Raw genomic sequence first — 56,913 nt, 5'->3', positions numbered from 1 at the left:
AAATGCCCTCCCTGAGGTGGTAAACTACCCTACATTTTTTATAAATATAGGGCTTAAATTAAGGTGATAAAAATGGATAAAAAAACAGCCATTTTAGTAATGCGTCGTGAAGGCAATTCAATAAGTGAAATATGTGATCTATCCTGCTAATTTGGGACAGTTGTTAACTTCATTCTTCATTATAATTCAAAGTGACTAGGAGTCATGTAATTCATAGTTGAATGCTTCCTTTTAGTATTATAATAAGCCTCAATATATTCAAAGATTGAAGATTTAGCCTCATCTCTAGTTTTATATTTTTCATCATGCACTAACTCTACCTTTAGAGTTCCAAAGAAGCTTTCACAAGCAGCATTATCATAACAGCATCCTTTAGAGCTCATACTAGATAATAACCAATTATCACTTATGAGATTTTGAAATTTCTCTGAGCAATACTGTGTACCTCTATCAGAATGAATAATAACACCGGTAGGAAAATCTCTTCTAAATAAGGCCATATTTAAAGTATTACATACTAGCTCTGCTTTCATTCTTTTATCCATTGACCAACCTATAACTACTCTTGAAAATAAATCTATAATTACACACAAATATAGCCATCCTTCTTGGGTAGGGATATAAGTAATATCAGTAACCCATTTCTGATTAATATCTTGAGCATCAAAATCCTGATCAAGTAAATTACCCGCTACTTTCTTGTCATGATCAGAATTTGTTGTAACTTTGTATTTCTTACTTGCTTTAGCCTGTAAACCTAATAATTTAATACGTTTTGATACCCTCGGTTGTATTACTTTCCAGCCTTTATCTTTTAAATTCCCTATAAATCCTAACAGAACCATATCTAGATTTGTGATCATTAAATATTTGCATAATAGCCAGATCCAAATCATAGTCATTTAGTTGCCTTTTACCTATAGGATTATCTATCCACCTATAGTAAGCAGAAGTGCTTACTCCCAAAGTCTTGCATAATGTTGTTATAGCCATAACATCTCTATGACTTTGTATAAAGGCATACCTTACGTATTTGGGTTTGCAAAGTATGCCGCTGCCTTTTTTAGAATCTCTCGCTCTGTTTCTGCTTTCTTAAGTTTCTTTTTTAGCTCTGCATTCTCTGATATTAGATTTTGATATTGAGTTTTATAATCAATCTTTTTATCTTGTGTAGTAGATTTTGACATGTAGCTGGTTATCCATGTACAGAGTGTTTTATAATTTATTCCTAGATTATCTGCTATTTCTTTACGATTTGCATCTTCCGCTAAGCATAACTGCACTGCTTGATCCATAAATTCTTCTGGGTATCTTTTGTAAGCCATGTCTCTCTCCTTTTCCTGACATCAAAAGTGTCCCAAATTGACGGGGGAGATCATTTAGAAAATTATATAGTATTTGAGATTCCGCTGATAGGTGGAAGAGATTTCTACACATCAAAAGTCCCAATCCATCACTAATACGATAATCGCCACTCTTAGCTTTAAGACTATTTATTTTAGATACAGTAAGTTTTCCCGCCATATAGTTATACCTGAAGCATTCATTATTTTAAGTATATGAATCTAGGATACACTTTTGTCTAGGTTTAAATGATAAATAATGGTACGCTCTGATACAAGTAATTAGCTGTAAGTATTGATTTTATTAGGGTTATGAGATGATTTGAGATGTGTTAAAACACTCAAATGGTGCGGACGGGGAGACTCGAACTCCCACAGTTTTACCCGCTGGAACCTAAATCCAGTGCGTCTACCAATTTCGCCACGTCCGCAATATCTGGGGTGATTGATGGGACTTGAACCCACGACAACCGGAATCACAATCCGGGGCTCTACCAACTGAGCTACAACCACCATTACAAATTGCCATAATTATGTAATGGCACGTCCGGCAGGATTCGAACCTGCTACCCTCGGCTTAGAAGGCCGATGCTCTATCCAGATGAGCTACGGACGCACAAAAATGGTCGGAGCAGAGGGATTTGAACCCCCGACCCTCTGGTCCCAAACCAGATGCGCTACCAAGCTGCGCTATGCTCCGACAATCTTTAAAATCAATGGTGGCCAGAGGCAGAATCGAACTGCCGACACGAGGATTTTCAGTCCTCTGCTCTACCGACTGAGCTATCTGGCCAATGACGTACATTATTACTCACTATTGCTTTTAAGTCAACATATTTTTACAAGATTTTTTCATCATAAAAAGTTTTTATATTATCAGTATCTGCATAAGCATATAAAGTCTGTGCTACTAATGTAGACCCATGACAAATATTACCTTTTTTATCAATAGCTATTAGACCAACATAATCACCTAGCCCATCACTTTCTGCTATTGATTTATTTATAGCTTCAGACAAAGACATACCATCTTTTACTCTTGTTGCAACTTTAGCTCCTACTGCTTGATTTAAGATATGCTCACCAATACCTGTACAAGATATACCCATATGATCATTTGCAAAGTTGCCAGCAACCGTTGGACTATCCCCCACTCGACCAGGATATTCAAACCCAACTCCTCCTGTGGAGGTTACTGCACATATTTTTCCTTTAGAATCTAAAACTACTACTCCTATAGTTCCGGTATAACCTTTTTCAAGCTCAAGGTATTCTTGATACCTTTTTTTTGTCATAGGATCGTATTTAGGAAGCTTCATAACATTATGAGCAAATGTAGTAGCTTGTTCTGCTGCTAATACACTATGGTGCTGTTGCATTAGTCTACTTGCAACTTCTATTGGATTTTTAATATTCTGAACATTAATTACACCTGCAAATTTTTTATGCTGACTATCTATTATTGATGCAGACATCCTTATTTGACCATCCTGCTGCACTCTAGAGCCTGTACCAGCATTAAAAATCTCATCATTCTCCAACAACTTAGCAGCAAATATTGCTACTTGGTTAGCATCATTAACCTCTCTAAGATATTCATAAGACTTTTTGACTATTGATAATAGGTGCTGATGGTAATCAATAAAAGAAGTATTTTTATCCTCTCTAGCACCACAGCCACCATGAATTATAATTTTTTGCATATTAAATCCCACTAAAAGTTAAAGTATATATTAATAAGTTTAGCCTGATTGACTAGTAAAGATTATAAAAGAATTTTTATGATTAGTATTCAACTAAGCAGGTATTTAGATCAAATTTTTGTTCTTCCAACAACATATGCATACGGATATCTACTAAGCTAATAGGCGCATTATTACGAGCATTATGCAATGATGAATGCTTCAGATGTGAGAAATCAATGATTGTCGCCATACCTGAACCAACAACCTCAATCACATTGTTAGGATTCAATAATGCTGCAGTATCTTCATCAATACCAACACCAACCATATATGGGTTATAAGAAAGAGCCGCAAGAAGTCTACCTAGTCTATCTCTTTGAGAGAAATGTTGATCTACTAAAAGCTTATTTGTTAAACCAAGACCTGGAGCTAAATTAACCATATTACATCTAGGGATAAGTCCCGCTTGACCCCCAGCAATCATAAACCCAGAAATAAATGCTGCTCCAGCAGATGTACCTGCAACATTAACTCCCTTAGCATTCAACCTACGAATAAGCTGAGCAATTGGAGTACCTCCTAGAGTTGTAGAGAGTAACAATTGATTACCTCCAGTCATAAATATACCTGTACACTGAGAAAGTAAATCTTGGTACTCTTTATTTGTAGTGGCTTCAAGACGGGTTTCTATCCTTAAGTTATAAGCTTCTTTAACTCCCATTTCTTTAAAGATATCAACATATATGTCTCCAGTATCAGGTAGTTTAGATGCTGTAGGTATTACAGCTATTTTTGCATCTTCTCCACCTGATAGTTCTATAAACTTCTCCAACACTGTAGGACTTGCAAATTTATCTTCTCCACCTCCAATAGGCATAATAAATCCACGGTAATCCTTTTTAACTGGCTTAGAAGGCATTTCAAAAATCTCCTTTAATATTTAAAAATCTGTATGGTAAAAAATAACATTTCGGTGAAATAATACTAATTAATGAGTGATTTTTCTATAAAAAAGGTTTATTTTTTCAAATCTTTAAGGTATTTAAAATATTTACGCCTCTATTATTTGATGCTATGCTATCTACTAAATAATTTTTTAGCTATAAAAACTTTAAGATGAAAACCCTAAGAGCCTTAACTATTGGTGGTGCAACACTAGATACGATTATCGAATATGAAGAAATGTTCACTATGAATATGCAAAAAAAAGATATAACTCAATCTTTTATGCTACTTGAAGAAGGAGCAAAAATTGAAGTAAAAGAACATAACTCTTTTTCTGGTGGTGGTGCAACTAATGCTGCAGTTTCTTTCAAAAAGCAAAATATAGACGTTAGCTTCTTTGGTAAAATAGGCAAAGACATTACCGGTGAAAAAATAACTCAAGAACTTAAAGACTTTGATATAGATATATCTAATATAAGGTACTCTAATGACTATGGTACAGCTACATCTTACGTAATTCCAACATTAAGTGGAGATCGAACTATATTTGCATATAGAGGTGCAAATAAAGACATTCTCAAAGATGACTTACCATCAAAAGCAATCATAGATAGTGATTTTATTTATATAACTTCTCTAAGTAAATCCTCAGCAGCAAGATTGCCAGAAATAGTGAAGCTAGCTTCAGAAAATAATACAAAAGTAGCAATCAATCCTGGCTCAAGTCAGCTAAGTGTTGGTGAGAGCTTTATAAAAGACTCAATGTTTAGTATTGATATATTAGTTCTAAACTACCAAGAGTCTCAAAAGCTTATGCTTTCATTGCTTTCTTCAGATGATAAAGAAATAATAGAATCTAAAGATCAATTAGAAACAACACATGCCGAAGAAAGAAGAGACTTTTTAAATGCCACATTTAGATTAAAAGACTTTTTTAGAATATGCTTAGATCTAGGTGTTAGACTAATAATGGTAACTGATGGAGCAAATGGTGTATTTGCAGCAACAAAAGATAAAATATATCATAGTGAATCACTACGTATTAAGAATGTTGTAAATACACTTGGTGCTGGTGATGCTTTTAGTTCAACATTCTGTATAAATATTTATAAAGGAAATAGTATTGAAGATTCTATAAAGTTAGCTCTAATCAACGCTAGCCATGTAATTCAGTATTCTGATGCAAAGTCTGGGCTACAAACATCTAAGAATCTAGAAAGAATTAAGTCAAAAATGAATTGTGGCTTAAACAAAAAAATTACTATCACTTCCTGGTAGCAATATACTTGCATTCAAAAAAAGACTCTACATCTGCAACATAATAATCTATCTCTTGATTATCATAGAAGTTGGCTTCAGATATATTATCGTCAGCATGAATTAATACAGTCTCCATACCTAGATGCTTTGCTGGAACTAAATTATGCGAGGAATCTTCAAAGAAGATAGCATTATTAAAATCAATATCAAACTTATCTCTACCTATTTCAAAATACTTAGTCTTCGGCTTAGATACTAAATTAGTATCCTGTATCGTTAAAATACCATCAAAACTTTTATCTAACTCAAGCTGTTTAAGCACTCTATATGTATGAAAGTTAGAAGCGTTTGTAAATATATAAGTACGATTATTATATCTTAGATCATTAATGTATTTATTAAGCTTTTTATTAGACTTAAAGCAACTAATATCTATATTATCAATAAAATTTAAAAACTCTTTAGAATGAATATTATAATAGCGCATCATTCCAAGCATAGTAGAACCAAACTCATAGTACAACTCATCACGAATTGCATTTGCTTTTTCAGTATCTGAAATATTTAATTTTAATTTAATATAATCACTCATTCTCGTTAGCTGACTATCAAATAGGCCATTTTTGTAAGAATAAAGTGTATTATCTAAGTCAAATATATAAGTTTTCATTTTCTAACATCATTCTTTTTCTCAAACTCTTGCCATCTAACCATATCTTGACAAATATCATCCATACTTTTTTTTGTTCCAAAACAAAGTTCTTTTTTCGCTTTCGAAACATCTGCAAAACTCGCTGCAATATCTCCCGCCCGCCTATCTACTATATGATAAGGAATTTCTTTCCCTAAGACCTTTTCATAAGCTTTAACAAGTTCCAGCACAGAATACCCATTACCTGAACCAAGATTATAAGCTCGCCAAGCAGACTTACCTTGTGCTAGTTTTTCTAATGCTAAGATATGGCCAATTGCCAGATCCACAACATGAATATAGTCTCTCACTCCAGTACCATCTTTAGTCTCATAATCTCCACCAAAAATACTTAGTTTAGCTAACTTACCAGCACCAACCAGACCAATATATGGCATAAGATTATTTGGAATCCCCTGAGGATCTTCTCCTATCATACCACTTTCATGAGCCCCTACTGGATTGAAATATCTAAGGCACGTAATATTAAATTTATTATTTGCATTTTGTAGATCTTTCAAAATTTCCTCTAACATTAGCTTCGTAGCACCATAAGGATTTGTAGTACTCAAAGACATATCTTCCGTAAATGGTGGCTCATTATTTATTCCATAAACAGTAGCTGATGAACTAAAGACAAAATCATAGACTTTATAATCTTGCATTAGCTCAAGTAAGTTTATAGTTCCTTGAATATTATTATGATAGTATTCCAAAGGTTTCTTTACACTTTCACCAACAGCCTTAAATCCAGCAAAATGAATTACAGCATGAATATTATGATCTTGAAAAACAGTGTTTAAATTAACTTTATCTAAAAGATCCATCTGATAAAAGTCAAAATCCTTACCTGTAATAGTTTTGACTCTATCTACTACAGATATTTTACTGTTTGATAGATTATCCACTACTATCACTTGATAATCTCTATTAAGAAGTTCTACTACTATATGGCTACCAATATAGCCTGTCCCGCCTGTTACTAATACTTTTTTATCCATTAGACTTCTCTTATATCTTTTAATAAAAACTTTAAAGTTTAATTACTTTTCCAAAAGCTATATCTTAGAAAGTTGACTTCTCATTATATCAATAGTTTCCTTATAGCTTTGAGAATTAAAAATAGCTGAGCCTGCAACAAAAGCATTTACTCCACAAGAGGCTATTTCTGCAATATTGCTTGGATTAACTCCACCATCTATTTCTAACAAGATGTCCCTACCGGTAGATTTAATCCACAGAGAAACTTCTCTAGCTTTATCAAGCATAGCTGGAATAAACTTCTGCCCTCCAAAACCAGGGTTTACAGACATTATTAAAACTCTATCTATGTGACTTTCAACATATTTTAAACAGTCAATATTTGTTGCAGGATTTAGTGAAAGACCAGCTTGAATATCAAAAGATTTAATAAGTTGTAAGCTTCTGTCTATATGTTCACTAGCCTCTGGATGAAAAACAATACTACTAGCACCAGCTTTTGCAAAAGCTTCAATAAGATTATCTACCGGTTTTACCATAAGATGAACATCCATACCTGCATTAATACCATAATCTTTTAATGCTTTAAGTACCATAGGTCCAAAAGTAAGATTTGGTACATAGTGATTATCCATAACATCAAAATGAATATTATCAGCCCCAGCTGCTAACACATCCTTAACATCATTACCCAACTTAGCTAGATTTGCAGATAAAATAGAAGGATTAATTTGGAAACTCTTCATAAAATTTATTGCCTTATACACAAAATATTAAAGATAATTTTAACATAACAGTATAAAATGTTTGAGTAAATAATAATTAAAAACTAACGACTGTTTGATCATACCCTCCTATTTGGGACACTTAGGTGTTAAGAAAAGGAGACAAGATGAGATATACAAAAGAGTTTAAAGATGAAGCTGTTAAATTATGTTTACAACCAGATGCAAATAGACGAGAAATAGCAGATAATTTAGGGGTTAAATATAAAACCATTTGCAGTTGGATATACAAAGAGCTTAAAGATATGGGTTGGAAAGTTACTCAACCTAGAGTATCTAAACGTATGAAATTACTTGGTTTACATGCTAAAGCGGCTCGTAAGCATAAGAAAACTACAGATTCCAACCACAACAAACATGTTTATGATAATTTATTAGAACAAAACTTCACTGCTTTATCTGTAAATCATAGGTGGGTTACAGATATAACTTATGTACCTACACAAGAGGGGTGGCTGTATCTTTGTGTGATTATAGATTTATTCTTAAGATCAGTTATTGGTTGGGCAATGGATTCTAGGATGAAAACGGATTTAGTTTGTAATGCTTTAAATATGGCATTCTTTAGAAGAAATTTTCCTAGTGGTGTGATTATACACTCTGATAAAGGGTCACAGTACTGTAGCAAACAATATCAAGACATTATTAAAGAACACTGGCTACTATCAAGTATGAGCTCTAAAGGATGCTGTTACGATAATGCTGCTTGTGAAAGTTTCTTTGGAACTTTAAAAGTAGAGTTAGTACATGATGAAAGCTATAAAACTAGAGAAGAAGCTAAACTATCAATATTTGAATATATTGAAGCTTACTATAATACAAAAAGGAGACATTCTACAATAAATTTATATGACTCCATATCAATTTGAATATATAATGGAAAATGAAGTAGTAAACTGTCACAAATTGACGGGGTAGATCAGGTCTAGTTTATAGCATTTTAAATAGAGGATAAATATCAAATGAGTCATGTAGAAAATGCAAAAAAGACCTTTGAAATGGAGATAAAAGCATTAGAAGACCTAAAAAATTCTATAAGTGGAAGTTTTAAAAAGGCTTGTGACATTATTTTAACCAATAATAAAGGACGCGTAATTATTACTGGAATGGGAAAATCTGGCCACATAGGCAAAAAAATGGCAGCAACCTTTGCTAGTACAGGTACACCCGCATTCTTTGTTCACCCAGGAGAAGCTGGTCATGGTGATTTTGGGATGATTACTTGTAATGACATATTAATAGCTATATCTAACTCCGGAAACTCAAATGAGATAATGGGGCTAATGCCGATGATTAAACATCTAAATATTCCTATTATTTCAATAACTAGCAACCCTGAATCACTAATGGCAAAAAATAGTGATATACACTTGAATCTTGGCGTAAATAAAGAAGCTTGTCCTTTAAATCTAGCTCCTACATCAAGTACAACAGCCACTTTGGTTTTAGGTGATGCTTTAGCCATAGCTTTACTTAAAGCAAAAAACTTTTCTGCTGAGGATTTTGCATTTTCACACCCTAGTGGAGCTCTCGGTAGAAAGATAATATTGAGGGTTGAAAATATTATGCGCAAAGGATCTGAAATTCCTAAAATAGATCCTACAGACACTATTCGTAAAGCAATACTTGAAATAAGCAATAAAGGAATAGGAAACACATTAATCACTTCTAAAGACAGTAAACTTCTTGGTATCTTCACAGATGGTGATTTACGTAGAATATTTGAGTCTGATAATTTTGATTCTTATATACCAATTTCGAATGTAATGAGTAAACACCCTAAAACTATATCAAAAGATGATATGGCTATGACAGCTTTAGAAAAGATGGAAGAATTTGAGATTATGAGTCTTGCTGTAATAGATAATAATGATTATGTTTTAGGAGCTGTAACTATGCATGATCTTATTAAACTAGGACTTAAATAATATTCATATTTGTTCTATTTTATAAAGACCTTCTTCAACCAGCAATCTGCACTGACATACCTACCGCCACCGTATAAGAATAATGTAAATAGCATAATAAAGTACGTAACAGAAAATTCCATACCACCATTTAACATTACCGGATCACCTAAAGCAGTTACATAGTTATATCTATCTGAAAAATTTTGAGATAACCATACAAACAAATCATTCAATCTTTGTGTAGATTCTGCTGTTTTGTCTGCAATAGCTGGCCATCCATGTACCCAATGTACCATTACACCGGCAACAGCCATTACAAACATCATTGGTATCGAAACAAGTCTAGTAAATAAGCCTAAAGCAATACCTATACATCCAATAAGCTCTGTTGTGGTTGCTAAAAAAGCCATAACTTCAGGAAAAGGCATGCCTAAACCTTCCCTGAGAAGTAGGTGCTCCAAACTAAGCAACAGTTGTACTAAATCCTTCAATTTTTGACCTAGCTCCTACGAACATTGTTGGTACTAAATAAAGCCTTATCCCTAACAAAAGTAAAAAGTCTATAGACTGAAACTTATTGATAGTTTTATAATACATATCATATATTCTATTTATCATAAATTACTCCTTATACTGATAAAGTAACCATATTTTGGTTGTGCCAAAAGACTAGACGATTCATTAAGTGTTCTTTATATTCATTGTTTATTTGCTTAAAATCTTCTGAATTAAAAATACTCACATCGTCTTCTAATACAGAACTTAAAATTGCAGACTCTAGTGGTGATAATCTTTGATGTGAAGTCTTGTGATTAACATTGAGATAAAGTGCATACAATATCTTTTGATCTACACTTATTTCTTCATTCAAGCTATTTATATCAAAAGGTAATGATATAAAAGTTAGTGTAGGATTTGCTTTTACCTTTCTAATATTTTTAAAACCTACAGCTTTAGTAATTTCTGTATTTTCAGAAACCTCAAACTCTGATATTTCTATAGAAAAGAGTAACCATTCAAATTCTATTAATTTGTATAGCTCTTTATCCATCTCTATCTCTCTTGAAGATTTTAGTATCTCCGTAGCAATTTGATGAAATGCTGGTTCAAATGCAACATTATCTTCAAGAAAAACTTTTATAATCTTATCTTTTAATTTCTGAGAGGCATGAGTGTTAAAATAAGGAAAAGTATTCTCTAAAACACTTGATACATTGCCAACAATAAACTCACGATACATCTCTATCTTTTCATCAGTTGAATTACCATAGCGAATAGCATGAGTAAAACTTTGCATTTTATTTTTTATAGACTCTGGTATATTCATATTTTCCTCTCTATAAGATTTGTTATGCTATTTAACTCATTTAATCATCTAGTTTTGGGACAAAATGATCTCGCTCAAGTAACATCGGATGCCAACCATGTTGCTCAACTGTAAATTTAGCTAACTCTTTTACTTCTTGTATTACATCTTTACCGTGAGTATCTAAGATAAAATTATCTTTTTTGTAGTGTCCTGCAATATGGTAATAGTTAATGCTGCCTTTCTTAATCCCCTTTATAAATTCAAAAACATCATAGTTATGATTATGTCCATTTACATAAACATTATTTATATCAAGCAACATTTTCGCACCACTTTTTTCTAAAACCTCACAAATGAAATCAAGCTCACTCATATCGTTATCATATTGATAATAATATGAGATATTTTCCAAAGTAAGTGGTCATTTTATAATTTCTTGAACTTGATCTATCCTATTACAGATATAAGAAATGTTTTCTTTTTCTCTAGGTATTGGTAAAAAATCATATAAATAACCTTTATCATCATCAGAAAAACATAAATGATCACTATAAATATCTATATTATAATCATCCAAAAATACTTTAATTTCATTCAAAAACTTCTTATTAATTGGTTGAAAACCCCCTATTGATAAGCTCAAACCATGAGCTATTATAGGGTAAATATTAGCAACCTTATCAAGATAATCTTGCTTGAACCCTCCTAAACCAATCCAGTTTTCTGGAGAAAGCTCTAAGAAATCAATCCCATCAACTTTTTGTGTTGATAAAATCGATTGATACTCGGATCTTAACCCTATACCTTGACACTTACCAATCATTGTCCACAAACTCCATTAGAACATTTACCTAATTGCGCCACTTCTTTTTTGTTTTGTTTACCATAAGCTTTACAAACCTTAGTACCACAATTACCATCTCTTGTTCTAATGAGCTTTCTGTCTTGCTGATCAGCATCAACATCTACGACACCAAACTTTTTAAGTGACCACATTTACCACTAGCGCATTTACCTTCGCCTTGTGCTATTGGACTGCTTTCAGATGATTCTTGAGCTTGTATAATAGGTGCTTTAGCTTCTTCTGCTAAAGCTACTCCAAATGACATGGAGGCTGTTAAAGCAATTGTTAAAGGTATTTTTTTCATTTCAAATTATCCTTATTTAACTCCATCAACGGGGAAACATGCTAAATCTCTACCCTCGTATACAGGACCCTTATAGTATTTTTTAACTATCTTCGTAGATTCATCTTTAAGCACGAGTCCTTTACCTAAAAAGTGGCTTAAAACTAATGCTTTTGGATTTACCGCTGCTGCAACCTTTCCAATAACTGATGGTTTAGCATGTAGGAAACTCCCTGCAGCATCTGTACTTTCGTCAACTGGCATAGGCATCATCAAAATATCAGCATTTTTTGCAAACTTAATGAAAGCATCTCTAAATTTATCATGCTTATTGCTACCTCCAGCTCCGGTTACAACAATAGTTCCTTTCTTTGATACAATTTTATATGCTAAAGTTGGAACATCACCTTTTGGAATCCCTAAAGCCCAAATTGTAAATTCTTTATTTGAGAAAACTTTTATTGGCTTTAAACTTGTAAAATCAACATTTGTTACAGGATCAAGTTTAAAAGAAAATCCATCTGTGCCTGTAAGTATTCCGTGTAAATATGCATAAGATCCATGTTCTTTTCCAAATACTCTTTGAAGAAAATATGTTGCGCTTGGAAAAAGATCTAAATGCGTAGGGCCTGATAAAGGCAAGTTTTCTTTTCTATCAGAGAAATATGCACCTTTTAATATTGCTGGTAAATCTGCTGAATGATCTGCATGAAAATGAGTCATATTGATCATTTCCAGATCCTCTATTCGAGCACCAGATTGACCAAATCTAAGATATGTACCACCACTGGCATCAATCAAGATCTTAGATTTACCATCCAACCATATTAACTCACCAGCAGAGGCTCTAGCATCATCTGTAATAGGTCCACCAGAACCTAATAATAGGACTTTTGATGTCTGGGCATTGAATAAATTATAATAATCTTGATCATACCCTCCTATTTGGGACACTTAGGTGTTAAGAAAAGGAGGGTATGATCAGGTTTATATTACAAGCCTGTGGTTAACGAACATAAAGAAGAAGTAAAAGCAAAGCTTATACAGATACATGAGGAGATTCCCTGCTACGGCTATATAAAAGCTCATAAGCAATTAATAGAAGATGGGTTTAGCATCTGTGAGAACACAGTACAAAAGTATCGTAAAGAGTTAGGCATCAAAGCTATATTGGCGGTGAAAAAACCAAACTTAAACTTATCTGAACCTAACAAAGAGCATGCTATTTATAGTTACAAACTAAAAGGTTTAAGCATATTGAGACCTAATCAAGTTTGGTCTACAGATATTACATATATTAAGACTGATGCTGGCACAGTTTATATGGCAGCTATTATTGATTGGTACTCTAAGGCTGTACTAAGTTGGGAGATATCCAACACTATGGATAGTAGTTTAGTTATGAAAGTTTTAAATGAAGCTCTGTATAAATATGGAGTACCAGAAATATTTAACACTGATCAAGGTAGCCAGTACACATCTAACATTCATATCCAAACATTATTGGATAAAAAAATTACTATATCTATGGATGGTAAAGGTAGAGCAACTGATAACATTTGCATCGAAAGATTTTGGAGAAGTGCTAAATGTGAGAGATTTTATTTAAATCAATATCCTGGCATTGTTGAACTAAGAAACGATGTGGATGATTATATAGATTTTTATAATAATAGAAGATTTCATGAGTCTATCAATTATAAAAAACCTATGGAATTTTATTACGATAACTTATTGGAAAAACGGGCGGCTTAGATGGGAACTAAATAATTGAAAATATTGTTTAATTTATTGGGGTAGTATAATATGATAGCTTTGAAACTTATGCTGATACCACATTTGAATTAATAGATGCTTTATCATCATCAAATGCTAAAACTGCTGTTGAGCTATCTTTATCCCCATTTTTTACTCGACAATATAGCAGCATATCTCAGATACTAAAGATAGAATCACTATCATCGATATTGGGTAAAGTGGGAACAAAATTGATTAATGAAATAAAATTAAACAATTCATCCAACATACATTTTTATGCTCTAGATGAAACATCAATCTTAAAGCCTAACTCAAAAAGCATGGATAGAAGAAGATTTGTTTATGGATTGACTAATGGTACGGGTAAAGTTGGCATAGGTCATTCATACTCTTATTTAGTATACTTAGGCAGGAGATGGGGCAATGGGTGGTACCTGTTAATTTGCAGCGAGTGACTGCTGCTGATTCTGGTATTAGTGTAAGCTTAGATCAATTCCATAAATACATATCTAATCAAGAGAATTCAGGAGATATTAATGTTCTGATTGGTGACTCAAAATACAGTTCAATGGAATGTATTCATAGAGTTTACTCAGAACATAATAATACATTATTGTTAAGCAGGCTTAACTCTGTTAGAAATTTATCTTTTCAAGATCATAGTGATAATAAGCTCAAAAAATATGGTGAGTCTTTTAAATTAAATGATGAATCAACATGGACTACAGCTCCATCTGATTCTGAACAATGTGAAATAGTTACCACACGAGGAAAAGTATATACTGTAAAATTGACTCGTTGGAATAATTTAATTATTCATGGAAAAAGGAACATGCCAATGCATGAGAATTGTTTTGATATTGTTAAAGTTCAAGTTTTTAAAGACAATGGAGATCCAGTATACTACAAAAATATGTGGTTGATGTTAGCTGGCAAAGATAGAGGAAAGCTGACTAGTTTTAAAATATTTTCTAGATATTCAAGTAGATTTAATATTGAGCATTTCTTTAGGTTTTCTAAGCAACATTTACTTTTAGGTAAATATGAAACTCCAGATACTCCAACACTAGATATTTGGAATCAAGTTAGTGTACTTGCCTACATAAATTCACTTGCATGTGCAAGTTTATTGGATACGGATTTATTACATCCTTGGCAAAAACAAATGCGTAAAAACAATAGTATTTCCACGCCTTATCAAGTGCAAAGGAATCTATCAACCATATTACAAGAGATTGGTTCACCAGCAAAGCATTGTGTATATAAATCTCATGGATATGGACGAGCTCCAGGTACTGTTTTAAATAAAAGAGCTTCTTATCAGCCTTATAAAAAATCAGAAAATAGTGAGTATGGTAAAAAACAAAAAATACCAGACTCTAAGATAGTTTTGAAAAAGTCTAAAAATGAAATAATTGGTGTTCTAGAACTAACAAATCATCAAACTAATTTGTTAAATTCCTATATAAATTAGGCAGATTTTAGAAAATTATATAGTATTTGAGATTCCGCTGATAGGTGGAAGAGATTACTACACATCAAAAGTCCTATTATAACTGCAACGTAAAAGATTTATCTAAACACTGAGGTGAAGTTTTAGCTATTGCTTGTGTAAAACTAGCCACACACAATGATACTAAGATTAAGTTCCCAATAATTCTTTTCATTATTTGACCTCGTCATCAATCCAATTAACTTTAATATTGATAGAATTATGAGCTCTCATAACAATTGAGTAAAACTAATATTTTTTATATTCTTTATAAGAATTACTTATTGATCATGACCTGACATCTTTAAAACTGGGATTAATGAAAATTAATACTAAAGAAATAAAATAACTATAAATTTTAATAGAAATATAGAATCACACCTAAATTATTAACCATTGACTAATAGTTTTAAAAAACTTTGAAATAAAGCCTCGAATATTAACTCTCTTATTTTAATAAAATTTTTCAATTAGACAATGACATAGTAATTATATTTAGATTATGCCATATAATTAACTGTTGAATAAGATATTCTTTATAACTATCATCTAAGTTTTTAAAATCTGCTGAGTCAAAGACTTCTACACCATTCTTCAATGCAGAGCTTATCAGTGCAAACTCTATAGGAGATATTTCTCTGTAATAGGTACGATGATTTAGATTACGGTAAACAATATAGAATGACTCTTCTTTCAAATCAACATTTTTATCTAAACTACTTGCATCAAATGGTAATGATAAGAATTCAACTGTTGGATTTATATCTATACCTTTTATATCAGCAAAATCAATATTACTAATTTTTTCACTACTCTTACAAACCTTAGAATCAGATATTTCTACTGAGAAAAGTAACCATTCAAATTCTATTAATTTAGATAGTTGCTCCGACATTTCTAAGTTTTTTGAACACTTTAATAACTCTGTTGCTATTTGATGAAAAGCTGGATCTAAAGAAGTATTTTCCTCAAGAAAAACTTTTATAATTTGCTTTTTTAAATCAGTTGAAGCATAAGTACTAAAATAAGGAAAAGTATTATCTAAAACGCTTGATATGTTAGCTATAATAGAATCTCTATATATTAGTATGTTTTTATTAGTTGAATTACCACAGCGTATAGCATCAGTAAAGTTTTGCATTTTAATCTTTATAACATCAGGGATATCCATATTTAATTATTAATTACCTACAAAACTAGTTATACTGTTTAATTCTGCTATAAGATCATCTAACTTAGGAATAAAATTATCTCTCTCAAGTAGTAAGGGATACCAGCCATGTTTTTCAATTGTAAATTTAGCTAATTTTTTCACCTCTTCAATTACACTTTTACCATGTGTATCTATTATAAAATCATCACTCTTATAATGCCCAGCAATATGATAATAACTTATACTATCTTTTTTTATATTACTTACAAACTCATATGGATCATACCCATGATTATGTCCATTAACATAAACATTATTAATATCAAGAAGAAGCTTAGCTCCACTTTTTTCTAAAATACTATTAATAAATTCAAGCTCATTCATATCATTATCATATTGGTAATAATATGAAATATTCTCTAAAACAAGAGGTCTTTTAATAATATCTTGTACTTGCTCAATTCTGTTACAAATATGTGAAACTGTCTCTTTTTCTCTAGGTACTGGTAAAAGGTCATATAAATAACCTTTTTCATCATCAGTAAAGCATAAATGATCACTATATATTTTTATATTATAGCGGTCTAAAAAAATTCTCACCTCATTTAAGAACTCTTTGTTTAAGGGTCTAAATCCAGCTATTGATAAGTTAAGGCTATGAGCAACTATAGGATAGATTTCTGCAGCTTTCTCAAGAAAATTTTGCTTAAAACCACCTAAACCCATCCAGTTTTCTGGAGCAAGCTCTAAAAAATCAATACCACTAACTTTTTTAGCTGATAATATTGATTGATGTTCAGATCTTAAACCAATACCCTGAGCTTTTTTAGTCATATTTTGCCTATTTTTTTATTATCTATTATAAACAAAAATAAAAATGATTAAGCTTCAGCATCTGTTTGGTCTGTATTGACACTCTGCTTTGCTGCCTGTGTTTGATTAGTCTTAGAATTGTTAGATTCAGATTTACTATGTGAACCGCATGAACCACTAGCACATTTACCACCACAACTACTATCTTGAGCTTTAATACCCGCTTTAGACTTACTATGCGAGCCACATGATCCACTAGCACATTTACCACCACAACTAGCTGTTGTTTGACTACTTGTAGTAGAATTTGTAACACCTTGCTGAGCGTTTGAAACCTTAGCTTGTTCAGCAACAGCCACACCAAAGGACATAGAAGCAGTTAATGCTATAGTTAAAGGTATTTTCTTTTTCATATGAATTCTCCTCAATAAATTTTATCCTAATTACACTTTATCAAAATGTAACTTTAAATTAATAATCACATAATCTATCAAATTTTGCAAGCATTCTTTAAAACAAAAAGAAGAAATAACTATATATTTTCATAAAACACAATTTTTCTTTATGATTTATCCTGTGAACTAGAACTCTTTAAAATATGAACTATTTAAGAATTAAAAAAGGGGTATGGTTATATATTAAAGAACATTACCCATTAACACGCTGTGATAACCAGCATCTACATGTATATTTTCGCCTGTGATACCAGAAGCCATATCAGAGCATAAGAAAGCTACTGTATTACCAACTTCCATGATACTGATATTTTTCTTAAGCGGAGATACAGAAGCATTATAATCGAGCATTTTCTTAAAATTAGAAATTCCAGAAGCTGCTAAAGTTTTAATTGGGCCAGCAGATACACTGTTTACATTAATACCATCTTCACCTAAAGCAAGAGCTGTATATCTCATAGTAGCTTCTAAAGATGCCTTTGCAACACCCATTGTGTTATAGCTTGGCATAGCTTTTTCTGCGCCAATATAGGTAAGTCCAACGATAGATCCATTACTACCCTTCATCATTGCACGACCTTCTCTAGCTAAAGCTACAAAAGAGTAAGCACTAATATCATGAGCAATTGAAAAACCTTCACGAGTTACAGTATCAACAAAATCACCACCTAACTGATCACGAGGAGCAAATGCAATCGAATGAATAATACCATCAAGACCATCCCAAACATTTCCAAGTTCCACAAACAAATCTTTAATTTCTTGATCTGATGTAACATCACAAGGAAGAACAGCTACTGGATCAAATTCAGCACTTAGTTTTTCAACTCTCTCTTTGAATTGACCAACATAAGTAAATGCAAGCTCTGCACCCTCTCTATGTAGTGCTTTTGCAATACCATAAGCAATTGACTTATTGCTTAAAAGACCGGTAACTATTATTTTCTTTCCTGTTAGAAAACCCATTTAAATTCTCCTTTGTAAACTTTTTATTAAAACTTTAACTTTTTTACCAACAATTATATGTACAAATATACTAAACTAATAGTTATAATTATAATTAATCATAAAATAAAACACTAGCCTAATTTATTAAGAGAGATATTCTATGAATCGTAATAATAAGAAAATAGTCCCAACGCATAATGGGCAAGTAACTTTTGATCGAGCTAAAGAAACATGGAATATATTAAAAATAACATCTGAACTTGTAGAAGGCTTTGAACGTTTAGATAAACTTACTCCTGCCATAAGTATATTTGGATCAGCAAGATTAAAAAAAGATGATAAATACTACTTAAAAACCATAGAAATAGCAGAAAAACTATCTAACCATGGGTTTACAGTTATTACAGGTGGAGGACCTGGTATTATGGAAGCTGGTAATAAAGGGGCTTTGGAAGGATCATCCTCAAGTGTTGGCTTAAATATAGCATTACCTCATGAGCAAAAACCTAATAAATACCAAGATATCAGTCTTTTTCATAGATATTTTTTCACTCGAAAAGCAATGTTTATTAAACATTCTATGGCTTACATAGTTATGCCTGGAGGTTTTGGGACTATGGATGAATTATTTGATATATCTACTTTAATTCAAACTGAGAAAAAAACATACATGCCTGTTATACTTTTTGGCAAAAATTTCTGGGGTGGGTTAGTAAGCTGGATAAAAACAACAATGCTAAAGAGCGGTGTTATTGATAAAAATGATCTAAAAATTTTACATCTTGTAGATACAATAGATGAAACTATTGAAATTATTCGTGAATATTATCAAAACTCATATCATTCTAAAGAACATGCTCATATAGTTTTTTAAAGGTTTATTTATATGGATATTAATACTATTTCTTCAACTTTGATACATAATTCTTTACCTATAATTGTTGCTTTTAATGTCTTGATACATATCTTTTGTGGCTTAGGAATTGCAAAAGATATTCCTAAAATTTTAAATAAAAGACTAACTACAATCTTGCTACCTAAAAACATCTGGATTTTAGTAGGACTAGTTTTTGGTATATGGGGACTACTAATATATTGGTTACTCCATCATTCAACTATATCTAGAGGATAAAACAAAATAAAATAAGAAATTAACTTATGAGCAATAATAATCTATGGGAATCTAAATCATATAATTCTACTGGGAAATTTGTTACACAGTATGGAAGTGATGTTATTGAGCTTTTGAATCGAATTAAAGGATAATACATGCTGGATTTAGGATGTGGTACAGGGGATCTTACTAATGAGATAAAAAATAAAGGTGTCAAAATCATAGGTGTTGATCTTTCAGAGAATATGCTTAAAAAAGCAAAAGAAAACTATCCAGATATCGAATTTAAATGTATGGATGCCTAACAAGGTTTAGATTTTGATAAAGAAAGTTTTGATGCTGTTTTTTCAAATGCTGCTCTACACTGGATGACAAACCCAATTGCTGTTATAGAAAATATAAATCATATATTAAAAAAAGACGGTAAATTTGTATTTGAAATGGGAGGACAAAATAATGTCAAAGAGCTTCTATCTAGCTTAGATAATACTGCGAAAAAATATAACCTAAAAGATTATGATATAGATAACTTTTATCCTAGTATTTCAAAATATAGTTCTCTTCTTGAAGAAAATGGTTTTACTGTGAAATATATGATCCTATTTGAAAGACCCACACTGCTTGAAGGAAAAGATGGCTTTAAAAACTGGGTAAAAACATTTAGAGTGAATTTATTAGAGAAAATAAATGATCCAGATAAATTTTTAAATGATGCAGAACCACTTGCACATAAACATCTTTTCAAGGATGGTAAATGGTATGCTGACTATGTGAGGCTTAGAGGGATTGCTATAAAAAACTAAACATCTACATTGATTTATATTTAAAATAAAATTACAAACCTAAAAAAAGAAGTCCCATGAAAAATAAATATAAAATTATTGTTGCATCAGTTATGAGTTTGGCATGTGTATCACGTTTTGCGTGCACAGCAATATGATCATACCCTCCTATTTGGGACACTTAGGTGTTAAGAAAAGGAGACAAGATGAGATATACAAAAGAGTTTAAAGATGAAGCTGTTAAATTATGTTTACAACCAGATGCAAATAGACGAGAAATAGCAGATAACTTAGGGGTTAAATATAAAACCATTTGCAGTTGGATATCCAAAGCCATGTCAAACCCTCAGAAAGAAATAAAGATAGATTATAAAACGCAGTACCAGCAACTATCTTTTGAAAATACTGATTTGAAGAAAAAACTCAAACAGGCAGAAACAGAGCGTGAAATACTAAAAAAGGCAGCAGCGTACTTTGCAAAGCAAAATCTGTAAGGTACGCCTTTATTAAGGAGCATTATAAAGTTATGCCAGTAACAACACTATGTAAACCTTTGAATGTGAGCACATCTTCATATTACAGTTGGATTCATAAACCTATAGGTAAAAGGCAATATAATGATGCTGAACTAGATGATGCTATTTTAATGAACATAAATCTAGATATGGAAGTGTTAGGATATACAAAGAGCTTAAAGATATGGGTTGGAAAGTTACTCAACCTAGAGTATCTAAACGTATGAAATTACTTGGTTTACATGCTAAAGCGGCTCGTAAGCATAAGAAAACTACAGATTCTAACCACAACAAACATGTTTATGATAATTTATTAGAACAAAACTTCACTGCTTTATCTGTAAATCATAGGTGGGTTACAGATATAACTTATGTACCTACACAAGAGGGGTGGCTGTATCTTTGTGTGATTATAGATTTATTCTCAAGATCAGTTATTGGTTGGACAATGGATTCTAGGATGAAAGCAGATTTAGTTTGTAATGCTTTAAATATGGCATTATTTAGAAGAAATTTTCCTAGTGGTGTGATTATACACTCTGATAAAGGGTCACAGTACTGTAGCAAACAATATCAAGACATTATTAAAGAACACTGGCTACTATCAAGTATGAGCTCTAAAGGATGCTGTTACGATAATGCTGCTTGTGAAAGTTTCTTTGGAACTTTAAAAGTAGAGTTAGTACATGATGAAAGCTATAAAACTAGAGAAGAAACTAAACTATCAATATTTGAATATATTGAAGCTTACTATAATACAAAAAGGAGACATTCTACAATAAATTATATGACTCCATATCAATTTGAATATATAATGGAAAATGAAGTAGTAAACTGTCCCAAATTGACGGGGTAGATCAAGCATCTGATTTTTACGATACTGCAAAAAGTAAAAATATTGATATAGAATTTTAATAAATATTGAGAAAAAGCTATGGCAAATAGATTATTAGGTGCTTGGTCACTTGAAAAAGTTTACGCTAAGAGTGATGATAGACAAATTTCATTTCCTTTAGGTGCTAGACCTAATGGGCTACTAATTTATACAGAAAATAAAATGTCTGGAAGCGGTAAACTTAGTGAATAACTATTAAATGATAAAAACAATCCTCTCGAACATTTTTTTTACTATTGTGGATCTTATGAAATAATAGATAATAAAATAATTCACTATGTTGAATTATCAAATGAAATAGCTTGGGAAAATTGGGAGCTAGTAAGAGAATTCAAATTCATAGACTCAGAAACACATGAAATTAAATCTGAAGAAGTATTAGGAAAGAAAAAATATAATATGATATTTACTTGGCTAAAATGTAACAAATAATAATTATACTATTTTTTCCAAGTATTCTATAACTTCAGGTACCTCTGCCTGACAACATAAAATAGCCATATCATTATCTTCAAGCTTATTAAGTATGTACTTAACACCCTCAAGCTCACCATGAGAAATATATGTTTTTGAAATATCAAAACCTTTATCATCTAAATCTTTACGAATAAGTAAAGGCAGTTCCATTGGCTCTGCACCTCTTAAATACATTTCCGTTTCTTTTAAAACAATAAAGTCAATATCATGCTTTAAGATCACATCATTAATACCAGGTATCAAATATTTGCGATCACCAGTAGTACCTATCATTAAATAAGTTTTGCCTCCTTTATCATATGCTTTCATCATACCTAATAAAGCATCCATACCTGCCTCGTTATGAGCATAATCAACTACAGCAACTTTATCATTCCATTCAAAGATATTTGCTCGACCTCTATTAACTTTTGTATCATTTGAATAGCTTTTAAGAGCCTGAGCAACTATATCTAAATCAATACCTAACTTAAATGACAAACAAATAGCAATCATAGCATTTTCAATATTATGCTTAGCAAAACCTTTGACTGTTAATGGAGCATCTACTACAGAAACAATAGTTCTTTTTAAACCTCCATCAATCCAAACAAAGTTACCATTCTCAACAATACAAGCATACTCAGATTTTGCTAAATAATACTCCATATCATGAGCTTCAGGATTTTGAGTAACTACTATTTTGGCACAATCAAGAGTGTCAAATTTATCTTTCATGTATGAGTTATCAAGGTTGATAATAGCGTGAGAACCCTCACCCATAGTACGAAAAACTATAGACTTAGCTTCAGCAAGCTCCGCAACAGTCTCAATACCATCTTCACCAAGATGATCAGTTGATACATTTGTTACTGCAGCTGCATTTATGAAGGTTTCGATTAGTCCTCTTTTTAACAATCCACCTCTGGCAGACTCTAGTAAAGCAACCTCTACTTTTTTATTTGTCAATACAAATTGATGACCTGTTGGACCAGAGTAATCTCCTTCATCAATCAATTCATCATTTACTTTAACCCAGTCTGTAGAAGTATAGCCTGTAACTTTGCCTGCTACTCGACAAATATAGTCGGTAAGTCTAACTGTAGTAGTCTTACCATTTGTACCTGTAACTATAACTGCTGGAATATCATAAACATTTTGCCATGAAATATCATCAATTGAATCTTTTATTAAATCAAACTCATAGCAACCTGTACCAGAACCAATAAATGCCGTATCTCTATCTCTATCTCTAAAGGCATTAAAACCTTTTGATTTAGCAAGCTCATATAGCTTACGATAAGTTAGATTTTTATCTTCATCAATTGTTGAAATTAGTTCTTTTTTTGCTTCTTCAATAGATTTAAAATTACCAGTTTCAAAGCCCTCTCGAGCAGAAGCCCACACAAAATCTATAACATCACAAGCTGGCATCGTTATATCAACTGGAGCAATAAAAGCAAACCTAACGCCATTATTAAAAAAATTATGCGTAATCTTAATTTGCTCCCACCCCAAAGCAGGTAATTTTTTTTTAGCCTCTTGATAGAATAATTTTGTTAATTCTTCTCTATTTTCTACCAAAGGAACATCAAGTACTGTTCCAGTTTCTTTAAAAAATAGATTAGGTCCTACAAGCCTACGCGAATAACCTTCAGGAATCATATCATACTTCTCCATTTACAGACCTAAACTAGTCATTATCCTCTTCTTCGTAAACAACCCTTATACCACTCTCATCGGCAATAATACCAGCTTTTATAACTTCTGATATTTCTTCTGATAGACTAGCATCTTGAGCTATTATAGATGCTGAGAACATTTCTTTCTTTTCAGGCTTCTCATCTTTATAAACTTCTTCGCTATCTTTATCAAAATAAATAATCTGCTTCCAAGTTCTTTTTAGTTTATCTGCAAAAATAACAACCAAATCACCCTCTTCAGCCATAGCTAAAGCAGCATCTACGGCTTCTTTTTCACTTTCTATTGTTTCTATATTATTTGCAGAAACCCCTGAACTAATTAAAGATTCTTTGAGAATTCTTGGCACCTCATCTGGAGCTCTACCTCTTAAAGCATCATCTCTATTACAGATAAAGTAGTCATAATAAGGCGCCGCTGTAGCTGCTATTTCGATAATATCTTGATCTCTTCTATCCCCTGGCGAAGCTAAAACACATATTTTCTTACCAGCAAACTCCATATTATCAACCATTTGACTAACTAATTTTATAGCTGCTGGATTATGTCCATAGTCCATTAACACTTTAAATAGATGCTCCTCAAACCAGTTCATACGACCAGGAGCCTGATAGAATGATGTCACAAATGTTCTTAAGCCATCTCTAACATCATCTAGGCTCATGCCCATACTATATGAAATAGCTATAGCGAACATTGAGTTTTGAACGTTATGAATAGCTTTACCTTCCATTGTTGCTGGAATTAAATGAGTCCATAACACAGGTATATGGACATGATTATCAAAAATCGTAATCATATCACCATTAACACCCTTCTCAATAATACAAGCTTTACCACCAGCTCGGATATGTTGTTTAACCAAAGCATGCCCTGGATTCATTGTCACATAGAAAATATGTTTAGCTGTAACTTTTGCTGACATTTTTAATACATTAGGATCATCAGCATTTAAAATTGCTACATCTTTTGCTGCCTGGACAACAATACTCTTAACTTTTGCTAAATCATCTAAAGTATTAACACCTTTTAATCCTAAATGATCAGATGAAATATTTAAACAAGCGCCTACATTACAATAGTCATACCCCATACCACTTCTAAGCAAACCACCTCTAGCTGTTTCTAAAATAGCCATCTCAACAGACGGATCTTTTAAAACCATTTGAGCAGATGCTGGGCCTGTAGTATCTCCAGATACAGTAAGCTTACCGTTTATATAGACACCATCAGTAGTTGTCAAACCAACAACCTTACCAGCATTTTTCCACATATGAGCAACCATACGTGAAGTTGTAGTTTTACCATTTGTCCCTGTAATTGCAGCAATTGGTATTCTTGCATTACCAAACTCCTTTGGAATAAGCATATCTACAACTGCACCGGCAACATCTCTTGGTTTACCTTCACTAGGAGCTACATGCATTCTAAAACCAGGAGCTGCATTACATTCACAGATAGCACCACCGATATCATGATATGATTGCGAAATATCATCAATAAGAAAATCAACCCCTCCAACATCAAGACCTATAGCTTTAATAGCTCTTTCTGCCATGTCTTTATTATCTGGGTGTACAATATCTGTTACATCTATAGCAGTACCACCTGTTGATAGATTAGCTGTTGATCTTAAGTAAAAAACCTGATCATCTTCTAAAACTGTATTTTCATCATAACCTGCCGTATTAAGTAAAGTTTTTGCTTGGTAATCAAGCTCAAGCTTTGTCAAAACTTTCTCATGACCTACACCTCTACGAGGATCTTCGTTAACAATATCTACAAGCTCTGTAATTGTATGCTTACCGTCACCTACAACATGTCCAGGAACTCTTTTAGCAACTGCTATTAATTTACCATCCACAACTAACATTCTGTGATCAAAACCAGTTGCAAACTGTTCAAGTAAAACATATCGAGAAACTTTATTAGCTTCGACAAAAGCTTCTTTAATTTCTTCCATAGTTTTTAGATTTATAGAAATACCTCTACCATGATTTCCATCTAATGGTTTAACAACTAAAGGAAAACCTAAAATCTTTGCCGCACGCAAAGCACCCTCTTCTGATGTAACCATCCTCTGTTTTGGCATAGGAAGCCCTAAACCACTTAAAATCGTATTTGTTTGCTCTTTATCGCATGATAAATCAACAGCAATACTAGTTGTCTTACCTGTAATTGTAGCTCTAATTCTTTGCTGATATTTACCATAACCAAACTGAACAAGAGAATGATCATTTAAACGAAGATACGGAATATCTCTTTTTTTAGCTGCTTCTACTAAAGAGCCAGTACTTGGTCCAAACTCTTTGCTTTGAGCAAATTTTATAAATCTTATTTTTTCGTATTCAAAATCAAAGTTATCATTACTAAAACTAACTTCTTTCTTAAGATGTTCTGGCAGTAAAGAAAGCAGTAGATCTCTTGCAAGCTCCATAGCTCTTAAGCCTACATCTTTTTGTTTATATTCATAAACCATATTGTACTGACCAACTTCTCCAGTTGATCTTGTACGGCCATAAGTTACATCACTACCAGCTATGCCTTGAAGCTCAAGAATAACATGCTCCCAGATATGGCCCATCCAAGTACCTTCGTCTTCTTTAAGTCTACGTACAAAACCACCATGCTCTCTATAAGAACAGCCATGCTCCTGAATTCCTGGTAAACTCTCTATAAGTTTATTAATGAAATCTTTGCCTATTTTAGCTGAAGGCCACTTTTCTAATATCCCAAGATCAATCTCATGTCTTATAACAGGAAAGTTTGCATAAATATTCGGACCAACATACACATTAGTAGCCAGTATCTTCATTCAGGTCTCCTCAGAGTTCAATATTACACATCTATACTATATACTTCATGATACATAAAAAACATTTCCAAAAATAGTTTGATTTTTATAAAAATTTAAATTTTAAGGATAGCTTAAATGAAATATAATTTTGGCTTTATTGCTATTGGTGATGAAATAACTGATGGTGATATAACTAACACTAATTCAGGGGTATTTGCGCACCATTTAATTACTAAAGACTTTAATGTAGGATTTCATATTTGTTGTAAAGATGATTCACAAGACATTATTTCCAGCTTAACATTTTTAAAAGCAAACCATAAAAACATTATAACAATTGGCGGTTTAGGACCAACAGAAGATGATCTAACAACCCAAACAGTAGCAAGTTTCTTTGGTAAAGAACTTACCCTACACCAAAGTTCATGGCAAAAACTAGAAAAAAGAATGCTGACAAAATACGGCAAGATTACTTTAGGCACTAAGAAACAAGCAACTTTTCCTAAATCTGCAGAAATATTACCAAACAACAATGGTACAGCAAATGGATTTAAACTCAAATTCGATACGGATAGATATATATATGTTTTTCCAGGACCTCCTAAAGAATGTATTCCAATGCTTGAAAGCTTAAATCTAATAAATAAACAACCTCATAAAAAAATCATCCGCAAAATATGGAATGTATATAATATCGGAGAAAGTTTCTTAGCTGAGAAATTAGAGATTATAAAAAGCGAATACTCTTTTGTAACTTTTAAATACAGAATTACAGAATCATTTGTAGAGCTAAAATATTTTTATCCAAAAAGATGTCCTTATAGTGATAAAATAATAAATAAAATCGAAGAAATTTTAAAAGACTATCTAAGTTAAACCTAACTGTTCTTTTTTATCTATAAATAAAGCATCCACATTCCAAGATAAAAGATTTCTGACTTCATCATCAGTATGCACAGAATAGACGAAAATCTTGCCAAATAATTCCTTGATATAAGCAACTCTATCTTTATTTAAACATTCATAATTTACTATTAAGGCAATATAGTCATTTTTTACAAAATTTTTGTAAAGCTCTGTACTTAAATACTCAAAATCTTTACCCCAATCAGAAGTCTCAAAAAGTTTACCTTTTTGGTATGTATAATTCTGTTCTAAGGAACTCATCACAACATCAGAAAAGCTTGAAATTAATATCCTATCTTTTTGTCTTGGGTATTCTCTTAAAAGATTCAAAGTATTAAAAACTAAATTAGTTTTATATTTAAAACAGGTATTTATAATTTTAAATTCTAAATTAGTAAAAACATCATGCTTATCAGCCCAGTTAAGATAATCCCTAAGAGTAAGTATTTTAGATTTTTGGCTGGCTATTGGATGAGTAAGTTCTAATTTTTGTAATTCTAAAATAGTCATCTCTGTAACATTTTTTGTACATCGTGTAAATTTTTGCGGTGTTTTATCATGAAACAAAAATAGTTCTCCATCACTGCTCATTTGCACATCAGTTTCAAACCATTTAAAGCCATGATTTTTAGCATCTATAAAAGATTCTATTGTATTTTCAATAAAATCTATATTATTTCCACGATGAGAAATAAATTTATCGACTTTCATAAATTTTTACATAATTAATAACAATCGCGATTATACATCAAAAATAATACTTTTATAAAAGATTTTTATCTAAAATATTTATTTTTTTAAACAATACTTATCATGCTATAATTTTGGTAATGGTATATTTTATTTTGTATTAATGATTAATAACCCTCATATTGATAAAAAGTTAGCATCGTTATTATTGCATCGCAAACTTATAATAATGCAACAGCTTGAAGAAGTTGGTTTAGACGCCTCTCTAGCTAAGGAAGGCTTTTTAAATTACATAATAGAAAATGAGTTTGTTAACAGCAAAGACTTCATGATTGAGTCTGCTACTTTACTGCGTTTACAATACATTGATTTAACCTCCATTAATATAAAATTCATACCTCAAAATTTTTCGATGTTGATTTCTGTCGAAAGAACCTTTGCTTACCTTTATATATTAGAAAGGATACCATTTATGTAGCTATAGCTAACCCTATAGAAAGTCAACAGATATTAAAAAACTTCGCAATAGATATGACTGCCCTTTCATAGCTGTTGTTGGTGAACTTAATCATCTTAAAGAAAAAATTGAAGAATATGAATAGCATCTTAAAGATGAAGGTCAAAAAGATGATGACTCTAAATTTAATGGCCAAATGGAAGATACTGAACTTGATATAGACTTTGTTGAGGAAGGTGAAAGAGAAGGAGATGCTATACTTGGTAGTGGCGAAGATGAAGAAGCTCCAATCATTAGGTTTATCAATAATACAATAGTTGATGCTATTCAAAAAGGAGCTTCAGATATACACTTTGAACCATATGAAAAAAACTTTAGAATTCGTTATAGGATAGATGGTCTCTTAATCGAAACATTTAATACTACAAAAAACCTTGGACCAAAAGTTGTCTCTAGACTTAAAATCATGTCCAGTTTAGATTATAATACCCCATGAAATTTTAACAACAATTTTGAGAATTTAGTTCCTAAAGTAGCTAAACTATAAATGAGCAATTTAGGATAAATGTAAATGAGTAATAAGAGAAAAATATATACCGTTGAATTTAAGACTAAAGTTGTCTTGGAAGTATTGGGGAAAGATCAAACAATCACACAGTTATCAGTAAAATATAATATTACGCCCAAAAACATAAATAATTGGAAAACAGCCTTTTTAGAAAATGCTGAGTTGGCAATGGATCCATCCAAATCTATAATGTCCCCAAAAAAAGCTACTGATTTTAGAAAGATTTTTATTCCTAGATGTTAAACTTAACTAGATAAATTAGGAAATAGATAAATGAGTAAAAAAAGAGTAACGTATACAGCTGATTTTAAAGCTAAAGTAATTATAGAATTGCTAGAAGGAGATATGACAGTTAATGAGATAGCAAGTAAGTATGATTTACTTCCTAAAAACGTGCATAATTGGAAGCAGTAATTTTTATCTAATGCTTGCTTAGCATTTGATAAAAACTCTGTTGTTAAGGAGTATAAGCAGGAAATAGATGAGCTTAGAAAAGATAAAGATACAACAAGTAAAGAACTAGGCGAGGTAATAGTAGAGAGGGATTTTTAAATGGGAAAGCTAAAAAGCTTGGTATCATCAAATGATAGAGTAAATTCTGTAGATACTAAGCTAGAATTATCTTTAAATAATCAGCTTAAACTATTATCTATACTACCCCAATAAATTAAACAATATTTTCAATTATTTAGTTCCCATCTAAGCCGCCCGTTTTTCCAATAAGTTATCGTAATAAAATTCCATAGGTTTTTTATAATTGATAGACTCATGAAATCTTCTATTATTATAAAAATCTATATAATCATCCACATCGTTTCTTAGTTCAACAATGCCAGGATATTGATTTAAATAAAATCTCTCACATTTAGCACTTCTCCAAAATCTTTCGATGCAAATGTTATCAGTTGCTCTACCTTTACCATCCATAGATATAGTAATTTTTTTATCCAATAATGTTTGGATATGAATGTTAGATGTGTACTGGCTACCTTGATCAGTGTTAAATATTTCTGGTACTCCATATTTATACAGAGCTTCATTTAAAACTTTCATAACTAAACTACTATCCATAGTGTTGGATATCTCCCAACTTAGTACAGCCTTAGAGTACCAATCAATAATAGCTGCCATATAAACTGTGCCAGCATCAGTCTTAATATATGTAATATCTGTAGACCAAACTTGATTAGGTCTCAATATGCTTAAACCTTTTAGTTTGTAACTATAAATAGCATGCTCTTTGTTAGGTTCAGATAAGTTTAAGTTTGGTTTTTTCACCGCCAATATAGCTTTGATGCCTAACTCTTTACGATACTTTTGTACTGTGTTCTCACAGATGCTAAACCCATCTTCTATTAATTGCTTATGAGCTTTTATATAGCCGTAGCAGGGAATCTCCTCATGTATCTGTATAAGCTTTGCTTTTACTTCTTCTTTATGTTCGTTAACCACAGGCTTGTAATATAAACCAGCTCTAGAAACTTCTAATAAGAAACTTTGTTTTACAACAGATAATTTATGCTTAGGATCAATCATCGCTTTTCTATCAGATAATCCCAAGCTTACGAGCTTTCCCTCAAGAAATTCCTTCTCAATTGTTAGTTGTCCAACCTTCTTAGAATACTGATCTATCTTGGTTTGAAGCTTTGCATTGTCTTTTTTATATTGTGATACTGATTTGGATGGATCCATTACCAACTCAGCATTTTCTAAAAAGGCTGTTTTTCAATTATTTATGTTTTTGGGCGTAATATTATATTTTACTGATAACTGTGTGATTGTTTGATCTTTCCCCAATACTTCCAAGACAACTTTAGTCTTAAATTCAACGGTATATATTTTTCTCTTATTACTCATTTACATTTATCCTAAATTGCTCATTTATAGTTTAGCTACTTTAGGAACTAAATTCTCAAAATTGTTGTTACAATTTCATGGGGTATTATAATCATCAAAATGACTAAACTTATTATGCTTATAATCTTTCTTAATTCTTGGAAGTATACTATTTAAAATATTTTTCTTTACCATTTTGTTTTGTATGACTATGAATAGAAATGATTTATTACCAGCTTTACTTTATTGCTACCTGCTACTCTATAACTTTTGCTAGTTACTTGAAGTTTGTTAATTCTAAGATCTGAAAGTTTCATTTAGAATCTTTAAAGTAATTAAAAAACTTTCCTAAAATTTTGCATTACCAGGTGTACGTGGAAAAGGAATAAGCTCACGAATATTCGGTACACCAGTAACATAACCTAATAATCTCTCAACCCCTAGTCCAAAACCACTATGAGGAACAGTTCCGTAACGACGTAAATCACGATACCAGCCTAGTGCACTACTATCAATATTCATTTCCTCTATACGCTTATCTAAAATATCTAAACGTTCTTCACGTTGGCTTCCACCAATAATCTCTCCAATGCCTGGAACTAAAACATCCATAGCTGCAACAGTTTTGCCATCATCATTTAAACGCATATAAAATGCTTTAATATCTTTTGGATAATTCATAATTACAACTGGGGCATTAAAATGCTTTTCGCATAAGAACCTTTCATGTTCAGATTGTAAATCAACTCCCCACTCTACTGGATATTCAAAATTTTGACCTGATTGCTTTAAAATATCTATCGCATATGTATATTCAACTCTAACAAATCCTTTATCAACAACATTATTTAACTTATCTAACAATCCTTTCTGTACAAATTGATTCAGGAATTTTAAATCATCTTCACAATTGCTCATTACTTTTTGAATAACTGATTTAAGCATATCTTCAGCCAGATTAGCATCATCATTAAGATCAGCAAAAGCTATTTCAGGCTCAATCATCCAAAATTCCGCTAAATGTCTACTAGTATTTGAGTTCTCTGCACGAAATGTAGGGCCAAAAGTATAAACTTTTGATAAAGAGCAACAATAACTTTCAACATTTAACTGTCCAGATACTGTCAAAAATGTTTCTCGGCCAAAAAAATCTTCTTTAAAATCAACTTTACCTTGATCATTAATAGGAGGATTTAGACTATCAAGAGTTGATACCCTAAAAAGATCACCAGCACCTTCACAATCATTGGAAGTTAGGATTGGAGTATTCACCCAAAGAAAACCTTTTTCACATAAGAAGCTATGCACGGCATTTGCTAGCTGATTTCTAACTCTTGCTACTACACCTATAATATTTGTCCTAGTACGAAGATGTGCAACTTCACGTAAATGCTCCATAGTATGACGTTTTGGTGAAACAGGATATGTTTCAGGATTTTCTACCCAACCATAAACCTCCACTTTTTGAGCTTGAATCTCAACACTTTGTCCTTTACCTTGTGAAGCAATCAGTTCACCAGTAATCGCAACTGAGCAATCTTTTGTTAATTTTAAAACTTCTTCTGAATAATTTTCAACTGAATTTGGAACAATCGCTTGAATAGGATCAAAACAGGACCCATCATGAACAGCTACAAAAGAAAATCCTGCTTTAGAATCTCTACGACTTCGAACCCAACCCTTCACTGTTACAAGTTGTCCAATTAAGTCACAAGAGTTAAACAACTCTTTATTAGAATAGTATTGTGTCATTTAGTTTCAAAGAAATTATTTATAAGTGGACAAATTATATAACAAGCTTATATTTTTTTATAGACTTTAACATTATATAATAAATGAATATTATCAGAGATAATATAAAATCAATTAAGATATAAATTTAGGAATTTTTTATAGAAAAAACTTAGAGGACTACTTATCTTCTTTTAAAGGTGCTGAAACACTAGCTTGAACACGTTGATTACGAGCATCCGACTTTTTAATACCTTTTAAAGTACTAGTGTAACCAAAACCTTTTGTTATTACTTTACTACTATCTAGACCTACCTCTTTTATATAATTAGAAACTGCTTCTGCTCTCTTTTCAGAAAGTTTTTGATTATATAATTCAAACTCTTGTCCTGTTTGACCCTGAGAAGCATATCCTTTAATAGTTACAGAAGCAATATTGCTACCTTTTACAAACTTAACAAAAGACGATATAGCATCCTTACCTCTTTGATTTAAATTTGCACTATCATATGCAAACTTAGTATCTAAATAAACCGTTACATCACTACCATCTACAGTATAACATGCAACACCATCTTTGGTTAAATTGAAGTTGCCTGTACATTGTTTAATACCTTGTGGAAGTAGATATTTAGACTCATCTACTGTTGGTATTGCTGTAGTTTGAGCTGCTGTTTTAGCACCACTATCGTGTATGTTAGCAGTGTCATTATTAGGGTTAGCTTTTCCACCAAAGAACCATGTTAGACCAGCACCAATCACATTAGTTCCTGCTTGACCATTAGCCCCTGAAATACTAGTTGGAGCCATAGTTTGTATATATCTATAATCCACGCTAGCTTGTACATCTCTTGATAGTTCAAACTTAAGACCTCCACCGACATCCCAAGCTCCTGTAGCTTTACCAGCCAGGTTAGCCCAACCAGCACCACCAACCATATACGGAGTAAACATAGTACTATTACTAAAGTTAACAACACCTTCACCTAAACCGGCAAAATCTTTACCTACTAATTGGAAATATTGAACTGCGAAATATTTATTTAAGTTATAACCAAGAGTGAAGTTAGCCGCTGCACCTGAAGGTGAGTTAGCAGTTCCAGCAAGACCACTAGCTCCGACACCTAAATACCATTGACCAGTTCTATCTTGAGGTCCCCAAGTATTATTTTCATTTGTTATAGAGCTATATGTGTTTGCAAAAGGTTTGATGAAAGTATTTGACTCAAATCCACTAGTAGTAGTACTAGTAGTAGTTGCTGCTGTATCAGTTTTAGCTGATGTATCTGTATTATCAGAGCTAGCTGCAAAAGACATTGTAGCTGTGCCTAATAGCACAGATGTAGCCATAACGATATTTCTTAGTTTCATCAAAAAACTCCTTTAAAACTTGTTTTCATATTTATATTGAAATACTTGACCTGTGAATTTTACATTATTAGAAACTTTTTTCAAGTTTTTTTAAGAGCAAATTAAGAAACTAATTTATGGTACTTCTCTAAAAGCTGTTATTGAGTCTCTACTCTATTTGAATCAGTAATTATACATCTAATTGGACAAACTTTAGTACATTGAGACTCTGAGAAATGTCCCACACACTCTGTACATTTATTAGGATCAATTTCATAATATTCTTCACCTTGAAATATAGCCTCATTTGGACATTCTGGTTCACAAATATCACAGTTTATACAGTCATCAGTAATTAATAAAGCCATATTCTTAACCTTTATTACTATATTTAAATTCTATTTCCCGAAACACACATTCTGGAACAAATTCATCAACACGCTTATAATTATGCACAGCAACAGCTCTAACTAAAGTTGAAGATATACATGAAAACTTTTCACTTGGGGTTAAAAATATAGTTTGAATATCACTATTTAACTTATTGTTCATGGCAGACATTTGAAACTCATAATCAAAATCAGATACCGCACGCAAGCCTCGTACAATCGCACAAGCGCCATATTTAACTGCGGTATCCACAAGCAGACCTTCAAAACTAACAACTTTAACTTTTTGGTTTCTTTTAAAAGCCTCTTTAATCATCCGCTCTCTATGCTCTAAATTAAAAAGAGTATTTTTAGCATATGCTGTTGATACTGCAACTACTATTTCATCAAATATATTTAAAGCTCGATCTACCAAATCAATATGTCCATTTGTTATGGGATCAAAAGTTCCAGGATAAATTACTATGTTACTCATAATAATAGTTTAGAATAATCCTAATTCTAGTTTTGCTTCTTCTGTCATAAGTTCAGAATTCCAAGGTGGATCGAAAACCATAACAACATCAACCTTATCAACATTTGGTAACATTGCTACACGCCTTTCAACATCTGTCATAAGAACTGGGCCCATACCACAACCTGGTGCTGTAAGGGTCATATCCACAATAACATGAAAGTTACCATTTTCCAGCTTTCTGGTAACAACATTATAAATCAAACCAAGATCGACTATATTTACAGGTATTTCAGGATCATAAACAGTTTTCATTTGATCCCAAATAGCATCCATGTTTATAGGATCTCCTGGTTTAATATTATATCCTTCAACAGGATATTTAACCACTTGTTTACCTATAGCATCAGCATCTTTACCATCTAAATGAAGAAGATTACCATTTACATTTAATGTAAAGCTACCACCCTTATCTTGCGTTACTAAAGCTTCTTGGCCAGGCATAAGTTCAATTTCATTACCAAAAGGTACTGCTATTGCTTTAACCTGCCGTCTAACTATAGTTACATCTGTTGTTTTCATCAAAAATATTCCCTAAACTGTAAAACTTTCACCACACCCACAGCGCGCTGACTCATTTGGATTGGTATACTCTAACTTATATAAACCAAAATCATGCTTAACATAATCAACTTTTAGACCATTTAAAAAATCCATCGATTTACTAGATACGAAAAATTTCAAACCATGCTGATTTACTTCTATTGTAGAATCTGGCTGTTTAGCTACAAAATCAATATCATAAGCTAAACCTGAGCAACCCATAACTTTTGTACCTACATATATTCCTATACTTGTAGAATCTTTCGCTAAATGTTTTTCAAAATGTTTAGCTGCTGCTTGAGTAACTTCTAAAATATTATTGTTAGGATCAAAAACTTCAACCATAAACTTAATCCTCTAAAATCTTTTATTGTTTATTTTAATTGAGATATTACTTTTTTCAATGCCTTAATAAATAAGTCAACTTCTTCAAAAGTATTATACATCCCAAAAGACATACGAACTGTTGATGTAACTCCCATTCTGTAAAGCAATGGATGAGCGCAATGTTTTCCTGTTCGGACACACATACCTTTAATTGCCAAAAGCTCGCCTATATCTCCAGCATTACACCCATCTATTATAAATGTAATAACTCCTGCTTTATTTCGAGCTTCACCAATTATTCTTAAACCATTGATTTTCTTTAATTCATTAGTTGCATACGTTAAGATATCTCGCTCATAACTGGCAATATTATCCATTCCAACTGAATTAATATAATCTATAGCTTGGCCAAAACCTATAGTACCAACGATATCAGGAGTTCCAGCTTCAAATTTATATGGAGGTAAAGCAAACGTTGTTTTATCAATTGTAACATCATCAACCATATCACCACCATAATTATAAGGGGGTAACTTTTTTAATAAATCATACTTACCATATAGGATCCCTACTCCAGTTGGCCCATATAATTTATGACTAGAAAAAACAAAAAAGTCACAATCCAAATATTGCACATCAACTTTTGAATGTATAACAGCTTGGGCACCATCAACAACAACTAATACATCAGAGTTTATTTTTTTAACCTCTTTAATAATCTCTTTAATAGGATTAATTGTTCCTAAAACATTAGAACACAAAGTTATTGCTAAAACCTTAGTTTTATTAGTCACTAAAGATAATAAGTTTTTCACATCTAGTTCACCATTGTCTTTAACTTTAGCTATTTTAAAATCTAAGTTTTTATCTTCACATAGCATTTGCCAAGGTACAAAATTAGCATGATGTTCCATTTCTGTAACAATAATTTCATATCCTGAAGAAATTATAGATTTACCAATACAATTAGTTAAAAGATTAATTGCTTCAGTTGTCCCTTTAGTTATTACGATCTCGTCTGATAATTTAGCATTAATAAATTCTTGTACTTTTAAACGTACATTTTCATACTTGTCACTAGCCTCTTGACTAAGCGAATACACACCTCTATGGACATTTGCATAATTAAATTTGTAAGCATCTGCAACAGCATCTATCACTACTTGAGGCTTTTGTGCTGATGCTCCAGTATCAAAGAAAACAATAGGTTTATCATTTATAGTTTGACTCAGAAATGGAAAATCATTTCTAATTTTTTTTACATCATACATTCTTTAGATTGCCTGTTTAATAATAAATCACCTAAATTATACTAAAACAGTATAATTTTGCCAGTACTATAATAATTTTACCTAATTCACAAATTACTAAAAACTATTTACTAGCACACAGGAACATTAGTAGCTAAACCACCTAAAGATGTTTCTTTATATTTACTGCACATATCTAAGCCTGTTTCATACATTACCTTAATAACATAATCCAAGCCAACAAAGCGCTTTTCACCTGTATCTAAATGTGCAAGTTTAGCTGCATTTATAGCTTGAACAGCTCCCATAGCATTACGCTCAATACATGGGATTTGTACTAAACCACCTATAGGATCACAAGTTAAACCTAAGTTATGCTCCATCCCAATTTCAGCTGCTGACTCAATAGAATCAAGATCTCCACCAAGTAAAGCACAATATCCAGCAGCTGCCATAGAGCAAGCAACACCAACCTCTCCTTGACAACCAACTTCTGCAGCTGAGATCGAAGCACCAGATTTATATAAAACTCCTATAGCAGCACATACTAAAAGATATTTATTTACCACTTTTTTGAATTCACTTTGATTAATGATTTCATGAGTTTGTAAATAATATTTAAGAACTGCTGGAATTATGCCCGCAGCGCCATTTGTTGGTGCTGTAACAACTCTTTCACCGCATGCATTTTGTTCGTTAACAGCTATAGAAAAAGCATTTAAATAATTAAAATCAGTATTCACAACATTATGCTCTTTTAACTTTTTAATCATACTAGGAGCTCTTTTTCTTACTCTAAGCCCTCCTGGTAAAGTAGTCTCAGCACAAGTTAAGCCTTTTTCGATTGATGTATCCATCACACGCCAAATCTCAGCTAATTTTTCAAAAGAATCCTGCTCCCCATAGGCTGTTTTTTCATTTTCAAACATTATTTCATCAATTGTTTTATTATCTTTCTGACAAAGTTCCTTTAATTCAGCCATACTTGCAAATTTATACGGTTTATTGCACAACACTTCTGTAGGAACCTCATCCTTCTTTATTTGTTTTTTATCGACAATAAAGCCCCCTCCTATTGAAAAATACTCTTTCTCACAAAGTAACTCATTGTTTTCAAACAAAGAAAAACGCATCCCATTAGCATGCTCTGGCAAAAACTCATCGTAATGAAATACTAAATCCTTATCATAATCAAAATCAATTTTAAATTCTTGATTAAGATCTAATTTTTTATGAGCCAAACAATTATCATATAATTTTTTTGCTAACTGTATATCCACAGATTCAGGCAAAAAACCCATTATACCCAAAACAACTGCATAATCAGTTTTATGTCCTTTACCTGTCAAAGCCAATGAGCCAAATAAATCTATCTTAATACGTGTTGTATTAGTTAAATTATTTTTATATAGATTAATAAAGTCACACCCAGCACGCATTGGACCTATTGTATGTGACGAAGACGGGCCAACCCCTATAGAAAAAAGTTCAAAAGTACTTTCCATAAAATCTCCCAAAAAATATGGTTCTTTAAAATTTAAAGACGATTAATTATATCTCATTTTAATCTTTTTTCTCTAATTTTCCAATCAGGCATATAGCTTGCAATATAATTATAAAAATCTTTTGAATGGTTTGGATGTGTTAAATGAGCAATTTCGTGAAGAACAACATATTCTATTGCCTCTATATCTCTTAAAATCAAATTAAAATTTAAATTAATAGTTTTTTTGACATAATTACAAGAACCCCAACGAGTTTTAGTTTTTTTTATAGTAACCCTTTGTATTTCTTGGCCAGTTATTTTTAAAAATTTTGCAACAAGATTATTTAATATAATATCAGCTCTATCTTTATAAAACTCTTCTAATAACTGTAACTTAAATTCTCTATTATCGATAACGCTTGAATTTAGTAATAACTCAAGGTATTTTTCATGCTCACAAATCAAATTCTGCTTTGAGGGTGTAAGTTTTATAAAATACTCTCGACCTAAGAAATAAACTTTATCACCATTTCTTAAGAGATACTCATTATACTCATACTTTCTATTAACTGATAACCTTTTACTATGTTTTTCTATCCATGATCTTTTTGATTCAAGTAATGTAAATATTTCTTTTTTAGTCACCCCTTTTGGTGATATTACTGTAACTAAACCATCTTTACTTAAAGAGATCTTTAAGTTTTTAATATTTTTATAAACTATATCAACCTTATATGTCATTCTTAATCAAAGCTGTATGTCTGATAAGATCCTAAAACTTTAAGAAAAGTGCTCTTTTTAAGCACTTCTAGGAGAGTTTTTTGAATGTTAGCATCATCCTCAGAACCTTCAAAGTCAACAAAAAACAAATAGTTCCAAGCTCTATCCCTAGATGGCCTTGATTCTATCTTAGTTAAATTAATATCATATTTACCAAAAATATTTAAGGTATTAACTAAAGCATTAGGTTTTTCTTCCACAGAAAAGATAAGTGTTGTTTTATATTTATTACTATCGGAATTCACATTGATTGAATCGTATCCCATTAAGAAAAAACGAGTATAATTAAAATGTTCATCTTCAAGTTGATCCTGGAAAATTTTTAATCCATACGTTTTAGCTGCCAACTCTCCAGCTATAGCAAGATTATTCTTTTGCTTAGTTTCAAAAATGTGTTTTGCTGCACCTGCTGTATCAACAAAAGCCTCTGGTATTAGCTTTAAATGTTTTAAACTCTTTGAACATTGGGCTAAAGCCATCGGATGAGATATTACACTTTTAATATCGGATATTCCAGCATCTGGCAAGCCCATTAAGCAGTGTTTAATCTTCAAAATGACTTCTGCTTTTACTTTTAGATTACTTTTAATCAACTCATCATATGCAGGAACTACAGATCCTGCTAAAGAATTTTCTACTGGAATCATCACAAAATTTGATTTGCCTGCAATCGTATGCTCAATAGCATCTGAAAAAGAAAGACATGGTATAGTTTGAAAGTTTTTTATACCTTGTTGATCTAAAAAATTGGTTATAGCTTGCTCAGAATATGCACCATGTTCGCCTTGAAAAGAAACTTTAATCATAGAAATAGTTTAGATAATTTTTTATAAATAATAATACAGTTTTTTCAAACTTAATAAAACAGTAACATACGCAACTAACTAGATAAAAATACAGATTAATGACTATTCTGTTGATATAATGCTGATTCTATACCTTGTTGTATTTCACCTGCTGTCAAACAATAATATTTAGCAACTATACAAGTAACAAAACTAATAACTAATAAAGCAGCAGAGGCTGAATAAAAATGCAAAAATCCTATTCCACCAAAATCACTCAAGTATGATACAACTGATACAGCAATAATATAAAACCAAAACCAAATAGACTGTTTAAAATGCCAAGAAATTCTTTCTGATTTATCAGCACCAAAACTTCTATATGCTCCAAGCATAAAAATTGCTATACATATAGCGATACCTGACTTAGATACAATATCCCAACCACTCCATAAAAAAATCAATGTTGATGAGAAAACTCCTAATAATGATATTAAAAACACCATTTTTAGTTTAAAAGGTCTCTCAATATCTGGGAGTCTGTGTCGCATAGCTAAAGTCGATGTTGCACCTGTCAAATATGTTAAAGATATCAAAGATGTTAAAAATGTTGTCATTGTCTGCCATCCAGGAAAAGGAGCAAACATCACCATCGCTATTAAGAAATTAAGAATAATTGCATAAAGAGGTTTGCTAGTAACTGGATTTAGCTTATTCAAAACCTTAGGCATATAACCATTTGATACCATTGCATTTAAAGAATTTAAAGCTACACAGAAATATAAAAGCCCTGCTACTAATGGAAAAAGTATTGCACCAAAATATAAGAAGTACAAAACCCATGTCTGACCCAAATTTTGAGCAATTAAAGCAAATGCTCCAAAATTAGCATTACCATTAGAAAATATATCTTGCATACCCCACTGATTATTATGCACATACTTAGATACTATCATTACATATGCAATTTGCAAAAATATGAAAATAAATAAGCAAACCAATATTGTTCCTATAGTTGCCATTGGAATCGCTTTTGATGGATTTTTTGTATTACCAGCCATCTCAACAATAGCTTTAAAACCAACGAAAGCATAACCAATACCACCTAAAGATATTGCTGAAAATACGCCATTTATACCATACGGCATAAATAAAAAGTTAGTCTCAACTGTTTTTGAGCTTAATTGAGGTAGCGTATAGCATAATGCTATTAAAGCTCCGCCAATAATCATGGGAACAACAACTTTAAATAAAGTAATTATATTATTAATCTTTACCAACCATCTTAATGAATAAAAATTAAAAGCACAAAACACCAGTAACAGTACTACAGCTAGAGGTGTTCCATGGCCTGATAAGGCTCCGGTTTTAATATTTATCAAACTTGGATAAAAAACTGCTAGATATTGTATTACAGCTTGCACTTCTATAGGTGCTAAAACTAAATAAGAAATCCATGTGATCCATGCAAAAATATAGCTTAATAAAGTACCATGAGTTATATGCGGAATTCTAGATGAAGATCCCTGTACCGGAACAATAGTACAGCTTTCTGCAAAAGTTAATGCGATAAAAACCATAAAAACTGCACCAATAATCCAAGATAATATGGAAGCTGGGCCAGCATATTCAGAAGTGTACTGAGCCGAAAACATCCAGCCAGAACCCATAATAGTCCCTATACCTATCGCTATAAGGCTACCCATAGTTAACCTATCATTTGTCATAAAAAAAGATATTTTTTTGCGCTATACTTTCAGTTTATGTCCTGAAAAGCCAAAAGTAAAGTTTTATAATAATTTGGATCTATGTTTCCTTTCTAATAATTCTTTGATTTAAGGTTGTGATAATGTCATATTCTATTGTTTGTAATTTTTTAGCCAACGCTTTGGCACTATTTTTTCTCTCAGGTCTATTTGATATAAGTTCTACCTTATCATCAGCTTTTAAGCCTAGCTCATTATTGCCTAAAGATACTGCTAAAGCATCCATATTTATTCTACCTACTATTGGATAACTTTTACCTTGGGCATAGACAACCCCTTTATTTCCTAATTCTCGAGGAAAACCATCTCCATAACCAACTGGCAGTATAGCTATATACTCACTTTTTTTACCAATATAACATATAGAATATCCAACCTCAGGCATCTCATCTAACTTTATTAGTTTTACTATTTTTGTAACTAACCTAGCTACTGGTCGTATGACCTTTAACTGCTCATCGACATTAAAATCTGGCAAAAATCCATAACTCAATATTCCTGGTCTAACCATATCAAAGATGATATCCTTTTGCCCTATACAACCATAAGAATTTGCTAGATGACATATTGTTTGGCTATTTAAAGACTTTACAAACTCTTGTATTTTTCTGAACTTTTCTATCTGGAATTGGTTAAATGAATTATTTTTTTCATCTGCACATGCTAAATGGCTATACACCCCCTCAAGATCTATGTATTTAGATCTTTGGGCTTTTTCTACTATATCCGCAACATGCTCACAATTAATACCTAACATATTCATACCAGTATTAACAAAAATATGAATTTTGGCTTTTTTAGAACTCTGCCTTGAATAATGTTCTATTTTATCAATATCTTTAAAACGATGTACACTAATTCTAATTTCTCGATCTATTAACCTCTTAATGTAAAGAGTTTCAATAACCCCAAAAATCAATATAGGTTTATTTGAAGAGCTCTTATAAACATCAAGTGCCTCACTTGCACATGCAGTAGCATAAAAATCAACAATATCTTTAGTATTTTTCACCACAAGCTGTAAATCATGACCATAGGCATTAGCTTTAACAGGTAGGCATAACTTTGATTGTGAATATGCTTTTATTGTAGAAATATTGCTTCTTAATATAGCTATATCTAACTCAAGAAAGTTTATATCCATGAAAGATCACCTAAAGTATAAATATCTGCTGTATATTATGTATAAAATTAGTCAGTCCCGTATTCACAAGAAGGTTTTGTAAACGTTTTCCACAGCTACCATCATACATCATAATAACAAAACTAAAAATAACTAGATCTAGTAAAGATATTTGATCGTTAAAAGAATATTTTCTATCATTTATAAAGTCAGCTATTGCTCTTAGGTTCTCTTCTGCTCTAGAGTAGATTTCATCATTAGTTAGATTAACCACACCAGCAGCTTTTAATTGACGTAAAATATTTCTTTTTGCTACAGGATATACAATATTAGCCATTGCTTTAGGTAAACTTGTTGATTCTATAAAATCTTTTTTCCAAATAACGTTATTTTTATCAGCCCAGCGCCCATATATCCCAACCCAATATAGACTATCTTCACAAAGCCTAATAAAAGCTGTTGAAATAGCTTTTTGCTGTGAGTCCAAATGACTATCTATGCTGGTTTGGCTTTGTTGCTCAAGCATTTTAATTATAAGATTACTATCAGCAAACTTCTTACCCATAGTTTCTATATAAGGCATTTTGCCTGTTGGAGACTTATTAAACTCTAAGTTAAAATGATTCTTGTAACTAATATCCATAGCCTTAAAATAAAGCTCTAATTTTAAACAGAAAGGGCTACAACTATAGCCTCTATCTTTTAAAGGAGGTAACTGGTGTAAATGAATCATATATGTCCCTAATTATCAAAATCTATAATATTGTTTGCTGATTTTTGTGATGAATCTTCTTGTTCTGATAGAATATTTTCTTTAACAATATCTGCTTTTTCAAAATCAGATATAACAAGATCATCAAGTCTACCATTTTTTATAACTATATATCCTCTATATCTCTCATTAGAGATTACTGTATTATAGTCAAATGAATACACTCTATAAAAAACTATTTTTTTATTCTCAAATTTCATAGTAATTTTACGCAAACACACAGTATCATCGAGCAAATCTAAATTATGTTTTTGTGACGAACGTTCAGCCACACCTACTGCATACTCTTTATTTTTCATAAAATTCCGCCACGCAAAAAAACATATTGCTAAAAAAATTATTGTATATAATGCTACCGACATGCTATTTAAACTTAAAATATCAATTAATAGACTATTATATGGTAAAATCTACCCGTTACAAAATATAAGAACTAAGATGCTTTGAAAAATCTAAAATATTTTTACGGATCAATTATAGTAACTGCCATAGGAATAGTTCTTGGAGAATACCTATATCCATCAATACCACTAGCAACAACATATACTATATTAATTTTAGCAGCACTAGAAATATCTCTAAGTTTCGACAACGCTATTATAAACGCTAAAGTTCTTCGACAGATGCCTAAAAAATGGCAAAAAATATTTATTTATGTGGGACTACCTATAGCTGTATTTGGTATGCGTCTAGTATTCCCAATTTTATTAGTAAAACTAACTAGTGGTACTAACTTTATAGATGTCATACATCTTGCCTTAAATAATCCTGAGAAATATCAGGAAATACTAGAATACTCTATGCCATATATATGTAGTTTTGGTGGTAGTTTTTTACTCATGGTGTTTTTAAACTTTTTCCTTAGTGAAAATGATGGTTACCACTGGATTCCTCTAGTTGAAAATAATAAATTAATCAGAAAAATTCGTGAATACAACGGAGGTTATATTTTTTTTGCTATAGTTATTGGCTTTATTGTAGTTTATCTCACAAATCCTACTTACCAAGGTGAGTTAGCTCTAGCATACCTTTTAGGAATAATAGTTCACGAAAGCTTAGGACTACTTAATTCATTTTTTGATTCAGCTAAAATTGATACCTTAGATATAGCTCGTAATGGTTTAATGGGTTTCATCTATCTAGAAATAATTGATGCTTCTTTTAGTTTCGATGGTGTAGTTGGCGCGTTTGCAATTACTACAAATATCATAATAATAATGATAGGTCTAGGTATTGGTGCCATGTTTGTTAGGTCTTTAACTATACTCTTTGTTGAGAAGAAAACATTAGCTAAATACATCTACCTAGAACACGGGGCTCATTATGCAATTGGTTTCTTAGCAGCAATATTACTATTGAAAATATTTATTCATATTCCAGAATGGTTTAGTGGTTCTATAGGTATTTTGATACTAGCAATATCGTTTATACACTCAGCTATAACTAACAAAAACTTAGAAAATTAAGCTTTTTAACTGGTTAATATCTTTAGCTATATTATCAGCAACCTCGATAACTTTTTGCCTAGATACATGCTCTGTATATGCTATAAATTTATTAGCAAAACCAGCCTCATATAATTGATAATCAGTATAACCATCACCTACTGCAATAACTTCTCTACCAATTAAGGCTTTAGTTTTTTCAAATGCTTTTAACTTAGAATCACAAGCACCATTAAAATTATCAAGAGATACAAAATTACCATTACTATCCCAGGTTATATTAACCGCAAAAATATTCTGTTGAGGAACTCCTAAATAATCAGCAAAAGGCTCAACACTTTCTGTCAACCCTCCACTAAAAATCCAAATCTGATAAGCTTTATTTTTTAGTTCTTTAACTAATTCTAATATCCCATCTGTTAATATATTTGGGCAGTATTTATCAGCAAAATCTTTTATACTCTGTTTAGTTGGGCTTGCTATAGCCAGGCGCCTTTCTAAAGACTCTCTAAAATCAAGATCTCCTTGCATTCCTAAATTTGTTATTTTTTCAATTTCTACTATTTTTCCTGGAGAATCTTTCAATGCAGATTCTAAAATAAGCTCCAATGATTCTTTTTTAATTAAAGTCGAATCAAAATCAAATATTATATTTTTCATAAAAGTTTCTATTTTAAATAAATTACATGTAATGCTGGAGGTATTTGGATTGGTAAATATGCCTTATATATTAAACCTAAATCACTTGCATTTAGGTAAACAATATAACTAAGCTTTTTACTACTATCAATTACATTAATAAAAATTAAACCATCATCTTCATTTTCAGCCCTAGGATTTGCTATAAAAATTGGTTCTGAAACATAGTCCTGGCCAAACTTATATTCAAGAATACTATTATTATATAAATCTATTTTTACTACGCTATTAAAAAACTCTGCTTGATCTGTGCGATTAGCTAAATATATAAATTGATAATCTTTAGTTAATAATTTTTGATTAATCCTAGGAAACTCAACATTTTTATCACTTAGTACTACTTTATCTACACGATCGTAATCAAGATCTATAACTATCCTACTAACTTGCGTTTCAAGCGTACAATCATCATTATATATATTCTCAAAATAGAACTTTTTATAAGGTTCTAAATTATTTGTATACTCTATAAAATCTAGATGAATTTTTTGATCTTTTTCAAAAGAGTTTGCCGTATGTAACATAACAAAACTAGGAGCGTCAATAAATTTAGTTTTCAGTGTATTTCTATTTACTACTAGTAATTGACACTTTGCATTACTATCGTGTGATATAACTTCTGAAATTGGTTTAGACAAAAATTCTACTGGTTTTGCTCTTAATGGTCCTAAATATAATACAACATAGCTTTCTGTTAAAAATAAAGTATGATTATAAATAAATTGCTGATTAGAAAATTTATAAAGCTCTTGTCTTTGACAACTATCTTTAGAAACTTTATAAATGCTATATTTACAATCTCTTGATATATCAATGACAAAATTAAATTGCTCCTTAGTAGTTGGGTCAAACTGAGGATGCGCACAGCTAAATTGTCCTTTAAGATTATCATTAAACTTAAATTCATCTAATGTTTGAAGACTTTTGTTATCAAATTCAAGCATTGTAGTAACTTCACTAGTAGCCAATAGTTTATTATCAAACTTAAGAATATTGACATTTAAACTTGGTTTCTCAGCTTTTGAGCCTAAAATTATCTTTATTATAGTAGCTATTCTACTAAATTTAGAAGGAACCATCGTGCCAAATTCATCATACTTCATTCGTCCTTTTTTTGAGGCAAAATATTGTTGTGATTCTAAGAACTTGTTTGAAAAGTAAATATTGTTGCCTTCTTTATAAAAACTATACAGCATTGCTAAACCATCGAACCAATGATTTAATTTTATTTTTCCATATTCAAACTTAGCAGGACCAACTCTTAAAATCTGTCCATCAAACCAATTTGGTAAGTTCGATATTTCAGATTTTAATATATAGCTTGAAAACTCTTGATCAACACTAGTAAAAGTTGCAGATAATTTACTCACAGCCGCTCATAAACAAACATAGTTATATTTATTATACTTTATTTACTTAAATAACATTTGAAACTATTAAGAAAATAGCTATAAATCAAGTATTAAACGTATAAATATTTAAGTCTTATAGATTGTTAATTTATTTTTGAACTTCTTACTTCTACAATACTCTAAATCTATTAATAGTGTATAAAATTTCTGCCAACTTATAGTAATAAGAATACTTAACTAATAAGATTTCACTTTTTTTCTATTAAAAAATTGCTTATTATTAAGCATTCTTATCAAACTATAGAATCTAAAGATGCAAAGATCTTCCAAAAAACCTTTGGTTTCTATAAAAAACCTATCTAAACAATTTGACGATGGGCATCTAGCTGTTGACTCAGTCAACCTGGAGGTTTACCCAAAGGAGTTTTTTTCGCTACTTGGAGGTTCAGGTAGCGGTAAAAGTACTCTTCTAAGAATGTTAGCAGGTTTTGAAAAACCAACTGATGGTAAAATTATTATTGATGGTGTGGATATGTCAAATACTCCACCATATAAAAGACCTATAAACATGATGTTTCAGTCATATGCGTTATTTCCTCATATGAATATAAAACAAAACATTATGTTTGGACTTAAACAAGAAAAATCTTTAAATAAAGAAGATATTGAAAAAGCTACTGATAGAGCGCTTAAAATTATAAAAATGGATCACTTATCCAAAAGAAAGCCACATCAACTATCTGGTGGCCAACGCCAACGTGTTGCCTTAGCAAGATGTTTAGCAAAAAGGCCCAAGTTAATACTACTTGATGAACCGTTATCAGCCTTAGATAAGAACCTCCGTGATCAAATGCAATTTGAACTTGTTGATATCCAAGAGCAAACTGGAAGCACTTTTATAATGGTGACTCATGATCAAGAAGAAGCTATGACAATGTCTACTAGAATAGGTATTATGTCTGAAGGATGGCTAGAACAAGTTAGTACACCCTCTGAGATATATGAATTTCCAAAAAGTAAATTTGTTGCTAATTTTATTGGCAAAAGTACAATTTTTGAAGGTCGAGTAGAAGAAGTAGATAGGACTCGCAGTGTTATAACTTCTGAACAAGCTGGTACATCTTTTGTATTACGCAGAAATATTGAAGCCATAGAAGATCAAGAAATTTGGGTTGGATTAAGACCAGAAAAGATAGTTATAAATAAAGAAAAACCTAATGACTATGATCCTCAAAATCCTGTAAATTGTATTAAGGGAACAGTTGAAGATATTGCTTATATGGGAGGTTTGTCTACTTATCATGTAAGAACTACAAACGGTTATATAGTAAAATCTACTGATTTTAATATAGAAAGAAATGCTGATCACCCGTCTTGGGATGACGAAGTATACCTTACTTGGGAATCACAAAATATTATGGTGTTATACTCATAATGCAAAACTTAGAAAAAAGCTTTAGACATATACTAGTCTATCTAATACCTTTTGTATGGTTTGCAGTATTTTTGCTTATCCCATTTTTATTTGTAGTTGGTATGAGCTTTACCTTACCTGCTGATGGAACCCCTCCAGTAACTTCATTATTAGCATATAAGCAAGCAACCCTACATTTTACACTCTATCTGAGTAACTATATTGAGCTAGTACACTATAATCTAGTATTTATATCTTTGCTCAACTCTTTTAAAGTTGCCTTTATAACAACAGCTTTATGTATTTTAATTGGTTACCCTATGGCATTGGCTTTATCAAGGGCGAAAAAAAATACACAGCTTTTCTTCCTAATACTGATAGTTATACCTTATTGGACTTCTTTTCTACTTAGAACTTATGCATGGGTAACTCTACTTGGCAATCATGGTTTAAATGAATTTTTAATGAGTTTAGGTTTACCTAGTATGGCTTTACTTTATAATGATTTTTCAATGTATTTAGGTATGGTTTACTGTTACTTACCATTTTTAATATTGCCGCTATATAGCACTTTAATAAAAATTGATCCTTGTCTTTATGATGCAGCTGAGGATTTAGAATCTAAGCCGATTAACTCATTCTTTAAAATAACTGTACCTTTATCTATGCCAGGGCTAATTGCTGGAAGCTTATTAATATTTATCCCTGCAATTGGTGAAGTTGTTGTACCTCAAATTATGGGGGGTATGAACTCCTTAATGATTGGTAATGTCATTTGGGAAGAATTCTTCACATCCAATAATTGGGGAATGGCTGCGGCAATATCTGTAATATTGATAGTTGTTTTGGTGCTACCTATCTTATGGATGCAACGTATCCAAACAAAAAGAACTTTTGTATAGAGGAGAATAAGCAATGAAAAAATTTACATTTAGCAATATTATGCTTATTTTAGGTTTAATATTTCTATATATACCTCTTGTAATCTTAGTTATCTTCTCGTTTAGCAACTCGCAAATAATTAATCTATGGGGTGGTTTTACTTTTAACTGGTATCACGAAGTAATACATGATGAAGATATCATCAATGCAACGTTTACTAGCTTAAAAATAGCCATTATTACCTCTATCGTCTCAACATTACTTGGAACAATAGTTGCATACGCTATGACTAGATTTAGGTTTTTTAGATCTAGAACATTTCTATATGGTCTTGTTGCAACTCCTTTAGTTTTACCTGATATTATTCTTGGTGTAGCCCTATTACTGATGTTTTCAACATTACAGCATCTTATTGATTGGCCTCATGGACGCGGAACAACCACTGTTGTCATAGCCCATGTAACAATGTGTACAGCATATGTAACAATAGTCATGCAATCAAGAATAGCTAGTGTAGATATTTCTCTAGAAGAAGCAGCTTTAGACCTAGGTGCTGGACCTATAAAAACTTTTTTTGCTATTACCATACCTCAGTTAATTCCAGCGCTTATCACGTCTATATTATTAACATTCACTTTATCTATTGATGATCTTGTTGTTACAGAGTTTGTTGCAGGAAGTAATAATCCTACTTTACCTATGTATATCTATTCTACAGTTAAAAATGGACCTACTCCTGAGATAAATGCTCTAGCAACAATTATGATTAGTATAATTGTAATAGGTGTCTTAGCAGGTATGTTTATATCAATGAGGTTTCAAAAGAGGCAAAACTAATATATAAAAAATAAAAACTATTCAAAAATCATCATTACAATAGATAATATAAGCAGCAAACCTAAAACTAGGTTAAATATTCTTAGATGCTTTTCATCACTCAAAATCCTTTTTACAAGATTGCCCCCAAATAACCAAAAACCTGTACAAAAAAATGAAACAATCATATAAATGATTGATATTACAATTACTTGAAAAGATAAGCTTATATTATCACTAATTACGGTATAAGTAGATATAACTCCAACAGCCATAACCCAGGCTTTTGGATTTATCCATTGAAATAGTGCTGCTTGCTTAAAACTTAATGGCTTATTATTTTTTTCATCACTATAGGTTGATGATGAAATTATCTTCAAAGCTAACCAAATCATATATATTGCGCCTATGATCTTTATGACTAAATGCAATTTTGGATAGTTCACAAAGATAGACTCTAAACCAAGTCCTATAACAAGCACCATAAAAGGAAACCCTAAACATATCCCTAAATAATGAGAAAATGTCCTTCTTATACCAAACTTAATTGATGATATTAGTAACATCAGATTATTTGGTCCAGGTGTAACTGTTGATGAAACACAAAATAGAAGTAAAGATAAATAAAAGCTCATGAAAAAATATCTTAATTAAAGACTCTCACGATATCTAAAAGGTAAAAATAATAGCCATTTTTTACAATAGACCTTATTAATTAATAAGTGTTTGTGATTTATTATTAACTCAAGGAAATATTAATTTATAAGGATAAGATAGGTAAAAAATTAAAATTATTATTCGTCAACTGAAACAAATTTACGGTTTAAAGCACCACCAGCATGGAACTTAACAGTGCCATCTTTAAGAGCAAATAAAGTATGATCTTTACCACAACCAACATTTACACCAGGATGAGTTTTAGTACCTCTTTGACGCAGAATAATAGTCCCTGCTTTTACAAACTCACCACCGTATCTTTTAACACCTAAATACTTAGGGTTTGAATCTCTTCCGTTTCTAGTACTACCACCAGCTTTCTTATGAGCCATTTGTATACTCCTTAAATATTCTTAATAAAATTATAAACTAATAGATGAAACTTTTACCGCTGTAAAATACTGACGGTGGCCTTGTTGCTTCATGCTGTGCTTACGACGACGGAACTTCATAATTTTCACTTTCTTATGACGACCCTGTTCTACAACTTCACCAACAACTTTAGCACCTTCTACAACAGGAGCGCCTACTTTGACTTCGCCTTCTGTAGTTTGTCCCATTAAAACTGTATCAAACTCAACTTTCTCACCAATACCAAGGTCAAACTTCTCAAGTTTAACTACTTCGCCTTCTTTTACCTTGTATTGCTTACCGCCATTTTTAATTATCGCGTACATTTATTACTCCATTTATTAGATTTTAAATCCTCAGAACTGCCTAACAATTCATAGACTTCTGACTTTTTGTTATTATTTAAACTTACCTAGATAAAACTAGACATCGTATTATAACAAAAAATACTATAATGACAAATACTAGATTTAAGTTTTTGATGTTCTAGTTAAAAAGACATAAATTAAAACTGTGATCATACCCTCCTATTTGGGACACTTAGGTGTTAAGAAAAGGAGACAAGATGAGATATACAAAAGAGTTTAAAGATGAAGCTGTTAAATTATGTTTACAACCAGATGCAAATAGACGAGAAATAGCAGATAACTTAGGGGTTAAATATAAAACCATTTGCAGTTGGATATCCAAAGCCATGTCAAACCCTCAGAAAGAAATAAAGATAGATTATAAAACGCAGTACCAGCAACTATCTTTTGAAAATACTGATTTGAAGAAAAAACTCAAACAGGCAGAAACAGAGCGTGAAATACTAAAAAAGGCAGCAGCGTACTTTGCAAAGCAAAATCTGTAAGGTACGCCTTTATTAAGGAGCATTATAAAGTTATGCCAGTAACAACACTATGTAAACCTTTGAATGTGAGCACATCTTCATATTACAGTTGGATTCATAAACCTATAGGTAAAAGGCAATATAATGATGCTGAACTAGATGATGCTATTTTAATGAACATAAATCTAGATATGGAAGTGTTAGGATATACAAAGAGCTTAAAGATATGGGTTGGAAAGTTACTCAACCTAGAGTATCTAAACGTATGAAATTACTTGGTTTACATGCTAAAGCGGCTCGTAAGCATAAGAAAACTACAGATTCTAACCACAACAAACATGTTTATGATAATTTATTAGAACAAAACTTCACTGCTTTATCTGTAAATCATAGGTGGGTTACAGATATAACTTATGTACCTACACAAGAGGGGTGGCTGTATCTTTGTGTGATTATAGATTTATTCTCAAGATCAGTTATTGGTTGGGCAATGGATTCTAGGATGAAAGCGGATTTAGTTTGTAATGCTTTAAATATGGCATTATTTAGAAGAAATTTTCCTAGTGGTGTGATTATACACTCTGATAAAGGGTCACAGTACTGTAGCAAACAATATCAAGACATTATTAAAGAACACTGGCTACTATCAAGTATGAGCTCTAAAGGATGCTGTTACGATAATGCTGCTTGTGAAAGTTTCTTTGGAACTTTAAAAGTAGAGTTAGTACATGATGAAAGCTATAAAACTAGAGAAGAAGCTAAACTATCAATATTTGAATATATTGAAGCTTACTATAATACAAAAAGGAGACATTCTACAATAAATTATATGACTCCATATCAATTTGAATATATAATGGAAAATGAAGTAGTAAACTGTCCCAAATTGACGGGGTAGATCAGTATCCAATAAAAAATATCCCTGCCCCAAAACCATAGATTGTTTCTGAGAGTGACAAATCGGAAATCATTTGTATTTTAGCAAATGACACATTACTCTATCAAGATATGCAAATGTATAACAGATCGAAAGAAAAGGTGTGAATAAGCATGCAAAAATGCCCCCTTTTAGGGGCAAATAAGCACAGAAAAATGCCCCCCTGAGGTGGTAAACTACCCTACATTTTTTATAAATATAGGGCTTAAATTAAGGTGATAAAAATGGATAAAAAAACAGCCATTTTAGTAATGCGTCGTGAAGGCAATTCAATAAGTGAAATATGTACTAGCCTGAATGTGTCAAAGAACACAGTCAGAAAAATTATCCGAGAAAAAGATGTTGAGTATATTCCTAAACAATATCAACGTAAAGTGACTTTTTACCCAAAGTTACAAGACTATATCAAGATACTTGAAGAAATGCTTGCACATGATTTGAAGCTAGAAAAGAAATCTCAGAGAAGTACTCGTAAATATCATAACCATTTAGAAGCTCTAGGCTATACAGGCTCTTATGATTCTGTAAGAAAGGTATGTTAAGAAATACTACGAAAAACACACTGCTCAACTAAAGGATAGCTTTATACCACTATACTTTGACCCTGATGAAGCTTACCAATTTGATTGGAGTGAAGAAACTGTAGAGTTAGGTGTAAAGATAACTAAAATAAAATTAGCTCATTTTAAATTGTCTTATAGCAGGATGTTTTTTGTGATTGCATACCTAAGAGAAAGTCAAGAAATGCTGTTTGATGCACATGATAAGGCTTTTGAGTTCTTTGGTGGAGTAACTCAAAGAGGTATCTATGATAATATGAAAACAGCAGTAGATAAAGTGTTTGTGAGCAAATCCAACCGTAAGTTCAATCAAAACTTCTTATGTATGTTAAAGCATTATGTTATAGAGCCCACAGCATGTAACCCAGCTTCAGGATGGGAAAAAGGACAAGTAGAAAACCAAGTTGATAATATCAGAGATTGGCTATTCAAGCCAAGGTTGAAATTTGATACATTGGAGGAGCTTAATAGACATTTACAACAAAGAGTATTAGATATATCTAAACAACGCAAACATACAGAAATAAGAGATAAAACTATTTATGATGTGTTTAGACAAGAAAAAAGCTTATTGCGAGACTTTAGTTCCCCCTTTAATGGGTATAAAGAAATTACACGCAAGGTAGATAAGACCTGTTTGGTTAGCTACGATAGTAATAGATATAGTGTCGCTTGTGAATATGCTAATAGATCTGTAGATGTTAGAGCTTATCCAAGCAAAATAAGAATTTTCTGTAATGGTAACAAGATTGCTACACATGATATATGTTTAGATAGAAATAAAAGGATACTTAACCCATATCATTATCTAAACCTTTTGGAAAGAAAGCCAGGAGCGTTGAGAAATGGAGAACCTTTTAAAGATTGGGTTTTACCTAAAAGTATTTTAAAAGTTAAAGATCTTCTGATGTCTAAGAACGGTGGAGATAGGCAAGCTGTTGAGGTTCTATTATCTTTGAGAGATTATGGCATTGAGGCTGTTGAAATAGCATGTGACTTAGATATTGGTAGTAATGTTATAAATTCTCAGCATATTATAAACTCAATAATACGTTTAAAATGTGAGAAAGGTGCACCTATAGTTGATGTTGATGATAGTCTAAAGCTTAAGAATCCACCAATAGCTAACTGTAATAATTATAATCAATTATTAGGAGGTCTATAAATATGATAGAACTTCAAGAGTATTTAAAAAAGTTACATCTAAGTACAGTTTTAGATGGTCTTAAAGAGATTGATAAGGATGATACTCAATATTATAAGTGGTTAGAGGAGCAACTTGAGAAAGAGGTCAGTTATAGAGCTGTTAAATCAATTAATAATCAAATTAAATTGGCTAAGTTCCCTACAGCTAAATCTTTGGATGAATTTGATTTTGATAAGAGTGTAATCAACAAAGAGCTTGTTATAGGCTTACAAAGCACAGGTTTGGTAGATAGTAAGCGTAACATTATTTTAGTTGGTGGTTACTGGCACTGGTAAGACTCATACAGCTATAGCCATTGCTAGAGAAATAGTCAAATTAGGTAGGAAAGCAAGATTTCACAATATCGTTGATTTGGTTAACCAATTAGAGCAGCAGAAGTTAAACAATAACTCGGGAAAGCTTGCGGAAAAGTTAAAATCAATGGATGTGATTGTTTTAGATGAATTGGGCTATTTACCTTTCTCAAAGTCTGAAGGAGCTTTATTATTCCACCTTCTGAGTAAGTTACATGAAAATGTATCTTTGATTATAACTTCAAATTTATCTTTTGGAGAATGGACACAGATTTTTAGGGATAAGAAGATGACTTCAGCTATGCTAGATCGTTTAACTTTTAACTATGAAATTATTGAAACTGGCAATGATAGTTTTAGACTTAAAAATAGGAAATAAAACAGATGATTTTGACTGACTAAAAATCAGTCATTTTAGGTCCTCTAGGGGGTCAAAAATTCGGTGCCTATAGGGGTCAATTTTCAATACCTATTGACACACCTGTTGAAAAAACCTTATCTAGCCTGTGTTTTAGTATCGGCGTAATAAATACTGATAATATCAAATATATAGGAATAGTACCCAACACAATTAGTGTAAGTTGCCAACTGTACAAAAACAACACCGCAATAAATATAAATGTAAATGATAAATCAATCACTAATGTCAAAGCAGTACTAGTGATAAAACTACGGATACTATCTAACTCTTTAACTCTAGCGACATTTTGTCCAACTTGTCGTGGCTCAAAATATGATAATGGTAGTTTCATTAAGTGTTAAAATAGCTTAGAGCCCAAGACGACATCAAGTCTAGAAGTTGTATGACTAAACAGATAAGTACGAATAGTGCCAAATAAAACTTCAAATATTGCTACTACTAAAAATACTATTGCTAGAGTATTTAAAGTGGTAAGACCATTATGCATAATTACCTTATCCATAACCACCTGAAAGAAAAACGGTGTAACCAAACCAAATAACTGAATAAATAAAGACACTATTAGTACATCTTTGAAAATATGTCTATACTTCCACAAAGCTGGTACAAACCACTTAATATTAAAACTCTCTTGAGAGTCTTTAGCTGTATCCTTATACGTTATAAGAATTGCTCTATTATTATAGATCTCTGCTAAATCTGACTCAGATAATGCCAACAATTCTTTACTCCCCTGTTGAATAACTAAATACTCATTATCTTGGATTCCTGCTAAAACAAAGTTATCACCATTATTATC

The 56,913-nt window shown here is 31.6% G+C and carries 64 protein-coding genes, 5 tRNA genes and 6 pseudogenes (1 of these 75 running past the window's edge); 28 read left to right on the top strand and 47 right to left on the bottom strand.

Going from position 1 to position 56,913, the window contains the following annotated elements; all coding sequences use genetic code 11:
• Positions 1-179: 179 nt before the first annotated feature.
• The 9 genes from CDV26_RS03825 to CDV26_RS03785 all read right to left on the bottom strand — a co-directional run bounded on the left by CDV26_RS03825 (position 180) and on the right by CDV26_RS03785 (position 3,947).
• The gene (locus tag CDV26_RS03825; protein ID WP_157671432.1) at positions 180-863 is read right to left on the bottom strand and encodes an IS3 family transposase; all 684 of its coding nucleotides are present in this window, start codon (positions 861-863) and stop codon (positions 180-182) included.
• 162 nt (positions 864-1,025) lie between these two features.
• Complete coding sequence (locus CDV26_RS03820; RefSeq protein ID WP_088772156.1) at positions 1,026-1,325, bottom strand: transposase; 300 nt, start codon at positions 1,323-1,325, stop codon at positions 1,026-1,028.
• 364 nt (positions 1,326-1,689) lie between these two features.
• Positions 1,690-1,774, bottom strand: a tRNA-Leu gene (locus CDV26_RS03815).
• Between the two features lie 6 nt (positions 1,775-1,780).
• A tRNA-His gene (locus tag CDV26_RS03810) sits at positions 1,781-1,856 on the bottom strand.
• A gap of 26 nt (positions 1,857-1,882) precedes the next feature.
• Positions 1,883-1,959: transfer RNA gene (locus CDV26_RS03805), tRNA-Arg, on the bottom strand.
• 7 nt (positions 1,960-1,966) lie between these two features.
• Positions 1,967-2,043 (bottom strand) — tRNA-Pro (locus CDV26_RS03800).
• Positions 2,044-2,060: 17 nt separating this feature from the next.
• A tRNA-Phe gene (locus tag CDV26_RS03795) sits at positions 2,061-2,136 on the bottom strand.
• 46 nt (positions 2,137-2,182) lie between these two features.
• A complete protein-coding gene (locus tag CDV26_RS03790; RefSeq protein WP_088772155.1) occupies positions 2,183-3,046 on the bottom strand; it encodes an isoaspartyl peptidase/L-asparaginase in 864 nt (287 codons plus the stop codon).
• An 82-nt stretch (positions 3,047-3,128) separates the two neighbouring features.
• The gene (locus CDV26_RS03785; RefSeq protein WP_088772154.1) at positions 3,129-3,947 is read right to left on the bottom strand and encodes a cyanophycinase; all 819 of its coding nucleotides are present in this window, start codon (positions 3,945-3,947) and stop codon (positions 3,129-3,131) included.
• 197 nt (positions 3,948-4,144) lie between these two features.
• Here CDV26_RS03785 and CDV26_RS03780 point away from each other — a divergent pair, with 197 nt between their 5' ends.
• Positions 4,145-5,251: a carbohydrate kinase family protein gene (locus tag CDV26_RS03780; RefSeq protein ID WP_088772153.1), complete on the top strand. Its 1,107-nt coding sequence runs from the start codon at positions 4,145-4,147 to the stop codon at positions 5,249-5,251.
• On the opposite strand, the gene CDV26_RS03775 is transcribed toward CDV26_RS03780, so the two are convergent.
• From CDV26_RS03775 to rpe, 3 genes are read right to left on the bottom strand one after another with little or no spacing between them, the layout of a single operon-like run.
• Entirely contained in the window at positions 5,238-5,903 is a 666-nt protein-coding gene (locus tag CDV26_RS03775; RefSeq protein WP_088772152.1) for a pyrimidine 5'-nucleotidase, read from the bottom strand. The genes CDV26_RS03780 and CDV26_RS03775 overlap by 14 nt on opposite strands.
• Positions 5,900-6,925, bottom strand: coding sequence for a UDP-glucose 4-epimerase GalE (gene galE / locus CDV26_RS03770; RefSeq protein ID WP_088772151.1), 1,026 nt, complete (start codon positions 6,923-6,925; stop codon positions 5,900-5,902). The genes CDV26_RS03775 and galE overlap by 4 nt, the downstream gene beginning before the upstream one ends.
• 57 nt (positions 6,926-6,982) lie before the next feature.
• Positions 6,983-7,651 carry a ribulose-phosphate 3-epimerase gene (gene rpe, locus CDV26_RS03765; RefSeq protein ID WP_088772150.1) on the bottom strand — a complete coding sequence of 223 codons (669 nt, stop codon included), beginning with the start codon at positions 7,649-7,651 and terminating at the stop codon, positions 6,983-6,985.
• Between the two features lie 125 nt (positions 7,652-7,776).
• On the opposite strand from rpe, the gene CDV26_RS03760 reads away from it, so the two are divergent.
• Together CDV26_RS03760 and CDV26_RS03755 are read left to right on the top strand one after the other, a co-directional pair.
• On the top strand, positions 7,777-8,559 hold the full coding sequence (locus CDV26_RS03760; RefSeq protein WP_157671430.1) for an IS3 family transposase: 783 nt from the start codon (positions 7,777-7,779) through the stop codon (positions 8,557-8,559).
• Positions 8,560-8,652: 93 nt separating this feature from the next.
• Positions 8,653-9,618 (top strand): KpsF/GutQ family sugar-phosphate isomerase, encoded by a 966-nt coding sequence (locus CDV26_RS03755; protein ID WP_088772148.1) that lies wholly within the window; start codon positions 8,653-8,655, stop codon positions 9,616-9,618.
• 14 nt (positions 9,619-9,632) lie between these two features.
• Here the strand turns inward: CDV26_RS03755 and CDV26_RS03750 are convergent.
• From CDV26_RS03750 to CDV26_RS11950, 5 genes and pseudogenes are all read right to left on the bottom strand, one after another.
• Positions 9,633-10,218, bottom strand: a pseudogene (locus CDV26_RS03750) (HvfX family Cu-binding RiPP maturation protein).
• Positions 10,219-10,228: 10 nt separating this feature from the next.
• The gene (locus CDV26_RS03745) at positions 10,229-10,927 is read right to left on the bottom strand and encodes an HvfC/BufC family peptide modification chaperone (protein WP_088772147.1); all 699 of its coding nucleotides are present in this window, start codon (positions 10,925-10,927) and stop codon (positions 10,229-10,231) included.
• A pseudogene (locus tag CDV26_RS03740) lies at positions 10,924-11,732 on the bottom strand (MbnB/TglH/ChrH family RiPP precursor modification enzyme). Before CDV26_RS03740 ends, CDV26_RS03745 begins: the two are co-directional and overlap by 4 nt.
• Positions 11,729-12,057 (bottom strand): annotated as a pseudogene (locus CDV26_RS03735) (hypothetical protein). The pseudogenes CDV26_RS03740 and CDV26_RS03735 overlap by 4 nt, the downstream one beginning before the upstream one ends.
• A gap of 12 nt (positions 12,058-12,069) precedes the next feature.
• Complete coding sequence (locus CDV26_RS11950) at positions 12,070-12,981, bottom strand: MBL fold metallo-hydrolase (protein WP_338029166.1); 912 nt, start codon at positions 12,979-12,981, stop codon at positions 12,070-12,072.
• Between the two features lie 57 nt (positions 12,982-13,038).
• Here CDV26_RS11950 and CDV26_RS03725 point away from each other — a divergent pair, with 57 nt between their 5' ends.
• The 3 genes from CDV26_RS03725 (at position 13,039) to CDV26_RS03720 (ending at position 15,268) form a co-directional block, all read left to right on the top strand.
• On the top strand, positions 13,039-13,791 hold the full coding sequence (locus tag CDV26_RS03725; protein ID WP_088772146.1) for an IS3 family transposase: 753 nt from the start codon (positions 13,039-13,041) through the stop codon (positions 13,789-13,791).
• Between the two features lie 233 nt (positions 13,792-14,024).
• Positions 14,025-14,249: a hypothetical protein gene (locus tag CDV26_RS11945; protein ID WP_157671353.1), complete on the top strand. Its 225-nt coding sequence runs from the start codon at positions 14,025-14,027 to the stop codon at positions 14,247-14,249.
• On the top strand, positions 14,210-15,268 hold the full coding sequence (locus tag CDV26_RS03720) for a hypothetical protein (RefSeq protein WP_157671428.1): 1,059 nt from the start codon (positions 14,210-14,212) through the stop codon (positions 15,266-15,268). The genes CDV26_RS11945 and CDV26_RS03720 overlap by 40 nt, the downstream gene beginning before the upstream one ends.
• A gap of 484 nt (positions 15,269-15,752) precedes the next feature.
• Here CDV26_RS03720 and CDV26_RS03715 read toward each other — a convergent pair whose 3' ends face one another.
• The 4 genes from CDV26_RS03715 to CDV26_RS03700 form a co-directional block, all read right to left on the bottom strand.
• Positions 15,753-16,457, bottom strand: coding sequence for an HvfC/BufC family peptide modification chaperone (locus CDV26_RS03715; protein WP_088772144.1), 705 nt, complete (start codon positions 16,455-16,457; stop codon positions 15,753-15,755).
• A gap of 9 nt (positions 16,458-16,466) precedes the next feature.
• A complete protein-coding gene (locus CDV26_RS03710) occupies positions 16,467-17,273 on the bottom strand; it encodes an MbnB/TglH/ChrH family RiPP precursor modification enzyme (RefSeq protein WP_088772143.1) in 807 nt (268 codons plus the stop codon).
• 47 nt (positions 17,274-17,320) lie between these two features.
• Positions 17,321-17,665 carry a hypothetical protein gene (locus CDV26_RS11940; RefSeq protein WP_157671426.1) on the bottom strand — a complete coding sequence of 115 codons (345 nt, stop codon included), beginning with the start codon at positions 17,663-17,665 and terminating at the stop codon, positions 17,321-17,323.
• 225 nt (positions 17,666-17,890) lie between these two features.
• Positions 17,891-18,673, bottom strand: coding sequence for an enoyl-ACP reductase FabI (locus tag CDV26_RS03700; protein ID WP_088772142.1), 783 nt, complete (start codon positions 18,671-18,673; stop codon positions 17,891-17,893).
• Between the two features lie 142 nt (positions 18,674-18,815).
• On the opposite strand from CDV26_RS03700, the gene CDV26_RS03695 reads away from it, so the two are divergent.
• The 3 genes and pseudogenes from CDV26_RS03695 (at position 18,816) to CDV26_RS03685 (ending at position 20,572) form a co-directional block, all read left to right on the top strand.
• Entirely contained in the window at positions 18,816-19,529 is a 714-nt protein-coding gene (locus tag CDV26_RS03695) for an LOG family protein (RefSeq protein WP_088772141.1), read from the top strand.
• Between the two features lie 12 nt (positions 19,530-19,541).
• A complete protein-coding gene (locus CDV26_RS03690; RefSeq protein ID WP_088772140.1) occupies positions 19,542-19,787 on the top strand; it encodes a hypothetical protein in 246 nt (81 codons plus the stop codon).
• A gap of 137 nt (positions 19,788-19,924) precedes the next feature.
• A pseudogene (locus CDV26_RS03685) lies at positions 19,925-20,572 on the top strand (class I SAM-dependent methyltransferase).
• A 31-nt stretch (positions 20,573-20,603) separates the two neighbouring features.
• On the opposite strand, the gene CDV26_RS13515 reads toward CDV26_RS03685, so the two are convergent.
• On the bottom strand, positions 20,604-20,732 hold the full coding sequence (locus CDV26_RS13515) for a hypothetical protein (protein WP_276328726.1): 129 nt from the start codon (positions 20,730-20,732) through the stop codon (positions 20,604-20,606).
• Between the two features lie 4 nt (positions 20,733-20,736).
• Here CDV26_RS13515 and CDV26_RS03680 point away from each other — a divergent pair, with 4 nt between their 5' ends.
• The 4 genes from CDV26_RS03680 (at position 20,737) to CDV26_RS13795 (ending at position 22,153) form a co-directional block, all read left to right on the top strand.
• Complete coding sequence (locus CDV26_RS03680; RefSeq protein WP_157671285.1) at positions 20,737-21,045, top strand: transposase; 309 nt, start codon at positions 20,737-20,739, stop codon at positions 21,043-21,045.
• A gap of 32 nt (positions 21,046-21,077) precedes the next feature.
• Positions 21,078-21,293, top strand: a complete 216-nt coding sequence (locus tag CDV26_RS03675) for a hypothetical protein (protein WP_088772111.1) — start codon at positions 21,078-21,080, stop codon at positions 21,291-21,293.
• Positions 21,251-21,922: an IS3 family transposase gene (locus CDV26_RS03670; RefSeq protein WP_088772139.1), complete on the top strand. Its 672-nt coding sequence runs from the start codon at positions 21,251-21,253 to the stop codon at positions 21,920-21,922. The genes CDV26_RS03675 and CDV26_RS03670 overlap by 43 nt, the downstream gene beginning before the upstream one ends.
• A 78-nt stretch (positions 21,923-22,000) precedes the next feature.
• On the top strand, positions 22,001-22,153 hold the full coding sequence (locus CDV26_RS13795; protein WP_088772138.1) for a lipocalin-like domain-containing protein: 153 nt from the start codon (positions 22,001-22,003) through the stop codon (positions 22,151-22,153).
• Between the two features lie 243 nt (positions 22,154-22,396).
• Here CDV26_RS13795 and CDV26_RS03655 read toward each other — a convergent pair whose 3' ends face one another.
• Together CDV26_RS03655 and cphA are read right to left on the bottom strand one after the other, a co-directional pair.
• On the bottom strand, positions 22,397-24,082 hold the full coding sequence (locus CDV26_RS03655; protein WP_088773440.1) for a Mur ligase family protein: 1,686 nt from the start codon (positions 24,080-24,082) through the stop codon (positions 22,397-22,399).
• 28 nt (positions 24,083-24,110) lie between these two features.
• Complete coding sequence (gene cphA, locus CDV26_RS03650) at positions 24,111-26,933, bottom strand: cyanophycin synthetase (RefSeq protein ID WP_088772137.1); 2,823 nt, start codon at positions 26,931-26,933, stop codon at positions 24,111-24,113.
• A 117-nt stretch (positions 26,934-27,050) separates the two neighbouring features.
• Here cphA and CDV26_RS03645 point away from each other — a divergent pair, with 117 nt between their 5' ends.
• Positions 27,051-27,791, top strand: a complete 741-nt coding sequence (locus CDV26_RS03645; protein WP_088772136.1) for a competence/damage-inducible protein A — start codon at positions 27,051-27,053, stop codon at positions 27,789-27,791.
• Here the strand turns inward: CDV26_RS03645 and CDV26_RS03640 are convergent.
• Positions 27,783-28,532 carry a glycerophosphodiester phosphodiesterase family protein gene (locus CDV26_RS03640; RefSeq protein ID WP_088772135.1) on the bottom strand — a complete coding sequence of 250 codons (750 nt, stop codon included), beginning with the start codon at positions 28,530-28,532 and terminating at the stop codon, positions 27,783-27,785. The two genes, CDV26_RS03645 and CDV26_RS03640, sit on opposite strands and share 9 nt — an antisense overlap.
• A gap of 142 nt (positions 28,533-28,674) precedes the next feature.
• Between CDV26_RS03640 and CDV26_RS03635 the strand changes: the two are divergent.
• The 3 genes and pseudogenes from CDV26_RS03635 to CDV26_RS03625 form a co-directional block, all read left to right on the top strand.
• Positions 28,675-29,449 (top strand): annotated as a pseudogene (locus CDV26_RS03635) (ATPase, T2SS/T4P/T4SS family); the annotation flags it as partial.
• Positions 29,450-29,539: 90 nt separating this feature from the next.
• Positions 29,540-29,779 carry a transposase gene (locus CDV26_RS03630; RefSeq protein ID WP_157671424.1) on the top strand — a complete coding sequence of 80 codons (240 nt, stop codon included), beginning with the start codon at positions 29,540-29,542 and terminating at the stop codon, positions 29,777-29,779.
• 30 nt (positions 29,780-29,809) lie between these two features.
• Positions 29,810-29,950, top strand: coding sequence for a transposase (locus tag CDV26_RS03625; protein WP_088772134.1), 141 nt, complete (start codon positions 29,810-29,812; stop codon positions 29,948-29,950).
• Positions 29,951-30,235: 285 nt separating this feature from the next.
• Here CDV26_RS03625 and CDV26_RS03620 read toward each other — a convergent pair whose 3' ends face one another.
• From CDV26_RS03620 to CDV26_RS03550, 16 genes are all read right to left on the bottom strand, one after another.
• A complete protein-coding gene (locus CDV26_RS03620) occupies positions 30,236-31,228 on the bottom strand; it encodes an IS3 family transposase (RefSeq protein WP_088771586.1) in 993 nt (330 codons plus the stop codon).
• A 33-nt stretch (positions 31,229-31,261) separates the two neighbouring features.
• The gene (locus tag CDV26_RS13510; protein WP_169709695.1) at positions 31,262-31,393 is read right to left on the bottom strand and encodes a transposase; all 132 of its coding nucleotides are present in this window, start codon (positions 31,391-31,393) and stop codon (positions 31,262-31,264) included.
• A 327-nt stretch (positions 31,394-31,720) separates the two neighbouring features.
• Entirely contained in the window at positions 31,721-33,124 is a 1,404-nt protein-coding gene (gene asnS / locus CDV26_RS03615) for an asparagine--tRNA ligase (protein ID WP_088772133.1), read from the bottom strand.
• Between the two features lie 159 nt (positions 33,125-33,283).
• Positions 33,284-34,474 (bottom strand): OmpA family protein, encoded by a 1,191-nt coding sequence (locus CDV26_RS03610; RefSeq protein WP_169709708.1) that lies wholly within the window; start codon positions 34,472-34,474, stop codon positions 33,284-33,286.
• Positions 34,475-34,611: 137 nt separating this feature from the next.
• Positions 34,612-34,821, bottom strand: coding sequence for a YfhL family 4Fe-4S dicluster ferredoxin (locus CDV26_RS03605; protein ID WP_088772131.1), 210 nt, complete (start codon positions 34,819-34,821; stop codon positions 34,612-34,614).
• Positions 34,822-34,825: 4 nt separating this feature from the next.
• A complete protein-coding gene (coaD, locus tag CDV26_RS03600; protein WP_088772130.1) occupies positions 34,826-35,317 on the bottom strand; it encodes a pantetheine-phosphate adenylyltransferase in 492 nt (163 codons plus the stop codon).
• Between the two features lie 9 nt (positions 35,318-35,326).
• Positions 35,327-35,878 carry a putative Fe-S cluster assembly protein SufT gene (gene sufT / locus CDV26_RS03595; RefSeq protein ID WP_088772129.1) on the bottom strand — a complete coding sequence of 184 codons (552 nt, stop codon included), beginning with the start codon at positions 35,876-35,878 and terminating at the stop codon, positions 35,327-35,329.
• Positions 35,879-35,890: 12 nt separating this feature from the next.
• On the bottom strand, positions 35,891-36,244 hold the full coding sequence (locus CDV26_RS03590) for a HesB/IscA family protein (protein WP_088772128.1): 354 nt from the start codon (positions 36,242-36,244) through the stop codon (positions 35,891-35,893).
• 29 nt (positions 36,245-36,273) lie between these two features.
• Entirely contained in the window at positions 36,274-37,497 is a 1,224-nt protein-coding gene (locus tag CDV26_RS03585; RefSeq protein ID WP_088772127.1) for an aminotransferase class V-fold PLP-dependent enzyme, read from the bottom strand.
• Positions 37,498-37,607: 110 nt separating this feature from the next.
• Entirely contained in the window at positions 37,608-38,981 is a 1,374-nt protein-coding gene (locus CDV26_RS03580; RefSeq protein ID WP_088772126.1) for an L-serine ammonia-lyase, read from the bottom strand.
• A 53-nt stretch (positions 38,982-39,034) separates the two neighbouring features.
• Complete coding sequence (locus CDV26_RS03575; RefSeq protein ID WP_088772125.1) at positions 39,035-39,703, bottom strand: M48 family metallopeptidase; 669 nt, start codon at positions 39,701-39,703, stop codon at positions 39,035-39,037.
• Between the two features lie 2 nt (positions 39,704-39,705).
• Positions 39,706-40,548 (bottom strand): prephenate dehydratase, encoded by an 843-nt coding sequence (gene pheA, locus CDV26_RS03570; RefSeq protein WP_088772124.1) that lies wholly within the window; start codon positions 40,546-40,548, stop codon positions 39,706-39,708.
• A gap of 95 nt (positions 40,549-40,643) precedes the next feature.
• Positions 40,644-42,254, bottom strand: coding sequence for an APC family permease (locus CDV26_RS03565; RefSeq protein ID WP_088772123.1), 1,611 nt, complete (start codon positions 42,252-42,254; stop codon positions 40,644-40,646).
• 79 nt (positions 42,255-42,333) lie between these two features.
• Positions 42,334-43,437 (bottom strand): alanine racemase, encoded by a 1,104-nt coding sequence (alr, locus tag CDV26_RS03560; RefSeq protein WP_245806498.1) that lies wholly within the window; start codon positions 43,435-43,437, stop codon positions 42,334-42,336.
• 10 nt (positions 43,438-43,447) lie between these two features.
• Positions 43,448-44,149 (bottom strand): glutathione S-transferase family protein, encoded by a 702-nt coding sequence (locus CDV26_RS03555; protein WP_088772122.1) that lies wholly within the window; start codon positions 44,147-44,149, stop codon positions 43,448-43,450.
• Positions 44,150-44,157: 8 nt separating this feature from the next.
• Positions 44,158-44,550 (bottom strand): DUF3301 domain-containing protein, encoded by a 393-nt coding sequence (locus CDV26_RS03550; RefSeq protein ID WP_088772121.1) that lies wholly within the window; start codon positions 44,548-44,550, stop codon positions 44,158-44,160.
• Between the two features lie 81 nt (positions 44,551-44,631).
• Between CDV26_RS03550 and CDV26_RS03545 the strand changes: the two genes are divergently transcribed.
• Positions 44,632-45,654 carry a DUF475 domain-containing protein gene (locus tag CDV26_RS03545; RefSeq protein WP_088772120.1) on the top strand — a complete coding sequence of 341 codons (1,023 nt, stop codon included), beginning with the start codon at positions 44,632-44,634 and terminating at the stop codon, positions 45,652-45,654.
• Here CDV26_RS03545 and CDV26_RS03540 read toward each other — a convergent pair.
• Together CDV26_RS03540 and CDV26_RS03535 are read right to left on the bottom strand one after the other, a co-directional pair.
• Positions 45,643-46,293: an HAD-IB family phosphatase gene (locus CDV26_RS03540; protein ID WP_088772119.1), complete on the bottom strand. Its 651-nt coding sequence runs from the start codon at positions 46,291-46,293 to the stop codon at positions 45,643-45,645. The two genes, CDV26_RS03545 and CDV26_RS03540, sit on opposite strands and share 12 nt — an antisense overlap.
• 8 nt (positions 46,294-46,301) lie before the next feature.
• The gene (locus CDV26_RS03535; RefSeq protein WP_088772118.1) at positions 46,302-47,702 is read right to left on the bottom strand and encodes a carotenoid oxygenase family protein; all 1,401 of its coding nucleotides are present in this window, start codon (positions 47,700-47,702) and stop codon (positions 46,302-46,304) included.
• A 295-nt stretch (positions 47,703-47,997) separates the two neighbouring features.
• On the opposite strand from CDV26_RS03535, the gene CDV26_RS03530 reads away from it, so the two are divergent.
• Genes CDV26_RS03530 through CDV26_RS03520 form a run of 3 tightly spaced genes read left to right on the top strand, consistent with a single transcriptional unit; the run spans position 47,998 to position 50,817 of the window.
• The gene (locus CDV26_RS03530; protein ID WP_088772117.1) at positions 47,998-49,119 is read left to right on the top strand and encodes an ABC transporter ATP-binding protein; all 1,122 of its coding nucleotides are present in this window, start codon (positions 47,998-48,000) and stop codon (positions 49,117-49,119) included.
• Entirely contained in the window at positions 49,119-50,000 is an 882-nt protein-coding gene (locus tag CDV26_RS03525) for an ABC transporter permease (RefSeq protein ID WP_169709707.1), read from the top strand. The genes CDV26_RS03530 and CDV26_RS03525 overlap by 1 nt, the downstream gene beginning before the upstream one ends.
• A gap of 13 nt (positions 50,001-50,013) precedes the next feature.
• Entirely contained in the window at positions 50,014-50,817 is an 804-nt protein-coding gene (locus CDV26_RS03520) for an ABC transporter permease (protein WP_088772115.1), read from the top strand.
• A gap of 17 nt (positions 50,818-50,834) precedes the next feature.
• Here CDV26_RS03520 and CDV26_RS03515 read toward each other — a convergent pair whose 3' ends face one another.
• The 3 genes from CDV26_RS03515 to rplU all read right to left on the bottom strand — a co-directional run bounded on the left by CDV26_RS03515 (position 50,835) and on the right by rplU (position 52,190).
• Positions 50,835-51,431, bottom strand: a complete 597-nt coding sequence (locus CDV26_RS03515) for a LysE family translocator (protein WP_088772114.1) — start codon at positions 51,429-51,431, stop codon at positions 50,835-50,837.
• Between the two features lie 159 nt (positions 51,432-51,590).
• Entirely contained in the window at positions 51,591-51,845 is a 255-nt protein-coding gene (gene rpmA / locus CDV26_RS03510; RefSeq protein ID WP_088772113.1) for a 50S ribosomal protein L27, read from the bottom strand.
• 30 nt (positions 51,846-51,875) lie between these two features.
• Positions 51,876-52,190, bottom strand: a complete 315-nt coding sequence (gene rplU, locus CDV26_RS03505) for a 50S ribosomal protein L21 (RefSeq protein ID WP_088772112.1) — start codon at positions 52,188-52,190, stop codon at positions 51,876-51,878.
• A gap of 218 nt (positions 52,191-52,408) precedes the next feature.
• On the opposite strand from rplU, the gene CDV26_RS03495 reads away from it, so the two are divergent.
• The 7 genes from CDV26_RS03495 (at position 52,409) to CDV26_RS03465 (ending at position 56,072) form a co-directional block, all read left to right on the top strand.
• The gene (locus tag CDV26_RS03495) at positions 52,409-52,717 is read left to right on the top strand and encodes a transposase (protein ID WP_157671285.1); all 309 of its coding nucleotides are present in this window, start codon (positions 52,409-52,411) and stop codon (positions 52,715-52,717) included.
• Between the two features lie 32 nt (positions 52,718-52,749).
• On the top strand, positions 52,750-52,965 hold the full coding sequence (locus tag CDV26_RS03490; RefSeq protein ID WP_088772111.1) for a hypothetical protein: 216 nt from the start codon (positions 52,750-52,752) through the stop codon (positions 52,963-52,965).
• Positions 52,923-53,594: an IS3 family transposase gene (locus CDV26_RS03485; RefSeq protein WP_088772110.1), complete on the top strand. Its 672-nt coding sequence runs from the start codon at positions 52,923-52,925 to the stop codon at positions 53,592-53,594. Before CDV26_RS03490 ends, CDV26_RS03485 begins: the two co-directional genes overlap by 43 nt.
• Positions 53,595-53,857: 263 nt before the next feature.
• Positions 53,858-54,175 (top strand): helix-turn-helix domain-containing protein, encoded by a 318-nt coding sequence (locus CDV26_RS03480; RefSeq protein ID WP_088772109.1) that lies wholly within the window; start codon positions 53,858-53,860, stop codon positions 54,173-54,175.
• Between the two features lie 43 nt (positions 54,176-54,218).
• The gene (gene istA / locus CDV26_RS03475; RefSeq protein WP_088771690.1) at positions 54,219-55,358 is read left to right on the top strand and encodes an IS21 family transposase; all 1,140 of its coding nucleotides are present in this window, start codon (positions 54,219-54,221) and stop codon (positions 55,356-55,358) included.
• 2 nt (positions 55,359-55,360) lie between these two features.
• Positions 55,361-55,675 carry an ATP-binding protein gene (locus CDV26_RS03470; RefSeq protein ID WP_088771691.1) on the top strand — a complete coding sequence of 105 codons (315 nt, stop codon included), beginning with the start codon at positions 55,361-55,363 and terminating at the stop codon, positions 55,673-55,675.
• Entirely contained in the window at positions 55,656-56,072 is a 417-nt protein-coding gene (locus tag CDV26_RS03465) for an ATP-binding protein (RefSeq protein WP_157671310.1), read from the top strand. Before CDV26_RS03470 ends, CDV26_RS03465 begins: the two co-directional genes overlap by 20 nt.
• 76 nt (positions 56,073-56,148) lie before the next feature.
• Here the strand turns inward: CDV26_RS03465 and CDV26_RS03460 are convergent.
• A pseudogene (locus CDV26_RS03460) lies at positions 56,149-56,913 on the bottom strand (ABC transporter transmembrane domain-containing protein); it runs 213 nt beyond the window's last position.

It is taken from the genome of Francisella halioticida, from assembly GCF_002211785.1.
In the GTDB taxonomy this organism is placed as follows: domain Bacteria; phylum Pseudomonadota; class Gammaproteobacteria; order Francisellales; family Francisellaceae; genus Francisella; species Francisella halioticida.
Note: the sequence above shows the minus strand (reverse complement) of the source record. Positions and strands in the feature narration are given on the sequence as shown.

Excerpts from the sequence above, each read along its gene's own strand:
- CDV26_RS03565 (WP_088772123.1), bottom strand. The coding sequence starts at position 42,254 with ATGACAAATGATAGGTTAACTATGGGTAGCCTTATAGCGATAGGTATA.
- CDV26_RS03480 (WP_088772109.1), top strand. The coding sequence starts at position 53,858 with ATGGATAAAAAAACAGCCATTTTAGTAATGCGTCGTGAAGGCAATTCA.
- CDV26_RS03715 (WP_088772144.1), bottom strand. The coding sequence starts at position 16,457 with ATGGATATCCCTGATGTTATAAAGATTAAAATGCAAAACTTTACTGAT.
- rpe (WP_088772150.1), bottom strand. The coding sequence starts at position 7,651 with ATGAAGAGTTTCCAAATTAATCCTTCTATTTTATCTGCAAATCTAGCT.
- CDV26_RS03675 (WP_088772111.1), top strand. The coding sequence starts at position 21,078 with ATGCCAGTAACAACACTATGTAAACCTTTGAATGTGAGCACATCTTCA.
- CDV26_RS03555 (WP_088772122.1), bottom strand. The coding sequence starts at position 44,149 with ATGATTCATTTACACCAGTTACCTCCTTTAAAAGATAGAGGCTATAGT.
- CDV26_RS03625 (WP_088772134.1), top strand. The coding sequence starts at position 29,810 with ATGAGTAAAAAAAGAGTAACGTATACAGCTGATTTTAAAGCTAAAGTA.
- CDV26_RS03710 (WP_088772143.1), bottom strand. The coding sequence starts at position 17,273 with ATGACTAAAAAAGCTCAGGGTATTGGTTTAAGATCTGAACATCAATCA.
- CDV26_RS03585 (WP_088772127.1), bottom strand. The coding sequence starts at position 37,497 with ATGTATGATGTAAAAAAAATTAGAAATGATTTTCCATTTCTGAGTCAA.
- CDV26_RS03700 (WP_088772142.1), bottom strand. The coding sequence starts at position 18,673 with ATGGGTTTTCTAACAGGAAAGAAAATAATAGTTACCGGTCTTTTAAGC.
- CDV26_RS03670 (WP_088772139.1), top strand. The coding sequence starts at position 21,251 with ATGGGTTGGAAAGTTACTCAACCTAGAGTATCTAAACGTATGAAATTA.
- CDV26_RS03695 (WP_088772141.1), top strand. The coding sequence starts at position 18,816 with ATGAATCGTAATAATAAGAAAATAGTCCCAACGCATAATGGGCAAGTA.
- coaD (WP_088772130.1), bottom strand. The coding sequence starts at position 35,317 with ATGAGTAACATAGTAATTTATCCTGGAACTTTTGATCCCATAACAAAT.
- CDV26_RS03645 (WP_088772136.1), top strand. The coding sequence starts at position 27,051 with ATGAAATATAATTTTGGCTTTATTGCTATTGGTGATGAAATAACTGAT.
- CDV26_RS03550 (WP_088772121.1), bottom strand. The coding sequence starts at position 44,550 with ATGTCGGTAGCATTATATACAATAATTTTTTTAGCAATATGTTTTTTT.
- alr (WP_245806498.1), bottom strand. The coding sequence starts at position 43,437 with ATGGATATAAACTTTCTTGAGTTAGATATAGCTATATTAAGAAGCAAT.
- CDV26_RS03525 (WP_169709707.1), top strand. The coding sequence starts at position 49,119 with ATGCAAAACTTAGAAAAAAGCTTTAGACATATACTAGTCTATCTAATA.
- rpmA (WP_088772113.1), bottom strand. The coding sequence starts at position 51,845 with ATGGCTCATAAGAAAGCTGGTGGTAGTACTAGAAACGGAAGAGATTCA.
- CDV26_RS03820 (WP_088772156.1), bottom strand. The coding sequence starts at position 1,325 with ATGGCTTACAAAAGATACCCAGAAGAATTTATGGATCAAGCAGTGCAG.
- CDV26_RS03690 (WP_088772140.1), top strand. The coding sequence starts at position 19,542 with ATGGATATTAATACTATTTCTTCAACTTTGATACATAATTCTTTACCT.
- CDV26_RS03605 (WP_088772131.1), bottom strand. The coding sequence starts at position 34,821 with ATGGCTTTATTAATTACTGATGACTGTATAAACTGTGATATTTGTGAA.
- CDV26_RS03825 (WP_157671432.1), bottom strand. The coding sequence starts at position 863 with ATGATCACAAATCTAGATATGGTTCTGTTAGGATTTATAGGGAATTTA.
- CDV26_RS03610 (WP_169709708.1), bottom strand. The coding sequence starts at position 34,474 with ATGAAACTAAGAAATATCGTTATGGCTACATCTGTGCTATTAGGCACA.
- CDV26_RS11940 (WP_157671426.1), bottom strand. The coding sequence starts at position 17,665 with ATGAAAAAGAAAATACCTTTAACTATAGCATTAACTGCTTCTATGTCC.
- CDV26_RS03485 (WP_088772110.1), top strand. The coding sequence starts at position 52,923 with ATGGGTTGGAAAGTTACTCAACCTAGAGTATCTAAACGTATGAAATTA.
- CDV26_RS03785 (WP_088772154.1), bottom strand. The coding sequence starts at position 3,947 with ATGCCTTCTAAGCCAGTTAAAAAGGATTACCGTGGATTTATTATGCCT.
- cphA (WP_088772137.1), bottom strand. The coding sequence starts at position 26,933 with ATGAAGATACTGGCTACTAATGTGTATGTTGGTCCGAATATTTATGCA.
- sufT (WP_088772129.1), bottom strand. The coding sequence starts at position 35,878 with ATGAAAACAACAGATGTAACTATAGTTAGACGGCAGGTTAAAGCAATA.
- CDV26_RS03640 (WP_088772135.1), bottom strand. The coding sequence starts at position 28,532 with ATGAAAGTCGATAAATTTATTTCTCATCGTGGAAATAATATAGATTTT.
- CDV26_RS03530 (WP_088772117.1), top strand. The coding sequence starts at position 47,998 with ATGCAAAGATCTTCCAAAAAACCTTTGGTTTCTATAAAAAACCTATCT.
- CDV26_RS03520 (WP_088772115.1), top strand. The coding sequence starts at position 50,014 with ATGAAAAAATTTACATTTAGCAATATTATGCTTATTTTAGGTTTAATA.
- asnS (WP_088772133.1), bottom strand. The coding sequence starts at position 33,124 with ATGACACAATACTATTCTAATAAAGAGTTGTTTAACTCTTGTGACTTA.
- CDV26_RS03580 (WP_088772126.1), bottom strand. The coding sequence starts at position 38,981 with ATGGAAAGTACTTTTGAACTTTTTTCTATAGGGGTTGGCCCGTCTTCG.
- CDV26_RS03655 (WP_088773440.1), bottom strand. The coding sequence starts at position 24,082 with ATGATTCCTGAAGGTTATTCGCGTAGGCTTGTAGGACCTAATCTATTT.
- CDV26_RS13795 (WP_088772138.1), top strand. The coding sequence starts at position 22,001 with ATGGCAAATAGATTATTAGGTGCTTGGTCACTTGAAAAAGTTTACGCT.
- CDV26_RS03470 (WP_088771691.1), top strand. The coding sequence starts at position 55,361 with ATGATAGAACTTCAAGAGTATTTAAAAAAGTTACATCTAAGTACAGTT.
- CDV26_RS03540 (WP_088772119.1), bottom strand. The coding sequence starts at position 46,293 with ATGAAAAATATAATATTTGATTTTGATTCGACTTTAATTAAAAAAGAA.
- CDV26_RS03515 (WP_088772114.1), bottom strand. The coding sequence starts at position 51,431 with ATGAGCTTTTATTTATCTTTACTTCTATTTTGTGTTTCATCAACAGTT.
- CDV26_RS03590 (WP_088772128.1), bottom strand. The coding sequence starts at position 36,244 with ATGGTTGAAGTTTTTGATCCTAACAATAATATTTTAGAAGTTACTCAA.
- CDV26_RS03755 (WP_088772148.1), top strand. The coding sequence starts at position 8,653 with ATGAGTCATGTAGAAAATGCAAAAAAGACCTTTGAAATGGAGATAAAA.
- galE (WP_088772151.1), bottom strand. The coding sequence starts at position 6,925 with ATGGATAAAAAAGTATTAGTAACAGGCGGGACAGGCTATATTGGTAGC.
- CDV26_RS03620 (WP_088771586.1), bottom strand. The coding sequence starts at position 31,228 with ATGGATCCATCCAAATCAGTATCACAATATAAAAAAGACAATGCAAAG.
- CDV26_RS13510 (WP_169709695.1), bottom strand. The coding sequence starts at position 31,393 with ATGAGTAATAAGAGAAAAATATATACCGTTGAATTTAAGACTAAAGTT.
- CDV26_RS03780 (WP_088772153.1), top strand. The coding sequence starts at position 4,145 with ATGAAAACCCTAAGAGCCTTAACTATTGGTGGTGCAACACTAGATACG.
- CDV26_RS03490 (WP_088772111.1), top strand. The coding sequence starts at position 52,750 with ATGCCAGTAACAACACTATGTAAACCTTTGAATGTGAGCACATCTTCA.
- CDV26_RS03575 (WP_088772125.1), bottom strand. The coding sequence starts at position 39,703 with ATGACATATAAGGTTGATATAGTTTATAAAAATATTAAAAACTTAAAG.
- CDV26_RS03790 (WP_088772155.1), bottom strand. The coding sequence starts at position 3,046 with ATGCAAAAAATTATAATTCATGGTGGCTGTGGTGCTAGAGAGGATAAA.
- rplU (WP_088772112.1), bottom strand. The coding sequence starts at position 52,190 with ATGTACGCGATAATTAAAAATGGCGGTAAGCAATACAAGGTAAAAGAA.
- CDV26_RS03630 (WP_157671424.1), top strand. The coding sequence starts at position 29,540 with ATGAGTAATAAGAGAAAAATATATACCGTTGAATTTAAGACTAAAGTT.
- CDV26_RS03720 (WP_157671428.1), top strand. The coding sequence starts at position 14,210 with ATGGGGCAATGGGTGGTACCTGTTAATTTGCAGCGAGTGACTGCTGCT.
- pheA (WP_088772124.1), bottom strand. The coding sequence starts at position 40,548 with ATGATTAAAGTTTCTTTTCAAGGCGAACATGGTGCATATTCTGAGCAA.
- CDV26_RS03775 (WP_088772152.1), bottom strand. The coding sequence starts at position 5,903 with ATGAAAACTTATATATTTGACTTAGATAATACACTTTATTCTTACAAA.
- CDV26_RS03745 (WP_088772147.1), bottom strand. The coding sequence starts at position 10,927 with ATGAATATACCAGAGTCTATAAAAAATAAAATGCAAAGTTTTACTCAT.